General features: G+C 72.7%; 54 protein-coding genes and 3 pseudogenes (2 of these 57 cut by a window edge). 12 read left to right on the top strand and 45 right to left on the bottom strand.

Features of this window, described 5'->3' with window-relative positions; translation table 11 throughout:
• Both AB0K35_RS20570 and gltB read right to left on the bottom strand, forming a co-directional pair.
• Positions 1-420 carry the 5' end (the start) of a glutamate synthase subunit beta gene (locus AB0K35_RS20570; protein ID WP_357362828.1) on the bottom strand. 1,116 nt of this gene lie to the left of the window's left edge, so the window shows 420 of its 1,536 coding nt (coding positions 1-420); it begins with the start codon at positions 418-420; the stop codon falls past the left edge of the window.
• Complete coding sequence (gltB, locus tag AB0K35_RS20565; RefSeq protein ID WP_363886856.1) at positions 413-5,125, bottom strand: glutamate synthase large subunit; 4,713 nt, start codon at positions 5,123-5,125, stop codon at positions 413-415. The genes AB0K35_RS20570 and gltB overlap by 8 nt, the downstream gene beginning before the upstream one ends.
• Before the next feature lie 144 nt (positions 5,126-5,269).
• Here gltB and AB0K35_RS20560 point away from each other — a divergent pair, with 144 nt between their 5' ends.
• Positions 5,270-6,115 (top strand): GNAT family N-acetyltransferase, encoded by an 846-nt coding sequence (locus AB0K35_RS20560; RefSeq protein WP_363886853.1) that lies wholly within the window; start codon positions 5,270-5,272, stop codon positions 6,113-6,115.
• A gap of 36 nt (positions 6,116-6,151) precedes the next feature.
• Here the strand turns inward: AB0K35_RS20560 and AB0K35_RS20555 are convergent, their stop codons facing one another.
• Positions 6,152-7,339 carry an NAD(P)/FAD-dependent oxidoreductase gene (locus AB0K35_RS20555; RefSeq protein ID WP_238667344.1) on the bottom strand — a complete coding sequence of 396 codons (1,188 nt, stop codon included), beginning with the start codon at positions 7,337-7,339 and terminating at the stop codon, positions 6,152-6,154.
• A gap of 9 nt (positions 7,340-7,348) precedes the next feature.
• Entirely contained in the window at positions 7,349-8,530 is a 1,182-nt protein-coding gene (gene lgt / locus AB0K35_RS20550; RefSeq protein ID WP_363886850.1) for a prolipoprotein diacylglyceryl transferase, read from the bottom strand.
• 102 nt (positions 8,531-8,632) lie between these two features.
• On the opposite strand from lgt, the gene AB0K35_RS20545 reads away from it, so the two are divergent.
• Complete coding sequence (locus AB0K35_RS20545; RefSeq protein WP_238667346.1) at positions 8,633-9,325, top strand: NUDIX hydrolase; 693 nt, start codon at positions 8,633-8,635, stop codon at positions 9,323-9,325.
• A 45-nt stretch (positions 9,326-9,370) separates the two neighbouring features.
• On the opposite strand, the gene trpA is transcribed toward AB0K35_RS20545, so the two are convergent.
• The 3 genes from trpA to trpC are packed head-to-tail and all read right to left on the bottom strand — an operon-like array spanning position 9,371 to position 12,257.
• The gene (gene trpA, locus AB0K35_RS20540; protein WP_238667347.1) at positions 9,371-10,174 is read right to left on the bottom strand and encodes a tryptophan synthase subunit alpha; all 804 of its coding nucleotides are present in this window, start codon (positions 10,172-10,174) and stop codon (positions 9,371-9,373) included.
• Between the two features lies 1 nt (position 10,175).
• Positions 10,176-11,414, bottom strand: coding sequence for a tryptophan synthase subunit beta (gene trpB / locus AB0K35_RS20535; protein ID WP_363886847.1), 1,239 nt, complete (start codon positions 11,412-11,414; stop codon positions 10,176-10,178).
• Positions 11,415-11,453: 39 nt separating this feature from the next.
• A complete protein-coding gene (trpC, locus tag AB0K35_RS20530) occupies positions 11,454-12,257 on the bottom strand; it encodes an indole-3-glycerol phosphate synthase TrpC (RefSeq protein ID WP_030334428.1) in 804 nt (267 codons plus the stop codon).
• A 487-nt stretch (positions 12,258-12,744) separates the two neighbouring features.
• On the opposite strand from trpC, the gene AB0K35_RS20525 reads away from it, so the two are divergent.
• Complete coding sequence (locus AB0K35_RS20525) at positions 12,745-13,014, top strand: hypothetical protein (RefSeq protein ID WP_238667484.1); 270 nt, start codon at positions 12,745-12,747, stop codon at positions 13,012-13,014.
• 103 nt (positions 13,015-13,117) lie between these two features.
• Here AB0K35_RS20525 and AB0K35_RS20520 read toward each other — a convergent pair whose 3' ends face one another.
• The 4 genes and pseudogenes from AB0K35_RS20520 to AB0K35_RS20505 form a co-directional block, all read right to left on the bottom strand.
• The gene (locus tag AB0K35_RS20520) at positions 13,118-13,708 is read right to left on the bottom strand and encodes a Trp biosynthesis-associated membrane protein (RefSeq protein WP_363886844.1); all 591 of its coding nucleotides are present in this window, start codon (positions 13,706-13,708) and stop codon (positions 13,118-13,120) included.
• 111 nt (positions 13,709-13,819) lie between these two features.
• A complete protein-coding gene (locus AB0K35_RS20515; RefSeq protein ID WP_238667350.1) occupies positions 13,820-15,373 on the bottom strand; it encodes an anthranilate synthase component I in 1,554 nt (517 codons plus the stop codon).
• A 58-nt stretch (positions 15,374-15,431) separates the two neighbouring features.
• A pseudogene (hisI, locus tag AB0K35_RS20510) lies at positions 15,432-15,794 on the bottom strand (phosphoribosyl-AMP cyclohydrolase); the annotation flags it as partial.
• A gap of 306 nt (positions 15,795-16,100) precedes the next feature.
• Positions 16,101-16,385, bottom strand: a pseudogene (locus tag AB0K35_RS20505) (phosphoribosyl-AMP cyclohydrolase); the annotation flags it as partial.
• A 596-nt stretch (positions 16,386-16,981) separates the two neighbouring features.
• On the opposite strand from AB0K35_RS20505, the gene AB0K35_RS20500 reads away from it, so the two are divergent.
• The 3 genes from AB0K35_RS20500 to AB0K35_RS20490 all read left to right on the top strand — a co-directional run bounded on the left by AB0K35_RS20500 (position 16,982) and on the right by AB0K35_RS20490 (position 19,182).
• Positions 16,982-17,737: an ABC transporter ATP-binding protein gene (locus tag AB0K35_RS20500; protein WP_363886841.1), complete on the top strand. Its 756-nt coding sequence runs from the start codon at positions 16,982-16,984 to the stop codon at positions 17,735-17,737.
• Positions 17,734-18,489 carry an ABC transporter permease gene (locus AB0K35_RS20495; protein ID WP_238667352.1) on the top strand — a complete coding sequence of 252 codons (756 nt, stop codon included), beginning with the start codon at positions 17,734-17,736 and terminating at the stop codon, positions 18,487-18,489. Before AB0K35_RS20500 ends, AB0K35_RS20495 begins: the two co-directional genes overlap by 4 nt.
• 96 nt (positions 18,490-18,585) lie before the next feature.
• Complete coding sequence (locus AB0K35_RS20490; protein WP_238667353.1) at positions 18,586-19,182, top strand: TetR family transcriptional regulator; 597 nt, start codon at positions 18,586-18,588, stop codon at positions 19,180-19,182.
• 163 nt (positions 19,183-19,345) lie between these two features.
• Here the strand turns inward: AB0K35_RS20490 and AB0K35_RS20485 are convergent, their stop codons facing one another.
• The 3 genes and pseudogenes from AB0K35_RS20485 to AB0K35_RS20475 form a co-directional block, all read right to left on the bottom strand.
• On the bottom strand, positions 19,346-20,095 hold the full coding sequence (locus AB0K35_RS20485) for a DUF2470 domain-containing protein (RefSeq protein WP_238667354.1): 750 nt from the start codon (positions 20,093-20,095) through the stop codon (positions 19,346-19,348).
• 84 nt (positions 20,096-20,179) lie between these two features.
• Positions 20,180-21,970, bottom strand: coding sequence for an ABC transporter ATP-binding protein (locus tag AB0K35_RS20480; RefSeq protein WP_238667355.1), 1,791 nt, complete (start codon positions 21,968-21,970; stop codon positions 20,180-20,182).
• 68 nt (positions 21,971-22,038) lie between these two features.
• Positions 22,039-23,910 (bottom strand): annotated as a pseudogene (locus AB0K35_RS20475) (ABC transporter ATP-binding protein); the annotation flags it as partial.
• A gap of 228 nt (positions 23,911-24,138) precedes the next feature.
• Between AB0K35_RS20475 and AB0K35_RS20470 the strand changes: the two are divergent.
• From AB0K35_RS20470 to AB0K35_RS20460, 3 genes are all read left to right on the top strand, one after another.
• Positions 24,139-24,768: a TIGR03085 family metal-binding protein gene (locus tag AB0K35_RS20470; RefSeq protein WP_363886837.1), complete on the top strand. Its 630-nt coding sequence runs from the start codon at positions 24,139-24,141 to the stop codon at positions 24,766-24,768.
• Between the two features lie 214 nt (positions 24,769-24,982).
• Positions 24,983-25,843, top strand: a complete 861-nt coding sequence (locus AB0K35_RS20465) for a terpene synthase (RefSeq protein ID WP_238667358.1) — start codon at positions 24,983-24,985, stop codon at positions 25,841-25,843.
• A 137-nt stretch (positions 25,844-25,980) separates the two neighbouring features.
• Positions 25,981-27,807, top strand: coding sequence for a long-chain fatty acid--CoA ligase (locus AB0K35_RS20460; RefSeq protein WP_238667359.1), 1,827 nt, complete (start codon positions 25,981-25,983; stop codon positions 27,805-27,807).
• Between the two features lie 45 nt (positions 27,808-27,852).
• Here the strand turns inward: AB0K35_RS20460 and AB0K35_RS20455 are convergent, their stop codons facing one another.
• Both AB0K35_RS20455 and AB0K35_RS20450 read right to left on the bottom strand, forming a co-directional pair.
• Entirely contained in the window at positions 27,853-29,196 is a 1,344-nt protein-coding gene (locus AB0K35_RS20455; protein WP_363886834.1) for a low temperature requirement protein A, read from the bottom strand.
• 48 nt (positions 29,197-29,244) lie between these two features.
• Positions 29,245-30,699: a PLP-dependent aminotransferase family protein gene (locus AB0K35_RS20450; protein WP_238667361.1), complete on the bottom strand. Its 1,455-nt coding sequence runs from the start codon at positions 30,697-30,699 to the stop codon at positions 29,245-29,247.
• 59 nt (positions 30,700-30,758) lie between these two features.
• Here AB0K35_RS20450 and AB0K35_RS20445 point away from each other — a divergent pair, with 59 nt between their 5' ends.
• Positions 30,759-31,430 (top strand): hypothetical protein, encoded by a 672-nt coding sequence (locus tag AB0K35_RS20445; protein ID WP_363886832.1) that lies wholly within the window; start codon positions 30,759-30,761, stop codon positions 31,428-31,430.
• A gap of 101 nt (positions 31,431-31,531) precedes the next feature.
• Complete coding sequence (locus AB0K35_RS20440; protein ID WP_091407765.1) at positions 31,532-31,993, top strand: hypothetical protein; 462 nt, start codon at positions 31,532-31,534, stop codon at positions 31,991-31,993.
• 5 nt (positions 31,994-31,998) lie between these two features.
• On the opposite strand, the gene hisF is transcribed toward AB0K35_RS20440, so the two are convergent.
• The 12 genes from hisF to hisD all read right to left on the bottom strand — a co-directional run bounded on the left by hisF (position 31,999) and on the right by hisD (position 40,278).
• The gene (gene hisF, locus AB0K35_RS20435; RefSeq protein ID WP_238667363.1) at positions 31,999-32,766 is read right to left on the bottom strand and encodes an imidazole glycerol phosphate synthase subunit HisF; all 768 of its coding nucleotides are present in this window, start codon (positions 32,764-32,766) and stop codon (positions 31,999-32,001) included.
• 73 nt (positions 32,767-32,839) lie between these two features.
• The gene (locus tag AB0K35_RS20430; RefSeq protein ID WP_238667364.1) at positions 32,840-33,835 is read right to left on the bottom strand and encodes an NADP-dependent oxidoreductase; all 996 of its coding nucleotides are present in this window, start codon (positions 33,833-33,835) and stop codon (positions 32,840-32,842) included.
• A gap of 46 nt (positions 33,836-33,881) precedes the next feature.
• Positions 33,882-34,313, bottom strand: a complete 432-nt coding sequence (locus AB0K35_RS20425) for an organic hydroperoxide resistance protein (protein WP_112668570.1) — start codon at positions 34,311-34,313, stop codon at positions 33,882-33,884.
• A 5-nt stretch (positions 34,314-34,318) separates the two neighbouring features.
• On the bottom strand, positions 34,319-34,765 hold the full coding sequence (locus tag AB0K35_RS20420) for a MarR family winged helix-turn-helix transcriptional regulator (protein ID WP_238667365.1): 447 nt from the start codon (positions 34,763-34,765) through the stop codon (positions 34,319-34,321).
• Between the two features lie 80 nt (positions 34,766-34,845).
• On the bottom strand, positions 34,846-35,235 hold the full coding sequence (locus AB0K35_RS20415; protein ID WP_124776183.1) for a RidA family protein: 390 nt from the start codon (positions 35,233-35,235) through the stop codon (positions 34,846-34,848).
• A complete protein-coding gene (gene priA, locus AB0K35_RS20410; RefSeq protein WP_091407754.1) occupies positions 35,232-35,957 on the bottom strand; it encodes a bifunctional 1-(5-phosphoribosyl)-5-((5-phosphoribosylamino)methylideneamino)imidazole-4-carboxamide isomerase/phosphoribosylanthranilate isomerase PriA in 726 nt (241 codons plus the stop codon). The genes AB0K35_RS20415 and priA overlap by 4 nt, the downstream gene beginning before the upstream one ends.
• Positions 35,958-35,971: 14 nt before the next feature.
• Positions 35,972-36,295, bottom strand: coding sequence for a hypothetical protein (locus tag AB0K35_RS20405; protein WP_238667366.1), 324 nt, complete (start codon positions 36,293-36,295; stop codon positions 35,972-35,974).
• 36 nt (positions 36,296-36,331) lie between these two features.
• Complete coding sequence (gene hisH / locus AB0K35_RS20400; RefSeq protein WP_238667367.1) at positions 36,332-36,964, bottom strand: imidazole glycerol phosphate synthase subunit HisH; 633 nt, start codon at positions 36,962-36,964, stop codon at positions 36,332-36,334.
• Between the two features lie 13 nt (positions 36,965-36,977).
• A complete protein-coding gene (locus tag AB0K35_RS20395; RefSeq protein WP_167362522.1) occupies positions 36,978-37,148 on the bottom strand; it encodes a hypothetical protein in 171 nt (56 codons plus the stop codon).
• Positions 37,149-37,206: 58 nt separating this feature from the next.
• A complete protein-coding gene (gene hisB, locus AB0K35_RS20390) occupies positions 37,207-37,818 on the bottom strand; it encodes an imidazoleglycerol-phosphate dehydratase HisB (RefSeq protein WP_030334475.1) in 612 nt (203 codons plus the stop codon).
• Positions 37,815-38,888, bottom strand: a complete 1,074-nt coding sequence (locus tag AB0K35_RS20385) for a histidinol-phosphate transaminase (protein WP_238667368.1) — start codon at positions 38,886-38,888, stop codon at positions 37,815-37,817. The genes hisB and AB0K35_RS20385 overlap by 4 nt, the downstream gene beginning before the upstream one ends.
• Before the next feature lie 67 nt (positions 38,889-38,955).
• The gene (hisD, locus tag AB0K35_RS20380; RefSeq protein WP_238667369.1) at positions 38,956-40,278 is read right to left on the bottom strand and encodes a histidinol dehydrogenase; all 1,323 of its coding nucleotides are present in this window, start codon (positions 40,276-40,278) and stop codon (positions 38,956-38,958) included.
• A gap of 106 nt (positions 40,279-40,384) precedes the next feature.
• On the opposite strand from hisD, the gene AB0K35_RS20375 reads away from it, so the two are divergent.
• Entirely contained in the window at positions 40,385-41,092 is a 708-nt protein-coding gene (locus tag AB0K35_RS20375; protein ID WP_238667370.1) for an LON peptidase substrate-binding domain-containing protein, read from the top strand.
• On the opposite strand, the gene AB0K35_RS20370 is transcribed toward AB0K35_RS20375, so the two are convergent.
• The 17 genes from AB0K35_RS20370 to murG all read right to left on the bottom strand — a co-directional run.
• Complete coding sequence (locus AB0K35_RS20370; protein ID WP_238667371.1) at positions 41,007-41,837, bottom strand: DUF2567 domain-containing protein; 831 nt, start codon at positions 41,835-41,837, stop codon at positions 41,007-41,009. The two genes, AB0K35_RS20375 and AB0K35_RS20370, sit on opposite strands and share 86 nt — an antisense overlap.
• 56 nt (positions 41,838-41,893) lie before the next feature.
• Positions 41,894-43,582 (bottom strand): AAA family ATPase, encoded by a 1,689-nt coding sequence (locus tag AB0K35_RS20365; protein ID WP_238667372.1) that lies wholly within the window; start codon positions 43,580-43,582, stop codon positions 41,894-41,896.
• A gap of 74 nt (positions 43,583-43,656) precedes the next feature.
• Positions 43,657-44,688 carry a hypothetical protein gene (locus AB0K35_RS20360; RefSeq protein ID WP_363886827.1) on the bottom strand — a complete coding sequence of 344 codons (1,032 nt, stop codon included), beginning with the start codon at positions 44,686-44,688 and terminating at the stop codon, positions 43,657-43,659.
• A gap of 42 nt (positions 44,689-44,730) precedes the next feature.
• The gene (locus AB0K35_RS20355) at positions 44,731-45,675 is read right to left on the bottom strand and encodes an RluA family pseudouridine synthase (protein WP_091407730.1); all 945 of its coding nucleotides are present in this window, start codon (positions 45,673-45,675) and stop codon (positions 44,731-44,733) included.
• Entirely contained in the window at positions 45,672-46,286 is a 615-nt protein-coding gene (gene lspA, locus AB0K35_RS20350) for a signal peptidase II (protein ID WP_363886824.1), read from the bottom strand. Before lspA ends, AB0K35_RS20355 begins: the two co-directional genes overlap by 4 nt.
• Positions 46,287-46,350: 64 nt before the next feature.
• Positions 46,351-46,770 (bottom strand): TraR/DksA C4-type zinc finger protein, encoded by a 420-nt coding sequence (locus AB0K35_RS20345; RefSeq protein WP_091407724.1) that lies wholly within the window; start codon positions 46,768-46,770, stop codon positions 46,351-46,353.
• 225 nt (positions 46,771-46,995) lie between these two features.
• On the bottom strand, positions 46,996-48,495 hold the full coding sequence (locus AB0K35_RS20340) for a potassium/proton antiporter (RefSeq protein WP_238667375.1): 1,500 nt from the start codon (positions 48,493-48,495) through the stop codon (positions 46,996-46,998).
• A 22-nt stretch (positions 48,496-48,517) separates the two neighbouring features.
• Positions 48,518-48,823 (bottom strand): DUF167 domain-containing protein, encoded by a 306-nt coding sequence (locus AB0K35_RS20335; protein ID WP_238667376.1) that lies wholly within the window; start codon positions 48,821-48,823, stop codon positions 48,518-48,520.
• 10 nt (positions 48,824-48,833) lie between these two features.
• Entirely contained in the window at positions 48,834-49,571 is a 738-nt protein-coding gene (locus tag AB0K35_RS20330) for a hypothetical protein (protein WP_363886821.1), read from the bottom strand.
• An 80-nt stretch (positions 49,572-49,651) separates the two neighbouring features.
• Positions 49,652-50,461, bottom strand: coding sequence for a DivIVA domain-containing protein (locus AB0K35_RS20325; RefSeq protein ID WP_036411965.1), 810 nt, complete (start codon positions 50,459-50,461; stop codon positions 49,652-49,654).
• A gap of 44 nt (positions 50,462-50,505) precedes the next feature.
• The gene (locus AB0K35_RS20320; RefSeq protein ID WP_238667379.1) at positions 50,506-50,811 is read right to left on the bottom strand and encodes a YggT family protein; all 306 of its coding nucleotides are present in this window, start codon (positions 50,809-50,811) and stop codon (positions 50,506-50,508) included.
• 30 nt (positions 50,812-50,841) lie between these two features.
• Positions 50,842-51,534, bottom strand: a complete 693-nt coding sequence (gene sepF / locus AB0K35_RS20315) for a cell division protein SepF (RefSeq protein WP_238667380.1) — start codon at positions 51,532-51,534, stop codon at positions 50,842-50,844.
• Between the two features lie 193 nt (positions 51,535-51,727).
• Positions 51,728-52,471 carry a YggS family pyridoxal phosphate-dependent enzyme gene (locus AB0K35_RS20310; RefSeq protein ID WP_238667381.1) on the bottom strand — a complete coding sequence of 248 codons (744 nt, stop codon included), beginning with the start codon at positions 52,469-52,471 and terminating at the stop codon, positions 51,728-51,730.
• A 9-nt stretch (positions 52,472-52,480) separates the two neighbouring features.
• Complete coding sequence (gene ftsZ, locus AB0K35_RS20305) at positions 52,481-53,596, bottom strand: cell division protein FtsZ (protein WP_091407710.1); 1,116 nt, start codon at positions 53,594-53,596, stop codon at positions 52,481-52,483.
• A 245-nt stretch (positions 53,597-53,841) separates the two neighbouring features.
• Positions 53,842-54,660, bottom strand: coding sequence for an FtsQ-type POTRA domain-containing protein (locus AB0K35_RS20300; protein WP_238667382.1), 819 nt, complete (start codon positions 54,658-54,660; stop codon positions 53,842-53,844).
• On the bottom strand, positions 54,657-56,222 hold the full coding sequence (murC, locus tag AB0K35_RS20295; protein WP_238667383.1) for a UDP-N-acetylmuramate--L-alanine ligase: 1,566 nt from the start codon (positions 56,220-56,222) through the stop codon (positions 54,657-54,659). The genes AB0K35_RS20300 and murC overlap by 4 nt, the downstream gene beginning before the upstream one ends.
• Positions 56,219-56,753: the end of an undecaprenyldiphospho-muramoylpentapeptide beta-N-acetylglucosaminyltransferase gene (gene murG / locus AB0K35_RS20290; RefSeq protein ID WP_238667384.1), read on the bottom strand. 572 nt of this gene lie beyond the right edge of the window; 535 of the gene's 1,107 nt are visible here — the last part of the coding sequence; its start codon lies off the right edge, out of view; its stop codon occupies positions 56,219-56,221. The genes murC and murG overlap by 4 nt, the downstream gene beginning before the upstream one ends.

Genomic DNA, 56,753 nt, shown 5'->3' with positions numbered 1-56,753 from the left:
CGCCGGCACCGGGTGGGGGGTGAACCCGCGCGCCGCGGCGGCGTCGGCGATCTCCACCTCCACCTGCTTGATGGTCACCGGTTGACCGCCGGAGATGCCGAGCACGCAGGCCGCCTCGCAGGGCGCGGGGCAGAGCCGGCCGGTGAACTCCGGGAAGTTGTTGGTGGCGTGCAGCGACTCCACAGCGGCGTCCCAGTTGCCGGTACGCACCAGGTCGTTCCAGTCCGGGATGCGATTGCCCAGGGGGCAGCCGTCGTGGCAGAACGGGATGCCGCAGTCCATGCATCGGGTGGCCTGCTCACGGACCAACTCCTCGCCGGCCGGCGGGTACACCTCCCGCCAGTCGCTGATCCGCACCGGCACCGGCCGGCGGGCCGGCAGCCGCCGGTCGTAGCGCAGGAAACCGTTCGGGTCAGGCACGTGCCACCTCCTGGGCAGCCACCCGCGGGGCGGGCGGCACCGGCATCGCCGGCACAGCGGGCGCGGTCAGTTCCGTCATGACCGCGTCGTCGACGTCGCGGCCGGCTGCTTCGGCAGCCCGCATGATCTCCAGCACCCGGCGGTAGTCGCGGGGTACCACAGCGGTGAACTCGGCCACCGCCTCCGGCCACCGCTTGAGCAGCTCCTCGGCGACAGCCGACCCGGTCTCGGCCACGTGCCGTTGGACCAGTTCGTGCAGGAGCGACTGCTCCTGCTCGCCCAGCGGCAGCAGGTCGACCAGCTCCGCGTTGACCCGGGCCCGGTCCAGGTGGTGCACGAACGCCGTGCCGCCGGACATGCCCGCGGCGAAGTTCCGGCCGGTCGCGCCCAGCACCACCACAGTGCCGCCGGTCATGTACTCGCAACCATGGTCACCGACGCCCTCGACAACGGCGACCGCGCCGGAGTTGCGCACCGCGAACCGCTCCCCCACCCGGCCGCGCAGGAAGACCTCGCCCGCAGTGGCCCCGTACAGGATGGTGTTGCCGGCGATGATCTGGTCCTCGGCCCGCTGCCCCGGCTCGGCGTCCGGGTCGAGGAACGGCGCGGCGGCGTCCGGACGGACGATGAGCCGACCCCCGGAGAGGCCCTTGCCCACGTAGTCGTTGGCGTCGCCGTGCAGGCGCAGTGTCACCCCGCGCGGCAGGAACGCGCCGAACGACTGCCCAGCCGTGCCGTGCAGCACGAACTCGATGGTGTCCTCGGGAAGACCGGCGCCACCGAAGCGACGGGTCACCTCACCGCCGAGCATCGCGCCGACGCTGCGGTGCTCGTTGCGCACCGCCACCTCGACCCGCACCGGCGCTCCGTCCGCCAGAGCCGGACGGGCCAACGCGATCAGCTCGTTGTCGAGCGCCTGCTCCAGGCCGTGATCCTGGGCGCGGACCCCGCGTCGGGCCGCGCCGGCGGGCAGCTCCGGCAGGTGCAGGACGGGCGTCAGGTCCAACCCGTGCGCCTTCCAGTGCGTCACCGCGGGGGCCACGTCGAGCAGCTCCGACTGCCCGATCGCCTCCTCGATCGACCGGAAACCCAGCTCGGCCAGGTACCCCCGGACCTCCTCGGCGAGGAAGAGGAAGAAGTTCTCCACGAACTCCGGCTTGCCGGTGAAGCGCTCCCGCAGCACGGGATTCTGGGTGGCGATGCCGACCGGGCAGGTGTCCAGGTGGCAGACCCGCATCATCACGCAACCCTCGACGATCAGCGGCGCTGTCGCGAAGCCGAACTCCTCCGCGCCGAGCAGCGCCGCGACCAGCACGTCCCGGCCGGTCTTGAGCTGGCCGTCGACCTGCACAGTGACCCGGTCGCGCAGCTTGTTGAGCAACAGCGTCTGCTGCGCCTCGGCCAACCCCAGCTCCCACGGGGTGCCGGCGTGCTTGAGCGAGTTCATCGGGGAGGCGCCCGTGCCGCCGTCGTGGCCGGAGATCAGGATGACGTCCGCCTTGAGCTTCGCCACCCCGGCGGCGACGGTGCCGACGCCGACCTCGCTGACCAGCTTGACGTGCACCCGGGCCGCCGGGTTGACGCACTTCAGGTCGTGCACCAACTGGGCGAGGTCCTCGATGGAGTAGATGTCGTGGTGCGGCGGCGGGGAGATCAGACCCACGCCGGGGGTGGCGTGCCGGGTCCGGGCGATCCACGGCCAGACCTTGTTACCGGGCAGCTGACCGCCCTCGCCCGGCTTGGCGCCCTGGGCCATCTTGATCTGAAGGTCGTCGGCGTTGACCAGGTATTCGCTTGTCACACCGAAGCGGCCACTGGCGATCTGCTTGACCGCCGACCGGCGGGCCGGGTCGTGCAGCCGCTCGACGTCCTCGCCGCCCTCACCGGTGTTGGACTTGCCGCCGAGGCGGTTCATGGCGATGGCGAGCGTCTCGTGCGCCTCCGCCGAGATGGACCCGTACGACATGGCGCCGGTGGCGAAGCGCTTGACGATCTCGGTGGCCGGCTCGACCTCCTCGATCGGCACCGCCGGACGGACCCCGGTACGCAGTGTGAACAGCCCGCGCAGCGAGCCGGCCTGCGCGGCGAGCGCGTCGACCTTGGCGGTGTACTGCCGGAAGACGTCGTACTGCCGGCTGCGGGTGGCGTGCTGGAGCAGGAAGACCGTCTCCGGGTTGAACAGGTGCAGCTCACCCTCGCGACGCCACTGGTACTCGCCACCGACCTCCAACCGGTCGGAGGTGGCGGTGCCGGCCGGCGGCCAGGCCAGCGCGTGCCGGGCGGCCACCTCGGTGTGCACGCCGGCGAGACCCACCCCGCCGATGCGGCTGGGGGTGCCCCGGAAGTAGCGCTCGACCAGCCGGCTGTCCAGGCCGACCGCCTCGAAGACCTGCGCACCGCAGTACGAGGAAACCGTCGAGATGCCCATCTTGGACATGATCTTCAGGACGCCCTTGCCGAGCGCCTTCGCGTAGTTGCGCACCGCCGCGGCGGGCTCCACCCCGGCCAACGTGCCAGTGGCGATCATGTCCTCGACCGACTCGAACGCCAGGTACGGGTTGACCGCCGCCGCGCCGTAGCCGATCAGCACCGCCGCGTGGTGCACCTCCCGGCAGTCCCCGGACTCGACGATCAGCGCCGCCCGCGTACGGGTCTGCTCGCGGACCAGGTGCTGGTGCACGGCCGCGGTGAGCAGCAGCGACGGGATCGGGGCCAGGTCGGCGTTGGAGTCCCGGTCGGAGAGCACCAGGATGCGCACGCCGTCCTCGATCGCCTCGGAGACGTGCCGGCAGATCTCGGTCAGCCGCGCCTTGATCCCGGCGGCGCCCTCCCGGATCCGGTACAGCCCGGAGACCCGGACCGCCTTGAAGCCGGGCAGGTCGCCGTCCTCGTCGATGGAGAGGATCTTCGCCAGCTCGTCGTTGTCGATGATCGGGTGCGGGAGCACGATCTGCCGGCAGCTCGCGGCACCCGGGTCGAGCAGGTTGCCCTCCGGCCCGATCGTCGACGCCAGGCTGGTCACCAACTCTTCGCGGATGGCGTCCAGCGGCGGGTTGGTGACCTGGGCGAAGAGCTGGTGGAAGTAGTCGTAGAGCAGCCGCGGCCGTGTGGACAGCGGCGCGATCGGGGTGTCCGTACCCATCGAACCGAGCGGCTCGGCGCCGGTGCGGGCCATCGGACCGAGCAGGATCTTCAGCTCTTCCACCGTGTAGCCGAAGGTCTGCTGCCGACGGCGCACCGAGTCGTGCGTGTAGACGGTGTGCTCGCGGGCCGGCAGGTCGTTCAGCTCGATCAGCCCGGCGTGCAGCCACTCGCCGTACGGCTGGGCCGCGGCCAACTCGGACTTGATCTCCTCGTCGTGCACGATCCGCCCGGCCACTGTGTCGACCAGGAACATCCGGCCCGGCTGGAGCCGCCCCTTGGCGACCACGTGCGCCGGGTCGAGGTCGAGGACGCCCGCCTCGGAGCCGAGCACCACAAGCCCGTCGTCGGTCTGCCACCAGCGCCCCGGGCGCAGCCCGTTGCGGTCCAGCACCGCCCCGACGATCTCGCCGTCGGTGAAGGCCACCGACGCCGGGCCGTCCCACGGCTCCATCAGGCTGGCGTGGAAGCGGTAGAAGGCGCGCTTGGCCGGGTCCATCCCCGGGTCGTTCTCCCAGGCCTCGGGGATCATCATCAGCACCGCGTGCGGCAGGCTCCGCCCGGCCAGGTGCAGCAGCTCCAGCACCTCGTCGAAGTTCGCCGAGTCGGAGGCTGCGGGGGTGCAGACCGGGAAGACCCGCCGGATGTTCCCCGGCACGTTCGGCGAGCGCAGAAGCGCCTCGCGCGCCTGCATCCAGTTGCGGTTGCCCCGGATCGTGTTGATCTCGCCGTTGTGGGCGATGAACCGGTACGGGTGCGCCAGCGGCCAGGACGGGAAGGTGTTCGTGGAGAAGCGGGAGTGCACCAGCGCGATCGCGCTGTCCACCCGCTCGTCGCGCAGGTCCGGGTAGAACGCCGGCAACTGGTCGGGCGTGAGCATGCCCTTGTAGACCATGGTGCGGCTGGACAGCGACGGGAAGTACGCCGGAACACCACGCTCGGCGGTCTCCCGTTCGGCCTGCTTGCGCAGGCAGAACGCCACCCGGTCCAGGTCGAGGCCGCGCAGCGGGGAGCCGGCCGGTCCGTCGGGCGCGTCGGTGAGGCGGTGCGCGGCCAGGAAGAGCTGCCGGACCCGGGGCATCGCCGCCAGGGCGGTCTCGCCCAGGTCACTCGGGTCGGTCGGCACGTCCCGCCAGCCGAGCACGTCGGCGCCCTCGACCAGTGCGTACTTCTCGACCACCCGGCGGGCTCGCGCCTCGGCGGCATCGTCGTCGGGAAGGAAGACCAGCCCCGTGGCGTACTCGCCGGCCGGAGGAAGCGCGACGTCGGCCACCGCGCGCAGGAACGCGTCGGGCACCTGGATCATGATGCCGGCGCCGTCGCCGGTGTTCGGCTCCGCGCCACGGGCGCCCCGGTGGTCCAGCCGACAGAGCGCGCCGAGCCCATTGGCGACGACCGAGTGTGAACGCCGGCCGTGCAGGTCCGCCACGAAGGCCACGCCGCAGGCATCGTGCTCCTGCGCTGGGTCGTAGAGGCCCTGGGCGGACGGATGGGGGTGGGGCGTCGGGGACGCCTGTGGGCTGTGCGGGTGCGGCTGTTCTGTGTCCGCGTACGGCTGAGCCACCGGGCCTCCTGTCGTCACTCAGGTTGGATCATGGTGGGGACGACGTCGGCCCGTGGGTCTATTGAGTCTACGTTAGGGCCGGGGTCGCACGGCCACCCGAGATTGATCACACCGTCCACTGGCTGGGACGTGTAGTCTCGCGCGGTGGATCCGCTACACAAGCACGTCTTCGACCGGTTGGAACGCTTCTACGACGCGGTGCCCCGCGACGTCGCCGGTGCGGAGGAGCATGGCGCGCTGGTGTTGTTCGTCCGCGAAGGCGCCGGGTGGCCGTTCTACGCCCGTCCCCGGATCGACGCCACTGAGCCGCCGTCGCTGGCCGACGTGGTCTCGGTTCGCGAACGCCAGCGGAAGCTGGGCCTGCCAGAAGCATTCGAGTGGGTGCACGAGACGACCCCGGAGTTGCTGGCGGTGGCCCGCTCGGCGGGGCTCAGCGTGCTGGAGGCGCCGCTGATGGTGCTCGACCCGAGCGCGCTGCCCGACCCGGCGACGCTCTCCGACGCGGCGGTGCGGGTGCTGGCAGCTGACTCCCCCGGCTTCGCCGCCGATGTCGCCGCACGACGTGCGGTGGCAGCGGTGGCATTCGCCGCCGCCGGCACCGCGCCCGGCGAGGCGGGCCCGGCCGAACGCGACGCCGCCGTCACCGAACTCGAACTGGCCGCGCTCGACGAGGAGCGTGCCCGGATCGCCGACGGGCGACGGATCTCCGCGCTGGCCGGCACGCCGACCGAGGGCGCGCTGGCCAGCGGCATGGCGATGCGGGTGGACGACGTCGCGGAGATCGCCGGGGTGGCCACCCTGCCGTCCGCCCGGCGACGCGGGCTGGGCGCCGCGCTCACCGCCACCCTGGCCCGGGAACTGCTGGCCGCCGGCACCGAGTTGGTCTTCCTCTCCGCGGGCAGCGAGGAGATCGCGCGGGTCTACCTGCGGGTCGGCTTCCGCCGAATCGGCACCGCCTGCATCGCCGAACCCGCCGCCCTCATCCCCTGACCTGCCCCACTGCGCTGACCTGCCTAGCGGCCGAGGTCAGGTCGGTGGGCGCCACTGGGCGGCGGAGGCGGCGGCGCTGGAGAGCAGCCGGGAGTTGATCGTGCCCAGCGCGGCGTCCCGGGCGCGCAGCGCCAACCGGCCCCGGGTCTGGAGCACCGCCGACATCCGCCGGGTCTGGCGGACCACCGTCGCGGCCCGGGGGCGGCGCACCCGGTCGTACGTCTGCACGGCGTCGGGCAGCCGGGCCTCCCGCAGCAGCGACGCGAGCGTCGCGGCGTCCTCGAACGCGAGGCAGGCGCCCTGCCCGAGGTGCGGCGGCATGGCGTGCGCCGCGTCGCCGAGCAGCACCACCCCACCGGGCCCGACCGGAAAGCCGTACGCCCGGGGCAGCGGGCGCAGCTCACGAACCTCCTGTTGGACCAGGTCGGCCGGGTCGGTGGCGTCGAGCAGCGCGCCGACCGGCGCGGGCCAGCCCGCGTACCAGCGGCGCAGCAGGGCGAGTTGGGTCTCCGGTGGTTCCGGGCGGGGCGCGCCGGCGGCGGTGGCCACCCAGTAGATGCCGCCCCTGGTGGACCCGCCCGAGGAGCCGCGCTCACCCAGCGACGCGGCCACGAACCGGTAACCCGCGCCGAGAATCTCACCGGCCAGCGGCTGATCGTCGGGGAGCCGAGGTGCCTGGTACCACGGGATGACAGCCCGCCAGGCGGCGCATCCGGAGCTGACCACCCGGGACTCGGGCGCGAGTTGGCGGCGGATGCCGCTGTCAGTGCCGTCGGCGGCCACCACCAGATCGGCCTCGATGGTGTGCCGCCCGTCGCTGACTCCCGGCCGCTCGCCCGGCTCGACGCGGACGTGGCGCACTGTCACCCCGGTCCGCAACTCGACCCGTTCGCCGAGGCCGGCGATCAGCGCGTCGTGCAGATCCTCCCGGTGCACCACCACCGGCATCCGGTCGGCCGGGATGGGTCGGGGCTGCACGAGCCAGTGCCCGTCCGGGCGACGGACCCCGCCGTCGGGCAACGGGGTGGCGATGGCGGCCAGGCCGGCGCCGAGGCCGAGGGCCTGGAGCGCGCGGACGCCGTTGGGCCAGAGCACCACCGCGGTCGGCTCGGGGCGGATCCGTTCGGCGCGTTCCAACACTGTGACCTGCCAGCCGGAACGGGCCAGCGCGCCGGCCACCGCGAGGCCACCCACCCCTGCGCCGACCACCACCGCGCTTCGCATCGGTGCCGCTCAGCTGTCCCGGTCGGCGGGACGCGCGCCGGTAGCGTCAGCCCGGTCGGTGCGGGCGGCGGACGGATCGTCCACCGGCTCGTCATCGCTCGACGTGAGGTCGGCGGATGCCGTGTCGTCGGACGGCTGGTCATCCTCGGGCCGGGAGTCGTCGTCGGTCGCCGGCGGTACGACGCCGGTGTCCTGCCAGACCGCGTACTGCTCCTCGCTCACCACCCGGTAGCCCTCCGGCGCGGCAGCCCGCGTGGGGGTCTCCCGCTCGGACAGGTCGACCTGGGACAGGTCGGACGTGGGGGGCGGGGTCGTCGTCGCTGCCGGGCCGAGCGGGATCAGGTAGTCCCGAGGGCCACGCACCCGTACGAAGTAGATCAGGGCGCCGAGGAAGACCACTGCGGCCGTCCAGACGTTGAGCCGGACGCCGAGGATCTGGTTGGCCTCGTCGGTGCGCATCAGCTCGATCCAGAACCGGCCGACCGTGTAACCCATCACGTAGAGCGCGAACGCGCGGCCCCGGCCAAGCTTCAGCCGGCGGTCGAGGATCAGGACCAGAGCTACGACGCCGAGGTTCCACAGCGCCTCGTAGAGGAAGGTCGGCTGGTAGAGACCCGGTTCGAGGATCGGCTGCCCGGCGTCGTCGCGGAGGGCGTGCCCCGGGTTGTCCGGGTCCATCCGGTGGATCTCCAGACCCCACGGCACTGTCGTCCGGCCACCGAAGAGCTCGTTGTTGAACCAGTTGCCGATCCGGCCGACGGCCTGGGCCAGCGGCAGCCCGGGGGCCAGCGCGTCGGCCAGCACACCGAACGGAATGCCGAGCTGTCGGGCCGCGATCCAGGCACCGACCGCGCCACCGGCGACCGCGCCCCAGATGCCGAGACCGCCCTCCCAGATGGCGAACGCCTTCATCGGGTCCCCACCGGCGCCGAAGTACTTCTCCGGTGAGGTGATCACGTGGTAGATCCGGGCGCCGATGATGCCTGCGGGAACCGCCCAGACGGCGATGTCGAGCACCGCGCCGGGCGCGACGCCGCGCTGCCGCAGCCGGCGTTCCGTCACCCAGCAGGCCAGCACGATGCCGGCGATGATGCAGAGCGCGTAGGCCCGGATCGGCACCGGCCCGAGCTGCCAGACCGCGGTGCTGGGGCTGGGCAGGGCCGCCTGGGGAGAGAGCGAGGCGAGGGTCACGGGTGCACACGCTACCGCTGCACACCCCCACAGCGGCACCCCGGGCCGCTGGAGGGCGCATCCCGGTGACTTCTGGTTTGCACCGCCGTAGGCTCTTTGTCCATGAGCGCGCTCACCTGGGCGGTCGCCGCGGTCGTCACCGACGACACCGGTCGGGTGCTGCTCTGCCAGCAAGGTCGGGGTGCCCGCCGCTACGCGTTGCCCGGCGGACGACTGCGCCCGGCCGAGGGCCCGGTGCGGGCGGCGTTACGGGACATTCGCGCGGAGACCGGCTGGGAGATCGAACTGACCGACCTCGTCGGCATCTACCAGGTGAGCGGCCCCCCAGGAGAGGCCGCCGCCGGACGCGCCGGCCCGCTGCCGGACGTCCTCGTGCACGTGTTCCGGGCCCGCGCTGCCGGTGTCCGACCCGCCACCGACCCACCGCCGGGCTGCCGATTGTCCTGGCACTCCCCCGACGCGCTGCCCGAGGTGGTCACACCGCTCACCCGGGCCGCCGTCACCGACGCGACAGCCGGCCGCTCCGGCGTGCTCCGCGACGTCGCCTGCGTGTCCGACACCAGCGCCTCCGCGCCGCTGCCGGCGGCTCGCCCAGCCGAGCACGGCCGGCCGACAACCGACAAGGACACGCAGCGCCCGGGGACCGGCCAGGACACACAGCGGCCCGCGACCAGCCACGAGCAGCCCGCCGGGCACAACGGGCGGCAGCCCGGAACCGGCCAGGTATGCCAACCGGGAGCGGGGCAGCCACCGGAGCAACGCGGTGAGGCCGTGGACCCGTCGCTGCACCCCTGACGAACGCCGAGGGCTCGGCGCGGCAAGGCCCAGCAAGCGCCGGGCTCAGCGGGTGGGGTTACGGACGCCCTCGGCGAGTTCGGCGCTGAGCGTGCGCAGGGCGGCCAGCCCGTCGGCCTCGTTGGGCGCGTCGAGCACACACCGGACCAGCGCGCTGCCGACGATCACCCCATCGGCGTAACCGGCGACGGTGCCGGCCTGCGCGCCGGTACCCACACCCAGGCCGACGCCGATCGGCAGGTCGGTGACCGCGCGGGCCCGGGAGACCAGCGTCGGGGCGGCGTCGGAGGTACGCGCCCGGGCGCCGGTCACCCCCATCACCGCTGTCGCGTAGACGAAACCGCGGCAGTGCTGGACCGTCATCGCCAGCCGGGCGTCGGTGGACGACGGCGAGACCAGGAACGTGCGGTCCAGCCCGTGCGCCTCCGAGGCGGCCAGCCACTCGTCGGCCTCGTCAGGGATCAGGTCCGGGGTGATCAGACCGGTGCCGCCGGCGGAGGCCAGGTCACGGGCGAAGACGTCCACGCCGTACCGCTCGACCGGGTTCCAGTAGGTCATGGTGACCACCGGAGCGCCGGTGGCCGCCACCGCCTCGATGATGCGCATCGTGTCCGCGGTGCGTACGCCCCCAGCCAGCGCGATGTCGCTGGCCCGCTGGATAACCGGCCCGTCCATCACCGGGTCGGAGTAGGGGATCTCCACCTCGATCACGTCGACGCCGGCCTCGACCATGGCGGTCATCGCGGCGATGCTGCCCTCGACGGTGGGGAAACCGGCCGGCATGCAGCCGACCAGCAGTGCCCGTCCGTCGGCGCGGGCCTTGTCGAAGGCCACCCCGATCCGGCTCATCTCACCGCTCCTTGTCGAGGATGCCGAAGTAGTCACCGGCGGTGTGCACGTCCTTGTCGCCCCGCCCGGAGAGGTTGACCACGATCGTGGGGTCCCGGCCCAGTTCCGCGGCGAGCTTGGGAGCCAGCGCGACGGTGCCGGCGAGCGCGTGTGCGCTCTCGATCGCCGGGATGATGCCCTCGGTACGGCAGAGCAGCTCGAACGCGGCCATCGCCTCGTCGTCGGTGACCGGCAGGTAGTTCGCCCGGCCGGTGTCGTGCAGCCACGCGTGCTCGGGCCCGACGCCCGGGTAGTCCAGGCCGGCGGAGATCGAGTGTGACTCCAGGGTCTGCCCGTCAGCGTCCTGGAGGACGAAGGTGCGGGTGCCGTGCAGCACGCCGGCCGACCCGCCGGTGATGCTCGCCGCATGCCGGCCGGTGGCCACCCCGTCGCCACCGGCTTCGAAGCCGTACAGCCGCACGGCCTCGTCGCCCACGAACGCGTGGAAGATTCCCAGCGCGTTGGAGCCGCCGCCGACGCACGCGGTGACGGCGTCCGGCAACCCACCGGTGAGGTCCAGGCACTGCTGACGTGCCTCGTCACCAATGCCCCGGACGAAGTCGCGCACCATCGCCGGGAACGGGTGCGGGCCCGCGGCGGTGCCGATCAGGTAGTGCGTCTCGTCGACGTTCGCCACCCAGTCGCGCATCGCCTCGTTCATCGCGTCCTTCAGGGTGCGCGAGCCGTTGGTGACGGGGACGACGGTAGCGCCGAGCATCCGCATCCGGGCCACGTTGAGCGCCTGCCGCTCGGTGTCGACCTGGCCCATGTAGACCACACACTCCAGGTCGAACAGGGCGGCGGCGGTCGCGGTGGCGACACCGTGCTGGCCGGCGCCGGTCTCCGCGATCACGCGGGTCTTGCCCATCCGCTTGGTGAGCAGCGCCTGGCCGAGCACGTTGCGCACCTTGTGCGCACCCGTGTGGTTGAGGTCCTCGCGCTTGAGCAGCACCCGCGCGCCGACCTTCGCGGAGAACCGCCGGGCCTCGTAGAGCAGCGACGGCGTGCCGGCGTAGTCGCGCAACAGCGCGCCGAACTCCGCCCGGAAGGACTCGTCAGCCATCGCCGTACGCCACGCCCCGTCGAGCTCGTCCAGCGCGGCCACCAGGGCCTCGGGAACGAACCGACCGCCGAAGCGGCCGAAGTGGCCGGCGGAGTCGGGCTGCGGGCCGGCCACCGGGGCCAGCGCGTCGGCGCTCATCGGGAATCCTCTCGGTGGGACGTCAGACCGGGGGCGGGGTCAGCGCACCGGCCGGGGCGTTGCCGGGTGGTTGCCGGCGTTGACCAACTCGGCTACCGCCTCGCGGGGGCTCTTCTGGGTGACCAGGCCCTCACCCACGAGGACCGCGTCGGCGCCCGCGGAGGCGTACCGGATCAGGTCGTGCGGGCCACGAACGCCAGATTCGGCGATCTTGACGACGCTGCTGGGCAGGCCGGGCGCGATCCGCTCGAACACCGACCGGTCGACCTCCAGGGTACGCAGGTCACGGGCGTTGACCCCGATCACCTGCGCGCCGGCCTCCAACGCGCGGTCGGCCTCTTCCTCGTCGTGCACCTCGACCAGAGCTGTCATGCCCAGCGACTCGATCCGCTCCAGCAGCCCCATCAGGACGTTCTGCTCAAGTGCGGCGACGATCAGCAGCACCAGGTCGGCGCCGTGCGCGCGGGCCTCGTGGATCTGATAGCTAGAGACCACGAAGTCCTTGCGCAGCACCGGCACGGTGACCGCCGCACGGACGGCCGCCAGGTCGTCCAGCGAACCGCCGAACCAGCGCCCCTCGGTCAGCACGCTGATCGCCCGCGCCCCACCGGCCGCGTAGTCGACAGCGAGGTCAGCCGGATCGGCGATCTCGGCCAGCCGGCCCTTGGACGGCGACGAACGCTTCACCTCGGCGATCACGGCCACGCCGGGCTTGCGCAGCGCGGCGTACGCGTCCATGGGTGGCGGCGCCGCCGCTGCCAGTTCACGGATCCGCTCCAGCGGAACCTGCTCCTGGCGTCGGGCGACGTCTTCACGCACGCCGGCCAGAATCTCGTCGAGCACGCTTACGGACGCTGCCTGGCCGGCCTCGTCCCCCTCCGCGTGCGCATGCTCAGCAGTCACGAACGGACTCCCCTCTCCGGGCGTCATGGGCCGATGCTAGGGGCAGCCGACCGACGCCGAATGCCGGGGGTATGGCGCTGCTCACGAAAAGGGCTGCGGCATAATGGCCGACTTGCCGTGAAGGGGTTGTCACGCAGCGCCACCTCCGGTATCGACCACCGTCACGCGGTATGGAGCCTGGCGGCCACAGTCAGACCGGGCCGATCCATCGATCATGCCACCAGTTTCCGCTCGCCGCCCGGTGGCAGCGATGCCAGTCGATGCTGTGAGCAAGCTCAAGGCCGAACGGACGGTGCCTGGTCACGGCCGAGGCGAGACAGTTGACCGGGCGGTCACCGCGACGAAACGTCGACGGGCGAGCATCGTCCTCGGGCAGACTCGATGGCGCGCCTGCCCCGACCGCAGCAACTCCTCGTGCGAGGTGACCATGAGCATTTCCGAGCCGAACCCGACCATCGGACTGACCACCATCTCGCGGACCGTGGCATCGCTCGCCGTCGGAGTGGTGCACACAGTTGAACGGGCAGTGGTGGGCGAGGGACGGATGCGGACGGCACGGGGCAACGCCTGGGAGGCGGTCTGCGCTGACCGGGCCCGCGCCGACCAACGGGCCGAGCTGAACCGCCTGGTCGCCGAGCTGACCGCCGCCCGCGCCGCCAGTAGCCGCGCCCAGTGGGAGCGCCAGCCGGTCGGCTGACCGCCCGTCGCGGCCACCGCGTCAGCCGGCCGTCGCGGCCACCGCGTTCGCCGGCCACCGCGGCAGCCGGCAGTCGCGGCCGTCGCATTGGCCGGCCACCGCGTCAGTCGTCCGTCGGGTCCTCGCCCCGGTCCAGCGCGTCCCACGCCTCGGTGGTCCGCCGCCCCGCCAACGGTGTCGGCGGCACAACCGGTTCGCCCTGCGCCGGCGCGGCCTGCGGCGCGGTCCGCGCCGGACGTTCGTACCGGGCGCCCATCGCCGGCCAGTCACCGCCGCGCACCGCCGTCCACCAGCCACCGCCGGCGGCCAGCAGGCCGCCCAGCAGGCAGAGCGCCGGCCACTGCCGGCTCGCGACGCCGCCCACATCGGCTACCAGCCCGTACCCGCCGCCGGCCGCCACGGCCAGGCCGAGCACGCCGAGCAGCGCCCCGAGCACCCGACGCAGGCGACCCCGGGTGGCAAGCACCGCGCCACCCCCGGCCAGTGTCACAAGGGCCAACGCCGGCAGCCACGGCAGCAGGCTCGCACCGCTGCGGGTGTCCCGGACCGGCGGCAGCGGCGCCGGACGTACGGTCAGCTCGACCGACCAGCTGCGCGTCGCGGCCCAGAGAGCCAGGCCCGCGCCGGCCAGACAGAGCAGCACGGCGTACGTCAACGAGCGCCGGCCCACGACGGACCGGTCCCCGCCGCTCACGACCTCATCCCATCGTTCACCGCGAGGCTCCGCTTCGCTGCACTCCTCGCGCTCACCGCGCCGGCCCTCCGTTCGCGACTGCGGGGCTCCGCTTCGCTGCACTCCTCGCGCTCACCGCGCCGGCCGGAGGGTTTCGGCGGCCGCGATCGCGGCCAGCACTGCCGCTGCCTTGTTCCGCGTCTCCTGGTCCTCGGCGGCCGGGTCCGAGTCGGCGACCACCCCCGCCCCGGCCTGGACGTAGGCGCGGCCGTCCCGCATGAGCGCGGTCCGGATGGCGATCGCCATGTCCAGGTCGCCGCCGAAGCCGAAGTAGCCGACGGTGCCGCCGTAGAGGCCACGACGGACCGGTTCCAACTCCTCGATGATCTCCATGGCGCGCACCTTGGGCGCCCCGGAGAGCGTGCCGGCCGGGAAGGTCGCGGCCAGGGCATCAAAGGCGCTCTGGTCGTCACGCAGCGTGCCGGTGACAGTGGAGACGATGTGCATGACGTGGCTGTACCGCTCGATGGTGGCGAACTCGGGCACCTCCACGGTGCCGGGCTGACAGACCCGACCCAGGTCGTTGCGGCCGAGGTCGACCAGCATCACGTGCTCCGCGCGTTCCTTCGGGTCGGCGAGCAGCTCGGCGGCGAGCGCGGCGTCGGCGGCGGGGGTGCCGCCCCGCGGCCTGGTGCCGGCGATCGGGTGCAACAACGCCCGGCGTCGCCCGTCCGCAGCCCCGGTGACCTTCAGGTGCGCCTCGGGGGACGAGCCGACGATGTCGAACCCGTCGAAGCGCAGCAGGTACATGTACGGGCTGGGGTTGCTGGTACGCAGCACCCGGTAGACGTCCAGCGGGTCGGCGTGGGTCGTCCGCTCGAAGCGCTGGGAGAGCACGATCTGGAAGCACTCACCGGCCCTGATCGCCTCCTTGGCCGCCTCCACCGCCTTCGGGTAGCCGCCGTCGGGCGTACGGCAGAGCACCTCGCCGGCCGGCGGACGCTCGACCGTGGAGATCATCGGCGGGATGGGCCGGGACAGGGCTGTGGTCATCGCGTCCAACCGGCCCACCGCGTGGTGGTAGGCGGCGGCGACCTGCGGGGCGCGGTCCGGGGCGTCCAACGGCGGTAGCACCGCGTTGGCGACCAGGATCGCGGAGCCGTCGTAGTGGTCGAGGACCACCAGGTCGGTGGCGAGCATCATGCCCAGCTCCGGGACGCCCAGGTCGTCCTCGGTCAGCTCGGGCAACCGCTCGAAACGCCGGATCAGGTCGTAGCCGAGGTAGCCGACCATGCCCCCGGTCAGCGGCGGCAGACCGTCGGACGGGTCCCCGACCGGGCCGGCCAGCGCCGCCACCGTTTCCCGCAGCATCCGCACCGGGTCACCCTCGGTGCTCAGCCCTGCCGGCGGCTGGCCGAGCCAGGTCGCCACGCCGTCGCGCTCGATCAGGGTCGCGCTGCTGCGGACGCCGATGAACGAGTACCGCGACCAGGCCATGCCGGCCGAGCCGACGCCCTGCTCGGCCGATTCCAACAGGAACGTGCCCGGCCCACCGGCCAGCTTCCGGTAGACCCCGACCGGGGTCTCCGCGTCGGCCAGCAGCCGCCGGGTGACCGGCACCACCCGCCAGTCGGCGGCCAGCGCGGTGAAGGTGTCCAGGTCGGGGCTGAGGGTGCCGTCGGTCATCGGCCGACCCGCCTTTCGGTAGCGACTGCCGTGTGTCGCCGCGCCGCGCTCCGCGTGCTCACAGTGCCTCCGTCCCGGTGACGGGCAGCTCGGTGAAGAAGCAGGTCCGGTGCCCGGTGTGGCAGGCCGCGCCGACCTGGTCCACGCTCACCAGCAGCGCGTCCCCGTCGCAGTCCAGGGCGACCGACCGCACGTACTGGTGGTGCCCGGAGGTGGCGCCCTTGACCCAGTATTCGCGGCGGCTGCGCGACCAGTAGGTGGCCCGGCCGGTGGTGAGAGTGCGGTGCAACGCCTCGTCGTCCATCCAGGCCACCATCAGCACCTCACCGGAGTCGTACGCGCGCACCACGGCGGCGACCAGACCGTCGGCGGTGCGGCGCAACTGGGCCGCGATGGCCGGGTCGAGCCGGGACTGGCGCGCCGACGCGGCCAACTCGTTCGGATCGCTGGGGACGCCGGTCACCGGCGGGTCAGGTACGGGCACAGTCACCAATTCTCCCGCACGCGGTGCGGGCGCCGCCGACCGCTCCCGCCAGGGCTGCGGCGGAGGCCCCGAGAGCCAGCGCTGGGACGAGAGCAACGGCTGCGACGAGGGCCGGGGCTGCGACGAGGGCCGGGCCGGTCGGGCCAGCTGGGCGACGTAGCGGTCCAGCCGGCCGTCGACCAGGGCGGCGGCCAGGTCCGCGCCGGCCGTGTCGGCGATCTCCTCGGCGTACGGCCGGATCAACGGCAGCGTGCCGGCGACCAGCCGAACGGCGGCGGCCCAGAGCTGCCCGGTGGCCCCCGGGCGGAGTCCGAGGCAGAGCAGCATGTCCGTCCGGTAGCCGGGTGGCGCCACCGGCAGTTCCAGGGCCGCCGCGAAGGCCGCCCGGCGGGAGTGGACCCGCACGGACGGGTTGGCCGGTCGCAGCACCGAGGGGCAGAGCCGCGCCAGGTCGGCGACGGCGAGCCGGACCCCGAGACGATCGCTGGCCGCGCGGGCGGCGGCGGCCTTACCCAGCGTGGCGATCATCTCTTCCAGTCGGGGTGGCTCGGCGGGCTGGCAGAGCACCGGCAGGTCGATCCGGGGCCGCCAGTGCGGGTCGGCCCAGAGCAGCCGCGCCGGCGCGGTGACAGGCAGCCCGAACGCCCAGTCGGCCGGTTCGCCCAGCCGGTGCACCCAGGACCGGATGTCCCGGGCGGCCACCGAAACGTGAGTGACCTGGCCTGCGGACTCGTCCAGGTAGGCCCGGCGGGCCGCGTACGGGGCGCCGCCGACCAACACGTCGAGGTCGACGTCGCTGTGCGCGGTGGCGGCGCGGCGAGCGTGGCTGCCGCGCAACACGATGCCGACCACCGGCCGCTCGGCGGCCTGCCGCAACCGCGCGGCCCAATCCTCAAGAAAACCGCTATCCGGTAACGGAGCGTGACCCACCGCGCCATCGTGCCGTACGTCCGATCGGCGCGCAATGCCCGTTGGCGGACTTCGTGTCCGGTCCGGAGCCTACTGCCCGTTCTCGCGCTCCGCGCGACGGTTGGCCAGCCGGACACCGGCGCGGCGTTGCGCCCGGCGCGGTATTTCATCTAGCGTTGAGTTCAACAGGTGATGACTTTCTGTGGAGGTGCGTGATGGACGATGCGATAGCCGTCCGAGACCTGGTCGTGGACCGGGGTGGGCGGCGGGTGCTGGACGGCATCAGCTGCCGGGTCCCGCGCGGCGCGGTCACCGGGCTGCTCGGCCCCAGCGGCAGTGGCAAGACCACGTTCATGCGCGCGGTGGTCGGGGTGCAGCTGGTCAGCGGCGGGACGGTCACCGTGCTCGGTCAACCGGCGGGCACCCCCGCGCTGCGGCACCGGGTGGGCTACCTGACCCAGGCCCCGAGCGTCTACGCCGACCTCACCGTCCGGGAGAACGCCCGCTACTTCGCGGCCCTGTACGGACGTGGGCGGGCCGAGGCCGACCGGGCGATCAGCGACGTCGGGCTGGCCGAGGCCGCCGGTCAACTGGTCGGCACCCTCTCCGGCGGTCAACGCAGCCGGGCCTCGCTGGCATGTGCCCTGGTCGGGGAGCCGGAGCTGGTCATCCTCGACGAGCCGACAGTCGGCCAGGACCCGGTGCTGCGCGCCGACCTGTGGGCCCGGTTCCACGCGATGGCCGCCGCCGGCACCACCCTGCTGGTGTCCAGCCACGTAATGGACGAGGCAGCACGCTGCGACCAGCTGCTGCTGATCCGGCAGGGGCGGTTGATCGCCGACGACAGCCCCGCCGCGGTCCGCGCCGCCGCCGGTGTGGACGACCTCGACGAGGCGTTCCTGCGGCTCATCCGGGCCGGCGAGGCCGCCTCCACCAGCACCGACGCGACAGCCGCACGGGAGACAGCATGAACGCGCGAATTCTCGCCGCCACCACCGGGCGCATCCTGCGTCAGCTCCGGCACGACCGGCGGACCATCGCGCTGCTCGTGGTGGTGCCGGCCGTCCTGCTCACCCTTGTCTACTTCATGTACGCCGACCAACCGACCCCGCCCGGCCAGCCGACGACCTTCGACCGGATCGCGCTGGTGATGCTCGGCATCTTCCCCTTCGTGATCATGTTTCTGGTGACCAGCATCGCCATGCTGCGGGAACGCACCTCGGGCACGCTGGAGCGGCTGCTCACCACGCCACTGGGCAAGCTCGATCTGCTCTTCGGGTACGGCATCGCGTTCGGGCTGGCCGCCGCCGTGCAGGCAGCCGTCGCCGCCGCGGTGGCGTACTGGATCTTCGATCTGGACACCGCCGGCAGCATCGGGCTGGTGCTCGGGATCGCCGTGCTCGACGCCGTGCTCGGCGTCGCCCTCGGGCTGCTGTGCAGTGCCTTCGCGCGCACCGAGTTCCAGGCAGTACAGTTCCTGCCAGTCGTGGTGATCCCCCAACTGCTGCTCTGCGGGCTGTTCGTGGCTCGCGACCAGATGGCCGGCTGGCTCCAGGCGCTCAGTGACGCCTTCCCCCTGTCGTACGCCATCGAGGCGTTGCAGGAGGTCGGTGCCCACGCCGAACCGACCGGCCGGATGTGGCGCGACGTCGGTGTGGTGTTCGGCGCGGTGGTGCTGGCGCTGGTGCTCGCGGCGGCCACCCTGCGCCGACGCAGCGGCTGACCGCCAGCGCCGGGGGCGGCGGCCAGCGCGGCAGCCGACCCCGGCGCGGGCCGGGCCGGCCCACGACGGGCCGAGGCGAACGAACGAAGGGCGGCGATGACGCGGCGGACCGGCCGGCGACCCGGCAACCCGGGCACCCGGGAGGCGATTCTCGACGCGGCGCGGACGGCGTTCGCCGAACGTGGCTACGACGCCGCCTCGATCCGGGGAATCGCCGGTACGGCGCAGGTCGACCCGGCCCTCGTGCACCACTACTTCGGCAGCAAGGACCAGCTCTTCCTTGCCGCGATGAACTTTCCGGTCGACCCCGGTCAGCTGGTGCCGAGGGTCCTCGCCGGCGACCGGGACGGCGTCGGTGAGCGGATGGTGCGCATCTTCCTCGGCGTCTGGGACTCCCCGACCGGCAGCGCCGCACAGGCACTGCTGCGCTCCGCGGTGAGCAACGAGTGGACCGCTCGACTACTGCGTGAGTTCGTCACCACACAGGTGCTGCGCCGGGTGCTGGAAAACCTCGACGTCGACCCGGTCGAGCTACCGCTGCGGGGCTCGCTGGTGGCCACCCAGATGATCGGCCTGGCCATGATGCGGCACGTGGTGCGCCTTGAGCCGGTCGCCTCGGCGGACCCGGAAACCCTGGTGGCCGCGATCGGTCCCACGATCCAGCGGTACCTCACCGGCCCGCTCCCAACCTGACCCCACGGTGCCGCTCCCCGGGCCCCTCGCGATCTTGCACTTTCTGCCCCGACCAAAGGGACATACCACGCAACCCGACGACCGAAAGTGCAAGATCGGCGGGGCGGGGCGGGGGGCGGGACGGGGCGCGGGAGCGGGGCCAGGGCGGGGCGGGGCGGGGCGGTTAGCGCGGCGGGTGGGCGTGGGCCGTTAGGGGCAGTGGCGGCAGCAGCCGCAGGAGCTCGGCCGGGTCGGCCACCGGGCCCGGGAAGGCCAGCCGGACCCGACGCCGGGCGCCGGGTTGGCCGAGGGCCACCACCAGCCCGTAGCGGTCGATGCGCACCACCCGGGGCGGCCCGTCCGGGGTCTGCCCGGCCAACCCGAGCTGCCGGCGCAGATACTCCGTCACCTGCGCGCCGTCGCACTCGGCGAGGTCGGCGAGCAGGCGGGCCTCGACCGGGTGCACCGGGTCCGGCTCGGCCTCGGCGTACTCCACCGGGTCGATCCGGTGCACGACGCCGGCCCGCTCCCAGCGGACCTCGACCACCTCGAAGCGGAACAGCCGGAACCGGATGCCCAGGTCGAGCAGGTCGCCGGTCGGCTCCACCGCGGCGAACTCGACGGCCGCGTCGCGGGCCTCGTCGCCGCGCAGCTCGGCCGCCCAACCGGACACCCAGGCGCGACCCAGGCCGGGCGCGCCGGCGGCGGGCGGCAGGTCGAGCACGTCGAGCACCACAGCGACGTCGCTGCCTCCGGCTGCCGGTTGCAGGGCGGCGGCCAGGTGGCTGGCCACCGGCACCAGCAACAGCACCCGCCCGTCCGAGTCGGTGACGTGCCGGGCGTGGTGCGGACCCGGCCGGTGGGCCAGGTGCACGAGGCCGGGCAGGCGGCCGGCGACGAGGGTACGGACGGTCTCGGCGGAGTTGGGCCGCATGGGCGCGACCTCCTTCTGAGGTTAGGCTTACCTAACCCGGAGCCTAGAGCACCCGCCCGTCGGCGTCCACCACACCGCCGCACCTCACCGGGTCTGCTCCAGCCAGGAGGCGTAGAGCAGGCCGTACACCGAGTCGGCGTCGCGAACCAGCTCGTCGTGCGGGCCGCGCTGCACCACCCGACCCCGGTCCACCACTATCACCTCGTCGGCGGCCTGCGCCGTGGAGAGCCGGTGCGCGATGGCGAGGGTGGTCCGCCCCCGGGTGACAGCGTCCAGCGTGCGTTGCAACCGCACCTCCGTCGCCGGGTCCACAGCGCTGGTCGCCTCGTCGAGCACCAGCAGGTCCGGGTCGGCCACGTACGCGCGGGCCAACGCGACAAGTTGCCGCTCCCCGACACTGAGCGCCTCGCCGCGCTCCCCGACCGGAGTGTCCAGGCCCGCAGGCAGACCCTCCAGCCAGTCCGACAGGCCCAGCTCGGTGAAGGCTGCGCTCAACTGCTCGTCGGTCAACTCCGGCCGAGCGAACCGGACGTTGTCCCCCACCGTCGCGTCGAAGAGGAACCCGTCCTGCGGCACCATCACCACGCGGGAGCGCAGCGAGTCGAACCGGACGTCGGTCAACTGGACCCCGGACAGCAGCACCGCCCCGGCCGACGGGTCCATCAGCCGGGTCAGCAACTTGGCGAACGTGGTCTTGCCGCTGCCGGTCTCACCGACCACCGCCACCCGGCTCTTCGCCGGGATCTCCAGGTCGATGTCGTGCAGCACAGGCGGGCCACCCGGATAGGCGAACCGCACTCCGGCGAACCGGATGTCCAGCGGCCCGCCCGGCAGCTCCCGCCCCTGCTCCCCCGGGTCGGCCACGTCCGGGGCGACGTCCAGCACGTCCAGCACCCGACGCCAGCCGGCGATCGCGTTCTGCGCCTCGTTGAGCACCTCGGTGGCGATCTGCACCGGCTGGATGAAGAGCGTCACCAGGAAGAGGAAGGCGGTCAGCTGGCCGATCGACAGCGTGCCGTCCACCCCCAGCAGCACGCCGAGCACCACCACGCCGGCCAGCGCCAGCCCCGCCGCCAACTCGCCGACCGAGCTGCCCACGATGCTGATCCGGATCGCCCGCTGCTGCGCCAGCCGCTGCCTGTCGATCGCCTCGTCCAGCCGCCGCTCGGTGCGCCCGGCGATCCCGTACGCCCGGATCACCGGCGCGCCCACCACGCTCTCGCCGATCGCGCCGAGCAACGTACCGGTGCGTTGGCGCACCGTCGCGTACGCGCTGCCGAGGCGACGTTGCAACTGCCGGATGACGAACACCGCCGGCAGGAACGCGGCCAGCACCACCACTGTCAACTGCCAGGAGTACGCCAGCATGACGGCGGTGGTGACCACCAGCTGACCGAGGTTGACCAGCAGGATCACCCCGCCCCACTGGAGGAACTGGGTGATCTGGTCCACGTCGCTGGTGACCCGCGAGACCAGCGAACCGCGCCGCTCCGACTGCTGGTGCAACATCGACAGGTCGTGCACGTGGCGGAACGCGCGCGTCCGGACATTGGCCAACGCCGTCTCGCTGACCGTGAACAGCCGGCGCATCATCAGGTAGCCGCAGATCGTGGTGATGGTCAGGATCGCCGCGGTGACCGCCACCACCGTCCAGACCACGTTCAGATTCAGACCACCGACGAGACCCCGGTCGATGCCCTGCTGCACGGCGACCGGCACGGCAACCCGACCGACCATGTAGACCAACGCCAGTGCCAACGTGCCGGCCAGACCGATCCGTAGCTCCGGCGAGAGCGCCAGGCCCCGACGCAGGGTCTGCCAGGTCGTCTCCTGCCGGGCCTCCTGCTCGTCGGTTCCCGTAGTCGTCGTACTCACCGGTCCCGCCTTTCGTTCGCGACTGCGGAGCTCCGCTGCGCTGCACTCCTCGCGCTCACCGGTCCCGCCTCGATCTCCAGGCCCGACGGCAGCGGCGCCACGTCGTCGCCGTAGGAACTTTCCTGTGCCCGCTCCACCTCGGCCTGCTCGTAGGCGGTGACCAGGTCGACGTAGCCGGGCACGGTGGCCAACAACTCGCTGTGGGTGCCGCGGGCGACCACCCGTCCCTGCTCCACGTAGATGACCTCGTCGGCGAGCGCGATGGTGGCCCGGCGGTACGCCACCACCAGGATCGACGCGGCCGGAACTCCCGCCTGGGTGGTTGACGACCGCAGCCCCGCCAGGATGGCCGCCTCCACTCGAGGATCGACAGCGCTCGTCGCGTCGTCGAGCACCAGCAGGCGCGGTCGACCGGCCAGCGCGCGGGCCAGTGTGAGCCGCTGCCGCTGACCGCCGGAGAGCGACGTGCCCCGCTCGCCGACCATGGTGTCCAGACCATCGGGCAGCGCGGCGACGAACCCGTCCGCCTCGGCCAGCCGCAGCGCGGCCCAGACCACCTCGTCGTCGACACCGGGCCGGTCGAGGGCGATGTTGGCGCGGACCGTGTCGTCGAAGATGAAGGGCACCTGGGCGACCAGGGCCACAGTGCCGGCCAACGACGCGGAGGTCAGCTCGCGCACGTCCACGCCGTCCAGGCACACAGTGCCGGAGTCCGGGTCGACGAGGCGCACCGCCAGCGAGGCGATTGTGGACTTGCCGGCGCCGGTCGGCCCCACCAGGGCCACCGTCCGACCGGACGGCACCGTGAAGCCGACCTCGCCGAGGACCTGCGCGCCGGGCGGGTGCGCTTCGGCCGGCGGGTAGGAGTAGTGCACGTCGGTGAAGGTGAGGGTGGCCGGGCCGGCACCGGCCGGGTCGAGCACCCGCTGCCCGTACGGCATCTCGCCGGTGGCGTCGAGCACCCGGCGCACCCGGTCCCAGCCGGCGACGCTGCGCGGCAGCTCGGCCAGCACCCAACCGATGGCCCGCACCGGGAAGGCCAGCACTGTGAAGAGGAAGGCCACGCTGACCAGCTCGGTCACGCTGATCGCTCCCTGGCGCAGCCGGAACGCCCCGACCACCAGTACGGCGAGGGTGCCGAGGCTGGGCAGCGTCTCCAGCAGCGGGTCGAAGATGCCGCGCAGCCGGCCGACAGCGATCAGCGAGTCGCGCAGCTCACCGGCGCGGCCCGCGAACCGGGCGGTTTCCTGGGCCTCGCGGCCCATCGTCTTGACCACCAGGGCGCCGTCGAAGCTCTCGTGGGCGATGCCGCTGACCTCGGCGCGCAGTCGCTGCGCCCGCGCCTGCCGGGGGGCCATCCGGCGGGAGTAGACGACGTTGAGCGCGAAGAGCGCGGGGAAGACCGCGAGCCCGACCAGGGCGAGCGCCCAGTCGGTGGCGAAGAGCGACACTATCGCGCCGACCAGCATCACCAACGTGCCGACGGCGAACGGCAGCGGCGCGATCGGGTACCAGGCCGCCTCCACGTCGGAGTTGGCGTTCGACAGCAGGGTGCCGGTGGAGTTGCGGTGGTGCCAGGACAGCGGCAGCTCCAGGTACCGACGGGTCACCCTGCGTCGGTAGGAGGCCTGGAGGCGGTACTGCATGTAGCCGGCGCCGAGCCGGCGGCCGAAGATGCCCGCCACCCGCAGCACGCTGATCCCGAACAACGCGGCCGCGGCCAGCGCCAGGGTGCCGGCGCCCACCTCGCCGCGTTCGATGGCCGGAAGCGCCACCTCACCGATGACCGACCCGACCACCCGGGCGCTGACAATGATCATCCCGCCGAAGAGCACGCTGCCGACGACCGCCACGGAGAAGATCCGCGGTTGCTCACGGATCGCCTGCCGCAGGACCCCCAGCCCTCGACTGAGAACGTCCCGACTTGTCTTGCTCGCCACGCTCTCCCCCGCCGTAAGCCGCAATTATCTCCCTCATCCTTACCGGTCGGGGCCAGTGCCGCCGACCCTGACTGGATATGTCGACCATCACGTACCGGACGGCGGCGTGCCGCAGGCGCCGACCGGCGTCGTGTGTCACGCGCCGGCCGACCGACGTCCGCTGTCCCGCGCCGGCCGATCGGCCTCCGCTGTCGCGCGCCTGCGGGCCGCCGGGCCTACGATCGGGCCATGCCGCGGTACGCCCGAGCCGAGCGCGAGGCGCTCGCCGATCTTCTCCTGGCCCTCGGGCCGGACGCCCCGACCATCAACGAGGGCTGGGCGACCCGTGACCTCGCCGCGCATCTGGTGTTGCGGGAGCGCCGTCCGGACGCGGCGGGTGGGATCTTGCTGCCGCCGCTGCGCGGCTACGCCGAACGGGTCCGTCGGCGACTCGCCGCACGGCCCTACCCCGAGCTGGTGGCCCAGGTGCGCCGACCGCCGCTGTGGAGCCCGGTCAGCAACCCGCTGACCGACGAGTTGGCAAACACGATGGAGTTCTTCATCCATCACGAGGACGTCCGGCGGGCCGGCTCCGGGTGGCAGCCGCGCGATCTGCCCACCGGCCTGCAGAGCGCGCTCTGGAAACGCGCGGCCCCGATGGTCCGGCTGGCACTGCGCCGCTTTCCGGCGGACCTCTACGTGCAGGCGCCCGGCCACGGTGAGATCTCCCTCGGACGCGGTGGTGAGCCACTGCGCCTGGTCGGCGCTCCGGCCGAGCTGGTGCTGTTCGTCTCCGGCCGGCAACGGGTGGCCCGGGTCCAACTGAACGGCTCGACCGAGGCGGCTCGGCGGCTACGCACCGCCAACCTGGGCATGTGACTGTTTGTACGTAAACGGTCACCGAACAACTGTGGAGTTGCCCACACCCAGCGAAGGACGCTGATACCTCCTCCCGTACGCTTCACCGCGCCGCTCCGCGCCGAGCGGCACGAAGTGGGGGCGCATTGTGCGGGACTTCGCGATTTCGGCGCTGAGGGAACCCCCGTTTCCCACCGGACGCCACGGGGCCACCGACCAGGTGGCGGGTGAGAGCGTGGAGTGGGCGCGCACGTTCGGGCTGGTCGATTCCAGCCAACGCGTGCGACGCCTGGAACGGGCCGACGCCGCCGGACTGGCCGGCCGTGCCTGCCCGGACGGCTCCGTCGACGGCCTGCGGCTGCTCACCGACCTGATCAGCTGGCTCTTCGTGATGGACGACGCCTGCGACGAGGACGGCCTCGGCGCCGACCCGGTCCGACTGGGTCCGGCGATCAGCACCCTGCTCGACGTGCTGGACCGCTGCGGTGACCCGTACGTCGTACCGCCCGCCGTCGGGCCACTGGGTGACGCGTTGCACGACCTCTGCCGCCGGACCCGACTGCACGATCACGCAGGGCTGCTGCTGCGGTTCGTCAGCCAGATGCGCGAGTACCTGTTGGCGCTGCTCTGGGAGGCGGGCAACCGGGAACGTCGGCGCGTGCCCGAGGTGGCGGAGTACGTGCAGCTACGCCGGCACATCGGCGGCGTGCACCCCTGCCTCACCCTGACCGACCTGGCGTCGACGCGGCCCTCCGGGCCAGCTCAGCGGGCCAACCCGGGGCTGGTCGCCCTGGACCTGCTGGCGGTGGACCTGGTCTGCTGGTGCAACGACCTCTTCTCCTACGGCAAGGAGAGCCAGGCCGACCCGGACGCGCACAACCTCGTCACGGTGATCGCCCAGGGCAGCGACGCGGACGAGGTGACAGCGCTGCGGAGTGCGGCACACCGGTTCAACCAGGGGTTGGCGGCGTACCTGGACGCTGAGGAGGCACTGCGCGCCGCCGGCGACGACGGGATCCGCGACGCCCTGGCCGCCCGGCGCAACTGGGTCCGGGCCACCTACGACTGGTCGGTGGTGGCTGCCCGGTACGCCTGATCGGCCGTACCGGTTGGCGGGATGGGCCGGCCGGACGATCACCAGGGCTAGCCGATGCACGGCAACAGGCAATACTCTTCGGTAACCATCATGACGTGACGACCGTCACGCCACCACCCCCGAAGGCGGCTACAGCGATGGCTCTCGATGTACCGTACCGTTCCATCCCGGACATGTTCCTCAAGCGCGTGGCGGCCACCCCCGACCGGAACGCGTTCGCGTCCCCGAACCCCGACGACTCGGGGCCCGTCTGGCTGACCTGGGCGCAGGTCGGCCAGCGCGCCAAGGCGGTCGCCGCCGGCCTGCACGGCCTCGGCGTCGGCCAGGAGGACCCGGTCGCGATCCTCGCCAACACCCGGCTGGAATGGGTGATCGCCGACCTCGGCATCATGTGCGCCGGCGGCGCGACCACCACCGTCTACCCCACCACCGAGCCGGCCGACGCGACGTACATCATCGCCGACTCCGGGTCGAAGGTGCTGTTCGCGGAGAACCCGGCCCAGGCGGCGAAGATCGCTGGGGCGTCCCTGCCCGCGCTCACCCACGTGGTGCTCCTCGACGGCGCCGTCGACCCGAACGCCGCCATCGCGCAGTTGACGCTGGCCGACCTGGAGGAGCGCGGCACCCAGGCGCTGGCCGCCGAGCCGGAGCTGATCGACATGCTGGTGGCCGGCATCGGCCCGGACCACCTGGCCACCCTGATCTACACCTCCGGCACCACCGGCCAACCCAAGGGCGTCGAGCTGCTGCACGGCGGCTGGTGCTGGGAGGCCGTGGCGCAGGCGGAGGTCGGGCTGCTGCGCGACGACGACCTGCAGTACCTGTGGCTGCCGCTGGCCCACTCGTTCGGCAAGACCCTGCTCTGCGGCGCCATCCACGTCGGCCTGCCCACCTACGTCGACGGGCGGGTGGACAAGCTGGTCGACCTTCTCTCGGTCATCCGCCCGACACTGATGTGCGGTGCTCCCCGGGTGTTCGAGAAGGTCTACAACAAGGCAGTGACCACCGCGCAGGGCGCCGGCGGCGCGAAGGCGAAGATCTTCGGCTGGGCCGTCGGCGTCGGCAAGGAGAAGGTCACCCTGGAGCAGGCGGGCAAGCCGGTGCCGGCCGGGCTGAAGCTGCGCTACGGGCTTGCCGAGAAGCTGGTGTTCAGCAAGCTCCAGGCCCGCCTGGGCGGCCGGATGCGGGTGCTGGTGTCCGGCGCCGCGCCGCTCAGCCCCGAGATCGCCACCTTCTTCGCCGCCGCGAACCTGCCGATCTCCGAGGGCTACGGCCTGACCGAGACCAGCGCCGGCAACTTCGTCAACCCCCCGGCCGGGCTGCGGATCGGCACCGTGGGCCGGGCGATGGGCGACCTCGAATGCAAGATCGACACCGACGGGGAGATCCTGGTGCGGGGTCGGCCGGTGATGCGCGGCTACCACAACCTGCCGGAGGAGACCGCCGCCTCGTTCACCGAGGACGGCTTCTTCCGTACCGGTGACATCGGCAGCCTCGACGAGCAGGGCTACCTGCGCATCACCGACCGCAAGAAGGACCTGGTCAAGACGTCGGGCGGCAAGTACATCGCGCCGTCGCACATCGAGGGCATGTTCAAGGCCATCTGCCCGTACACCTCGCAGGCGGTCGTCGTCGGTCAGGCCCGCAACTTCTGCACGATGCTGGTCACCCTGGACCCGGACGCGATCCGGGGCTGGGTCGCCGGCGGCCCCCTCGAAGGGCGCAGCTACACCGAGATCGTCGCGTCGGCTGAGGCCCAGACGATGGTCGAGGAGTACGTCGCCCAGCTCAACGCCAAGCTCAACCGCTGGGAGACCATCAAGAAGGTGGCCATCCTCCCGCGCGACCTGACGATCGAGGACGGCGAGATCACCCCGTCCTTGAAGATCAAGCGGCGTGGGGTGGAGAGCAACTTCGCCACCGAGATCGACAAGATGTACGCCGGCACCCTCGCCGAGCTCTGAGCCGACCGAGGGTCCCGTGCCGGCGAGGAAGTCGGCATGGGACCCTCACAGGTGGTGACCCCGCCACCTCGTGTGCTCCTCCTCCGCGGCGAGCTGCTCCTCGAACGCCATCTGCCGGACCCCGGCCCGGCGCCGGGAGTCGACAACCGTCTGCAGCGCCACCGCCACCGCCGTGGCGAGGGCCACCATGGCCAAGGCGATCAGCTCGGGTAGCGACCCGGCAGCCGGCACCAGCGCAATCAGCAGCAGGATCCCGCCGATCGTGGGCCAGCGGGGGGCGCCGAGCATCCGCCGGCCGAGCACGATGAGCGCGAGCAGGTAGAGCGCGACCCCACCGTTGAGCGCCAGCAGCTCGAAGCTCGGCAGCGGAACGCCCCAGCTCGGTGTGGTGGGATCGGCGCCTTCGTGGATCAGCCCCTTGAGCCCGAGCGCGAACAGGATGACGCCGGCGATGACCGGCAGGTGCAGGTAGCTGTAGGCGTTCCGGGCCAGGATGGCGCGCGCGTACGGGTCGCGGGTGCGGTGCAGGGTCTGTTCCATGCCGAGCGCCAGGGTGTCGAAGTACGCCCACCACATCGCGGCGGCCACCGCGATGCCGAGCACCGCGGCGATCAGCACCGGCCAGGTCAGCGGTAGACCAGCGGTTTCGCTGGGACTGAACCCGAGTGCGATGATGGCCTCGCCGAGGGCGATCAGGACGATCTGACCGTGCCGCTCCGCCCAGTGCCCGGCGGAGAGCACTGTCCACCCGGTGCCCCGCAGCGCGAGGCCGGCCCCGTACTCCACGCCGAGGGCCGCGAGCCAGCACAGCAGGCGGGCCACCGACTCGGCTGTTCCGTCGAAGAGCCGCTGCGGCAGCAGCCCGGCGACCACGATGAGGGCCGTGGCCACGACCGCCGGCAGGGCGAGCAGCTGCCAGCGTCGACGCACGTCGCGGTTCCGGCGGCCGATCCACAGGAAGATCACACTCTCGCTCACCCTGACGAGGAAGTAGCAGGTCGCGAAGACCAGCGGACCGAACAGCCCACCGGGACGGTCGACGAACGCCTTCGGCAGACTCAGCGCCAGCACGAAGGCGGCGGCGATGGTGACGAAGCCGACCGCCGGGACGATCCCCTGGTCGGTACGGATCAGGTTGCCCAGCAGGGCGAACGCCGACCAGCACCACCAGAGCAGGGCCAGCAGCACCAGGCACTGGACCAGGCCCCGGGCGGTCGGATTGCCGGCGGTGGCCGTGGTGACGTGCAGGAACGCGAAGACGAAGACCAGGTCGTAGAAGAGTTCCAGCGGGGTCGCCCGCGAGCCCGGCGCACTGCGGCGGACCCCGCGTGTCCCGCTGTCCTGGCCCACCAGGGGAGTCTGGCAGCCGAGCTGGGGCGGATGACGCATTCCCGGCATAATGGTGCCGGCGGATGCCGCTGGTGGTTGGGCGCTGGCTCAGGCGATGACGGCGGGCTCCCGCCACCGCTGACGGCCGGCCCGGTCCAGGTCGTAGCGGATCGCCGCGATCCGCCCGACGGCCTCCACGAGGTCCGCCGCTGGCAGGGTGAAGGGCAGCCGCAGGAAGCGCTCCAGGGTGCCGTCCAGGCCGAACCGGGGGCCCGGGGCCAGCCGTACGCCGACCTCCTCCGCGGCCCGGGCCAGCGCGCTCGAGACCGGGCCGTCCAACTCGGCCCAGAGCGTCACGCCACCCCGTGGCACTGTGACCCGCCACTCCGGCAGTTGGTGCGCCAGCGCGCCGAGCAGGGCGTCGCGCTGGACGGCCAACTGGACGCGGCGGTCGGCGACGATGGCCTCGGCGTCGGCGAGCAGGTGCACCGCTACCAGTTGGTCCAGCACCGGGCTGGCCATGTCGACCCCGACCCGCACGGCGGCCAGCCGCTGCACCTGCGGCGCGGACGCGCGGACCCAGCCGATCCGCAGGCCACCCCAGTAGGGCTTGCTCATCCCGCCGATGCTGACCACCCGGCTGTGCCGGTCGTAGGTGGCGACCGGGGGTGGCACCTCGGTGCCGTCCATGGACAGGTCCACGAAGGACTCGTCGATGATCAGATCGGTGCCGACCGCGTGCGCCACGGCCACCACGTGTTCGCGCAGGGAGGCGGGCATCAGATGCCCTGTCGGGTTCTGGAACTCGGGAATCAGGTAGGCCAGCTTGGGCCGGGTCTGCCGGAGAGTGCCCAGCAGCAGGTCGGGCTCCCAACCGGCGTCGGCGGCCAGCCCGTGGGTGCTGATCCGGGCCCGCCGGCCAGCCAGCGCGGCGAGGGCGTTGGGGTAGGTCGGGGACTCGACCAGCACGGTGCCGCCCGGGGCCAGGGCGAGCCGCAGCACCAGATCCAGTGCGTGCTGGGTGCCGCTGGTGACCATGATCTGGTCGGCCGAGGTGGGCAGACCCCGGGCGGAGTACGCGTCGGCCACCGCCTCGCGCAGCTCGATGATGCCGGTCGGGTGGTAACCGGCCCCGCCGAGGTAGCGGGGCAGGTCCTCGGTGGCGGCCCGCGCGGCTGACAACAGCTGCGGCGGGGCGGCCAGCGCCGCGACGCCGAGGTCGAGCATCTCCCTGTCGTCCAGCGGGGTCCACAGGCCGGTGCTGGCCACCCGGTGGTTGCCGGGCAGCATCGTCCAGCTACCGGCGCCACGACGGCTGGCCAGGTGTCCGGTCTCGCGGAGCTGCCGGTAGGCGGCGGTGACGGTGGTCCGGCTGATCCGCAGCGCCTCGGCCAGCTCCCGTTCGGCCGGGAGGCGGACGCCCAGCGGCAGCCGGCCGTCGGCGAGCAGCCCGCGCACCGAGCCGGCCAGCGCGGCGTAGTCGGGGCTGCGGCGGCGGCCCGGCAGGGCATGCCACTGCCCGAGCAGACGGGCCAATTGGACGCCGCGCACCTGCCCTGTCATAGCCACTCCTCGGATATTGGCTTCTTCCTCGACGCGGATTGGCACCTAGGGTGGCATGCATGGCACTGCTTGGCAATCTGCGGCACCGACCGGTTCGACGGTTGGTCCAGCTCTACCTCGGGCTCACGCTCTACGGCGTCAGCATGGCCCTGATGATCCGCTCCGACCTGGGCCTCGACCCGTGGGACGTGTTCCACCAGGGGCTCTCCGAGCTGACCGGGCTCTCCTTCGGCACTGTCACCATCGGCGTCGGCGCGCTGGTCCTGCTGCTCTGGATCCCGCTACGGCAGCGGCCTGGCCTCGGCACTGTCAGCAACGTCGTGGTGATCGGCCTGGTGGTGGACGCCACACTGGCCCTGGTGCCCACCGGTGGTCCGCTCAGCGTCCAGATCGCGCTGCTGACAAGCGGGATCGTCGCCAACGGCGCGGCCACCGCCCTCTACCTCGGTGCCAATCTGGGCCCCGGCCCCCGCGACGGCTTGATGACCGGGTACGTGGCCCGCCGGCCCGGCCGGTCGATCCGCCTGGTGCGCACCGTCATCGAGGTCACAGTGCTGGCGCTGGGCTGGCTGCTCGGCGGCAAGGTCGGCCTGGGAACCGTCGCGTACGCCCTGGCCATCGGCCCGTTGGCCCAGTTCTTCATCCCGCTGTTCGCCGTGCCGGAGGGCACCGAGCCGGACAGCGCCGCGCCCCCACCGGGCAACCCCGCGCCGGCCACCCCGGCCGGCTGAACCCTCACCGACCGTCCGCGAACCGGTACGTGGTGGTGGTGCCGCGCACCGGTTCGCGGGTGGGTGTTCCCTTCCGCGACGCGCGCCGTCATCATCTCTGCATGGGGGAGAACGGTTGGCGCTGGAACGACGCCTGGATCTTCGTGTCGCTCGTCATCGCGAGCGGGGCCGGACGGCACCGCCGGTCCGCGACAAGCCGACGACCGGAGGGCGTCCGCCTGACCGACGTGCTCTCCACCGCCGACCACCTCAACCACGCGATTCCGCAGCGACACGAGGTGGAGGCAGCGGTCCAGCGGTTGGTCGGCGCCGGGCTGGTCAGCGTCGCCGACGGCTGGTTCCGCATCACCGCCGAGGGTGAGCAGCTGTGGCGCACCCGGCCGCGCGCGGGTGTGGCGACAATGGTGGACACCGTGCAGGGTGTGTTGACCCGCCGGCACGCGCCGGGCAGCGCCGACTGGATCCTGGACGAGGCCGACCACGCGGCTGCCGTCCAGGAGTACGCGGTCCGTTCGATCCCCACCCCGCGCCGGTCACCGGAGGGCCACTCCGGCGAGCGCTGAGCTGCTCAGCGCACCGGATGGCCGCCGAGGCGCAGCGCGTCCTTGACCTCGGCGACGGTCAGCTCGCCGAAGTGGAAGACGCTGGCGGCGAGCACGGCGTCCGCGCCGGCGCCGACAGCGGGCGGAAAGTGGGCCACCTCGCCGGCGCCCCCACTGGCCACCACCGGCACGTCCACCACCGCGCGCACCGCGGCGATCAGCTCCAGGTCGAAGCCCGCCTTGGTGCCGTCGGCGTCCATCGAGTTGAGCAGGATCTCCCCCGCGCCCAACTCGGCGCCCCGGTGCGCCCACCACACGGCGTCGATGCCGGTGCCGCGCCGACCCCCGTGGGTGGTGACCTCGAAGCCGCTGGGCGTGCCGCCGTTCGGCGACCGCCGCACGTCGAGGGAGAGCACGAGCACCTGCCTGCCGAACCGGTCGGCGATCTCGGCGATCAGCTCCGGACGGGCGATGGCTGCGGTGTTCACGCCGACCTTGTCCGCGCCGGCGCGCAGCAGTGTGTCCACGTCGGCGACCTGCCGGACGCCACCGCCGACGGTCAGCGGGATGAACACCGACTCGGCGGTGCGGCGCACCACGTCGAGCATTGTGCCCCGGTCGCTGGAGGACGCCGTGACGTCGAGGAAGGTCAACTCGTCAGCGCCGGCCCGGTCGTACGCGGCAGCCAGTTCCACCGGGTCGCCGGCGTCACGCAGGTCGAGGAAGTTGACCCCCTTGACCACCCGCCCGGCGTCCACGTCCAGACAGGGGATCACCCGTACCGCCACCGTCATGCCGCGAGCCTATCCTCCGCACGCGGCACGGCGGTCGACCCGATCGGGTCGACCGCCGTGAGAGAGGTCTGCGTCACACGCGGACGAGCATCTTGCCGAGGTTGTCGCCGCGCAACAGGCCGAGGAACGCGGCCGGGGCGTTCTCGATGCCGTCCACGATCGTCTCGTCGTAGGACAGCGTGCCGTCGCGCAGCCAGCCCGCGACGTCGCGCACGAACGCCGCCCGCATGTCGTTGTGGTCGTTGACCAGGAAGCCGCGCAGTGTGAGCCGCTTGCCGATGACCAGCGCCAGGTTGCGCGGGGCGGCCGGCGGCTCGGTGGCGTTGTACTGCGAGATCATGCCGCAGATGGCGGCCCGGCCGTGCAGGTTCATGGCCGAGATCGCGGCCTCCAGGTGGTCGCCGCCGACGTTGTCGAAGTAGACGTCGATGCCGTCCGGGGCGGCCGCCCGCAGCGACTCGCGGATGCCGTCGTGGTAGTCGAAGGCGGCGTCGAAGCCCAGCGCCCGCAGCCGCTCGACCTTGGCCGGCGAGCCGGCGCTGCCGATCACCCGGCCGGCGCCCTTGAGCTTGGCGATCTGGCCGACCAGGCTGCCCACCGCGCCGGCCGCGGCGGAGACGAAGACCGTCTCGCCGGGCTTCATCGCGGCCACCTCCAGCAGCCCGGCGTACGCCGTCAGCCCGGTCATGCCGAGCACGCTCAGGTAAGCGCTGACCGGGGCGATGTTCGGGTCGACGGGTCGGGCCGCGGTGGCGTCGAGCAGCGTGTACTCCCGCCAGCCCAGCCCGTGCAGGACTGTGGTCCCGACGGCGATGTCCGCCGCCTCGCTGGCCACCACCGCACCGATCGCGGCACCGTCGAGCGGCGCGTCGAGCGCGAACGGCGGCACGTACGACTTGACGTCGTTCATCCGTCCGCGCATGTACGGGTCGACGGACATGTACTGGTTGCGGACCACGATCTGGCCCGGTCCGGGCGTCGGAACCTCGGTCTCGACGAGCCGGAAGGTGTCTTCGGTGGGCCAGCCCTGGGGGCGGCTGGCCAGGTGGATCTCGCGGTTACTGGTCACGGGGTGGTCGTCCTCTCGTCCGCGGATGGGGCCTGGGGCCGCGAGGTCACGCGGACAGGGTCTCGCGGACGGTCAGTGTGACGTCGACGTTGCCACGGGTGGCGTTGGAGTACGGGCAGACCTGGTGGGCCTGCTCGACGATCTGCTCGGCGACCTCGCGGGGCGCGGCGGGCAGGTCGACGACGAGCTGCACGGTGAGCCCGAAGCCGCCGCTGCCGTTCGGGCCGATGCCCACCTCGGCGCCGACCACGGAACCGGTCACGTCGGCCTTGGCCCGGCGGGCCACCAGCCGCAGGGCGCTGTGGAAGCAGGCCGCGTAACCGGCGGCGAAGAGCTGCTCGGGGTTGGCCGCGCCACCGGCGCCGCCCATCTCCTTCGGCACGGCCAGGTCGAGTGCGAACGTGCCGTCGGAGGTCTCGACGTGGCCGTCCCGGCCGTCGCCGGTGGCGGTCGCGGACGCGGTGTAGACAACCTGCATGGTGGTCACTGCTCCTTCTGTCGGTGGATGGTGTCGGTGACCCGGGTGAGGGTGTCGCGCAGCGCGACGAGCTCGCCGAAGCCCAGCCCGGTGGCCTGCGCGATCCGCAGCGGGACGTCGCAGACGCGCTCGCGCAGCGCCCGGCCCTGCTCGGTGAGGCCCACCTCGACCCGCCGCTCGTCGCGGGCCGACCGCCGCCGCACCACCAGGCCCGCCCCCTCCAGCCGCTTGAGCAGCGGGGAGAGCGTGCCGGAGTCCAGCCGCAGCTCGGCGCCCAGCTCGGACACCGTGGGGGCGTCGTCGGGACGCTCCCAGAGCACCAGCAGCACCAGGTACTGCGGGTAGGTCAACCCGACCTCGTCGAGGATCGGCCGGTAGACGTCGGTCAGTGCGCGCGACGCGGCGTAGAGCGCGAAGCACACCTGCCGGCGCAGCTCCAGGTCATCGGTCACCGCTGAACCGTAGCCCACAATTAAGTTGTGCACAACTTATCGGGGCGCAGGACGGCCCGGCAGGACGCCCGGGCGGTACCTCAGCGATCGCCGAGGTACGCCTCCAACTCCACCTCCACCAGGTGCTCCGGGTCCAGCAGACCGGCCACCACCACCAGGGTGGCGGCCGGCCGGACCGCACCGAAGACCGCGTTGTGCGCCCGGCCCACCTCGTCGGCGTGCAACCGGTCCGTCACGTACATCCTGGTCCGGACCACATCGCCCGGCTCCGCACCCACCTCGGCGAGCGCGGCCAGCCCGATCCGCAGCGCCTGCGCGGTCTGCGCGGCCGGATCACCGACGTGCACCACCCGGCCGTCCACTGTCGCCGTGCAACCCGCCGTCCAGGCCCGCTCACCGGCCCGGACCACCCGGGAGTACCCGTAGCGCTGCTCCCACGGGCCGCCCGACCCCAGTCGGGTCGTCGTCACGCCTCGGCCAGCGTCCGCAGCGCCTCGGCCACAGTGAAGGCACCCGCGTAGAGCGCCTTGCCGGCGATCACGCCCTCCACCCCGGCCGACTCCAGGGTCGCCAACGCCCGCAGGTCGTCCAGGGTGGACACCCCACCCGAGGCGATCACCGGCCGGTCCGTACGGGCACACACCTCGCGCAGCAGATCCAGGTTCGGCCCACGCATCGTGCCGTCCTTGGTGATGTCGGTGACCACGTACCGACTCGCGCCCGCCTTGTCCAGCCGCTCCAGCACCTCGTACAGGTCACCACCGTCGCGGGTCCAACCCCGCGCCGACAGGGTGTGACCCCGCACGTCCAGCCCGATGGCCACCCGGTCGCCGTACTCCGCCACCACCCGGTCACACCAGACCGGATCCTCCAGAGCGGCGGTCCCGATGTTCACCCGGGCCGCACCGGTGCCCAGCGCCGCACGCAGCGACTCGTCATCACGGATGCCCCCGGAGAGCTCCACCTTCACATCCAACTGGCGCACCACCTCCGCGAGCAGGTGCGCGTTCGTGCCCCGACCGAACGCCGCGTCCAGGTCGACCAGGTGGATCCACTCCGCGCCGTCCTGCTGCCAGGCCAGCGCCGCGTCCAACGGGTCGCCGTAGATGCTCTCGCTTCCGACGGCGCCCTGCACGAGCCGGACGGCCCGGCCGTCAGCGACATCCACGGCGGGTAACAGGGTGAGGCTCAAGGTCTTCTCCTCGATCAGGTACGACGGTCCAGGGCGATCACCACGATCGCCGGCAGTACGAGCAGCAAGAGCACGATCAGCGCGATACGCAACGCCAGGTTGTCGACAAACGTCCAGATCAGGAGCAACGCCGCGCCGGTGAGCAGCACGATCGCGGCCCGCTCCCCCCGAGTGTGCCGGGCCAGCCGCCCGGAGCGACCCCGCCGCAGCCGCGGCGTCAAACTGCGCACCACCGCGCGACGGCGTTGCCGCCGGGCCACCTGGCGCTGCCGGACCGCCCGCTCCCGGGCCTGCTCCGCCTCCCGCTCCGCCCGTCGGCGGGCGCGCTCCCGGCTCACCGCGACGCCCGCCGCTCGGGCACCGCGCGACGGCGCTCAGTCACCGCTGGGCAGCGTGGCGAGCCAGTTGCGCAACAGCGCGGCACCGGTGTCGGCGGACTTCTCCGGGTGGAACTGGGCCGCCGACAACGAGCCCCGCTCCACCGCCGCGACGAAATCCGTGTCGTGGTGGGCGGTGGTCACAGTGGCACCGGCAGCGACCAGCGCCGCCGGGTCGCCCATCGCGTACGAGTGGACGAAGTAGAACCGGCTCTGCTCGGTCAACCCGGCGAACAGCACCGACTCCCGCGGAGCCCGGACCGTGTTCCAGCCCATGTGCGGCAACCGGGTGGCGGCCAGCCGGGTCACCCCGCCGGGAAGCAGCCCCAGCCCCTTGGTCACCACGCCGTGCTCGTCGCCGTGCTCGAAGAGAACCTGCATGCCCACGCAGATGCCGAGCACCGGCCGGCCGGCAGCCACCCGTTCGGCGATCACCGGGCCGGCGCCCAGCGCCTCGATCCCCGCCATGCACGCCGCGTACGCGCCCACACCCGGCACCACCAGACCATCGGCGGCGGCCGCCGCGGCCAGGTCGTCGGTCACCCGGACGTCCGCTCCGGCGGCGGCCAGCGCCCGCTCCGCCGAGCGCAGGTTGCCCGAGCCGTAGTCGAGCACCACCACGTCACTCATGTCGTCACCCCGATCACCCGTTCTCCGGCAGCAGCCGCAGCACCCCGGCGACGGTGGCGAGCACCGCGAGCGCCGCGGTGATCAGCACGGCGGCCTTCGGCGCGCCCTGCCGGTAGAGCGACCAGGTGCCGCCCACCAGCACCCCGGCCAGAATCAGCAGCAACGTCGGCAACGCGGCGCCCATCAGAGCCACCTTCCAGTCGCGACTGCGGGGCTCCGCCGCGCTGCACTCCTCGCGCGCATCAGAGCGCGCCCTTCGTGCTCGGGATCGCCCCGGCGGAACGCGGATCGATCGAGGTGGCTTCGCGCAACGCGCGGGAGACCGCCTTGAACTGCGCCTCCACCACGTGGTGCGCGTCCGGGTGACCACCGGGCCGGGCCGCCCGCAGCACGTCGACGTGCAGCGTGACCCGGGCCGCCTGACCGAAGGACTCCCAGATGTGCCGGGTCATGCTGGTCGCGTACACCGGCCCGATGTACGGGGCGAGCACCGGCTCGTCGTGCACCACGTACGGCCGACCGGACAGGTCCACCGCCGCCCGGACCAGCACCTCGTCCATCGGAACGGTCGCCGAACCGTACCGCCGGATGCCGGCCTTGTCGCCCAGTGCCTGGTCGAACGCCGCACCCAGGGCCAGCGCGGTGTCCTCGATCGTGTGGTGCGCGTCGATCTCCAGGTCACCCACTGTGCGCACGGTCAGGTCGAAGCCGCCGTGCCGGGCGATCTGGTGCAGCATGTGGTCGTAGAAGCCGACGCCGGTGCTGATCTCGGCGGCACCGGTGCCGTCGAGATCGATCTCGACGAGGACCTTGGTCTCCTTGGTGATCCGTTCCACCCGGGCGGTCCGACTCATTGCGAAGTCTCCATTGCAGAAAGGAAGGCGTCGGTCTCGGCGGCGGTGCCGGCGGTCACCCGCAGCCAGCCGGGCAGGCCGACGTCACGGACCAGCACCCCCTGCGCCAGCAGGGCGTTCCAGACGATGGTCTGGTCGCCGCCCACCTCGAAGAGCACGAAGTTGGCGTCGCTGTCAGCGACCCGCAACCCCCGCTCGCGCAGCGTCGCCACGATCCGGTCCCGCTGCGCCATGATCGCGCTCACCGTACCGAGAAGGGCGTCGCGGTGAGCCACCGCCGCGCGTGCGGCAGCCTGGGTGAGCGCGGAGAGATGGTACGGCAAACGGACGAGCTGCACCGCCCGCACCACCGCCGGGTCGGCGGCCAGGTAACCCAGCCGACCACCGGCGAAGCCGAAAGCCTTGCTCATCGTCCGGGTCACCACCAGCCGTGGGTGGCCGGGCAGCACCGCCAGGGCGCTGACCGTCCCGGGCCTGGCGAACTCGGCGTACGCCTCGTCGACGACCACCATGCCGGGAGCGACGTCGAGCACCGCGGCGATCACCGCCGGGTCCAGTGCCGTGCCGGTGGGGTTGTTCGGCGAGCAGAGGAAGACCACGTCCGGCTGGTGCTCGCGGACCTGGGCGACCGCCTCCTCGGCGGTCAACCCGAAGTCGACGCCGCGCGCGGCGGGCACCCACCGGGTGCCGGTGCCGAGGGCCAGCAGCGGGTGCATCGAGTACGCCGGAACGAAGCCGAGCGCCGTGCGCCCCGGCCCGCCGAACGCCTGGAGCAGCTGCTGCTGGATCTCGTTGGAGCCGTTGGCCGCCCACACCTGGTCGACAGTGAGCCCGTGCCCGAGATATTCGGCCAGGTCGGCGCGGAGCGCCACCGCGTCCCGGTCCGGGTAGCGGTTCAGCTCACGCAGCTCGGCCGCGAGCGCCTTGCCGATCGCCTCGACCACCGGCTCCGGCACCGGGTGGGAATTCTCGTTGGTGTTGAGCCGCACCGGCACGTCCAACTGCGGCGCCCCGTACGGCGACAGCCCCCGCAGGTCGGCCCGGATCGGCAGCTCTTCCAGGCTGGTCACGCCGCCTCCCCGTTTCGCGAGACAGCGGCCGGAGGCACCGGTCGCCCGAGCCGGCTGGTGCGCGCGCTCACGCCGACCCTCCCGGGAAACGGGCCTGGACCGCCTGGCCGTGCGCGGGCAGGTCCTCCACGTTGGCCAGGGTGACCACGTGCGGGGCCACGTCGCGTAGCGCGGCCTCGGTGTATTCGATCAGGTGCACGCCGCGCAGGAAGGACTGCACGGACAGGCCGGAGGAGTGCCGCGCGCAGCCACCGGTGGGCAGCACGTGGTTGGAGCCGGCGCAGTAGTCACCGAGCGACACCGGCGACCAGGCGCCCACGAAGATCGCCCCGGCGTTGCGGACCCGCAGCGCCCACTCCCGGGCGTCCACCGTCTGGATCTCCAGGTGCTCGGCCGCGTACGCGTCGACCACCCGCAGCCCCGCCTCAAGGTCGTCGACCAGGACCACGCCGCTCTGCTCACCGGTCAGCGCCGTGGTGACCCGTTCGGTGTGCTTGGTCGCCGGCACCTGCCGGGCCAACTCCGCCTCGACCGCCTCGACCAACGCCACCGACGGGGTGACCAGCACGCTCGCGGCGAGCGGGTCGTGCTCGGCCTGACTGATCAGGTCGGCGGCCACGTGCGCCGGGTCGGCGGTGTCGTCGGCCAGGATGGCGATCTCGGTCGGCCCGGCCTCGGCGTCGATGCCGACCACGCCGCGCAGCAGCCGCTTGGCGGCGGTCACCCAGATGTTGCCGGGGCCGGTGATCAGGTCGACGGGGTCGCACCGCAGCTCACCCGCCGGGTCCACCGCCGCGCCGTACGCCAGCATCGCCACCGCCTGGGCCCCGCCCACCGCGTACACCTCGTCGACGCCGAGCAGCGCGCACGCGGCGAGCACCCGGGGATCGGGCAGGCCGCCGTTGTCCTTCTGCGGCGGGCTGACCACCACCAGCGAGCGCACCCCGGCCGCCTGGGCGGGCACCACGTTCATCACCACAGTCGACGGGTACATCGCCAGGCCACCGGGCACGTAGAGGCCGACCCGGTCGACCGGCAGCCATCGCTCGGTGACAGTGCCGCCGGGCACCACAGTCGTGGTGTGGTCGGTGCGCCGCTGATCATCGTGCACCCGACGGGCCCGGGCGATGGACTCCAGCAGCGCGGCACGCACCGCCGGGTCGAGCACCCCCTCCGCCTCGGTGATCGCCTCGACCGGCACCCGCAGCACCTCCGGGGAGATGCTGTCGAACCGAACGCTGGCCTCCCGGATCGCTGGGTACCCATGCTCACGGACCGCCTCCACCAGGGGCCGGATGCGCTCGACGGCGACGGACACGTCGAGCTGGGCACGGGGCAGCAGGCGGCGCGGGTCACCGAGACCGTCGCGCAGGTCGATCCGATTCAGCACCCTTGCGAGTCTAGGCGGCCGGCCCGACGTCCACCCGAGCCGCCCGTCCGCCGGGACGGTGAGCCGGGCCACGCCCCCGGGGACGAGATTGGTTAGGCTCGACCATGTGACCGCACGGCTGCCGGTTTTCCCGCTCGCAACGGTGCTCTTTCCCGGGTTGGTGCTGCCGCTGCACATCTTCGAGGAGCGCTACCGGGCGCTGGTCCGGCACCTTGTCGGCCTGCCCGACGGTGCCCCGCGCGAGTTCGGCGTGGTGGCCATCCAGGCCGGCTGGGAAGTCGCGCCCGCCGGTCCCGCCGGCGCCCCGGCCCGATCGAGCGTCGGCGAGGTGACGCTGCACGAGGTGGGCTGCACCGCCGAGCTGCGCCAGGTGACCGAGTTGACCGACGGTGGTTTCGACATCGTCACTGTCGGTCGGCGTCGATTCCGGATCGCCGAAATCGACGACAGCGCCGAGCCCTACCTGACCGCCGACGTCGAGTGGCTGCCCGACCCGGGCGGCCCGGACGAGGTGGCCGATTTGCTGGCCGCCCGGGTGATCGCTGTGTTCCGGCAGTACCTCGGCCTGATCCGCTCCGACCCGGAGGAGATCTCCGAGCAGTTGCCGGAGGACCCGACCGTGCTCTCGCACCTGGTGGCGGCGACCGCGGCGCTCACCGTCGACGACCGGCAACGGCTGCTGGCGATCGACGACACCGCCTCCCGGCTCCGCGCCGAGCTGCGGTTGCTCAACCGCGAGGCGGCTCTGCTGCGTCAGGTGCGGGCGGTTCCGGTGCCGCTGTCGGAGCTGGCGTCCCCGCCGACACCCAACTAAAGTCCCCCGGCTCGGGCTCCGGGCGCAGCCCCGGCCACCGCGACCAACCGGCCAGCAGTGTGTACATGACAGCGGCCCCGAACGCCGGCAGCAGCAGGTTGCCGTGCGGCACCGGCAGCACGCCGAGCAGCCAGTCCACCCCACCAGCCCGCAGGTCGGCGGGTTTGCTGAAGGCCTGCCCGACCGGGGCCGTCGCCAGCAGCCGGTCGAAGGTGGCCAGGCCGATCCGCCGTCCCACCTGCCAGGCCACCGGCGCGGCGACCAGGGTGCCGAGCACCGCGGCGAGCAACCCGACCGGGCCGCGCCGTCGACGCAGCACGAACCACAGGGCGAACGCCACGAGCAGCCCGAAGGCGAGCCCGAGCAGGCTGAACCAGCCGTCGGCGGCGATCGGCTGCTCCGGTTGCGGCTCGGCGTAGATCGCCCCCTCGGCGGTCTTGAGCACCGGGGTGTCCGGCGCGAGCGCGGCCCAGAGCAGCCCGAGCGGAACACCCGACACGGCCAGCGCGAGCACGGTGCCCAGCACCGTCGCCAGGGCACGCAATGGACGACGCGGCTCGTCGAACCGAAGCTCCAACAAGCTCTGGTACGCCGCCGAGTCCGGCAGGTGGCCCGGACCGAACTCGCCGGGCGTCGTCGCGGCCGGCGGGTCGACCTCCGGCGGTCTCGCGTCCGGCGTACCGGGCGGCGCGGATTGGTCGGGCTCGTCGACGGGCCGCTCACGGTCGGGGTTGTCCGGGCTCACCCGATGATCCTCTCAGGCCCGGTGCGCGGCCGGGGCTCCGGTGGCGGCAGACCAGCTCACCGGGCGAACGGCTCCACCATCATCGCCGCGGCCCGCAGCCACGCCTGCCGGGTCTCCGGCTGGAGCTGGTGGTACTCGATGGACGACCCGGTCTCCAGAGCCGGGTCGTACGGCACGACGGCCACGCCCCGGGTACGCGTGGCGAAGTGCCGCTCCAGGTCGTCCTGGAGCGTCGAGCGACCGGGGGTCGGGCAGGAGATGAGGGTGATCGCGTTGTCCGCCAACTCGCCCATGCCCTCCTCGTGCAGCAGGTCGAGCATCCAGTCCGCGCTGAACGCCGCGTCCTCCCGGGGCACAGTGGTCACCACCAGCTGGTCGGCGGCCTGCATCACAGTGCGCCAGTTGGGGCTCTCCACGTTGTTGCCGGTGTCCACGCAGACCACGTCGTGGGTGCGCCGCAGCAGCTCCAGCACCCGTCGGACGGTGAACTGGTCCAGTCGCTGGGCGAAGCGTGGGCTCTCCTCGCCGGCCAGCACGTCGTACGAGCCGTCGGAGGCGTGCCGCAGGTAGTCGTCAAGCCGGTCCAGCAGGGTCGCGTCTTCCAGGATCTCGATCTGGGCCAGGTCGCTGATCAGGTGCCGGATCGTCCGGGCGTGCCGGGCGCTGCCGGCGCGCAGGCCGAGGGTGCCGCGCAGCTCGTTGTCGTCCCAGGCCAGCACGCCCTTGCCGCGGACGCTGCCGACCGTCGCCGCGGCGAGCACTGTGGCGGTCGTCTTGTGCACTCCGCCCTTGGGGTTGGCGAAGGCGAACACCCGGGGCGTGCCCAGGTCCCGTTGGAGCACCCCGTTGGCGCGCTCCTGCTCCTGGTCGACGGCCGGTGGGCGCCATTCGATCCGGGCCGGGTAGGCGCGTTCGGCGACCACCGAGCCGACCGCCGGGGCGGGTGGTGGCGGAACGGGCGGCGTGACCGGCACGGCGACCGGCGGCACGGGCGGCGGGGCGACCGGCGGGGGCGGTGGCGGGGCGGCCGGGTAGCCGGTCTCCGGCTGGTAGCCGGTCTCCAGCAGGGCGTACCGCGACTCCACCGGCGGGTCGCCCGGCCGGTAGCCGTTGTCCAGCAACGCGTAGCGCGACGGGACCGGGTCGGGGCCGCGTGCCGGCGGCTCGGGCTCGGCCCGGTAGGTCGGCTCAGCCCGGTAGTCGGGCTCGGCCCGATAGCCCGGCTCGGCCCGATAACCCGGGTCCGCCCGGTAGTCGGGCTCGGCCCGGTAGCCGGGCGTGGCGGGGTAGTCCGGTTCAGCGCGGTAGCCCGGCTCGGCCCGGTAGCCGGGTTCGGCGCGGTAGTCCGGCTGCCCGGTCCGGTACGCCGGCTCCGCTCGATAGTCCGGCTCGGCCCGATAACCCGGCTCGGTCCGGTACGCGGGCTCGGCCCGGTAGTCCGGCTCGGCCCGGTACGCGGGGTCGACCCGGTAGGTCGCCTCGGCCCGGTACGCAGGCTCCGCGCCGTACGACAGGTCGGCCGGATGCCCGATGGCGGGTGCCCGCCCGGCGTAGCCGTTGGGGGCCGCACGTCGTGGCAGCGGGTCCGGCGGCGGTTCCTCGCCGCGCCGCTCCGGCTCGGTCTGCTCCGCGCCGCGACCGCCCAGCCGGGCACGGTCCAACAGCGCGCGCCACCGCGGCGCTGGTTCGGCCGGCCGGCCCCAGCCGGTCTCACTGCCCTCCACGGCCCGCCCTCCCAGCGCCATCGACCTCTGTCTGACAGGCTACGAACCCAACCCTATTCGGACCACACCTCAGAGCGCACACCAGCCGGCGCAGATCACGACGACGGCGATGGCGGCAACGGCTCGGTGAGGGCGGCGTCCGGCGAGGTGGTGACGCTCGGCGGCGCCGACTCGGCGGGCTCCGGCGTCGACGGTTCGGGTGACGGAATGGTCACGACTGGTGCGGGTTCCGACGATTCGCCCACGGGGGCCGACGGCGCCGGTGCGCTGATCATCGGCGCTGGCGGCTCGGACCGGGTCGGTACGGGGCTCGGCCCGGTGTCGGCCGGCGGGCGCACCACGTCACGCTGCTCGGGCAGGGGCGGCGTGAAGACCGTCCGGTCCAGCCGGTACACCTCGGGGGCCGGGTCGACCGCCCGTACATCCGGCCGGGCCGCGACACCGCGCAGCGCCACCGGCGTCGCGCGAACCACCGCCGCGTAGACGCAGGCGCAGCCGGTGCGGTACGCGACCGCCTCGGCGGCGGCCACCTCGGCGCCACTGGCGTACTGCTCCCGCAACTCCCGCTCGCCCACCCCGTCGCCGTCCACAGCGGCGGCCCTGGCCCGGTAGTCGGCGGCCTCGGTCTCCTTGCGGGCCGCCACCTGGTCCATCCCGGCCACCACGTCGTCCGGCACCCGCAGCGCGGGGATCTTGACGATCTCGGTCTGCCGGCCGGGCAGCGGAACCCGCCCGAAGACCGTCGAGACCCCGACGTCGCCGAGCACCGTCGCCAGCCGCTGCGGAGGCAGGTACGTGTCGAGCGTGACCAGCGCGTACGTCCTGCCCTCCGCGGCCGGGGCGGACGCGGGCAGCGCGGCCAGGTCGGCCGCGGCGGACCGCAGGTAGCCGGGGACGGAGTCGCCGTCGGCAACACCGACCCGGGTCACCTCGCCGACCGTCCGGTCGCCGACCGGAGTGTCGTCGACGGCCCAGACGGCGGTGCCCAACACCGCCGCCGCGGAGAGCACCGCGGCCCAACTGAGCACGCCGGAGCGCGCCGACCGGTCGCCGAGGCGGGCCACGGTCCGGGTCAGCGGCGGCAGCAACCGCTGGTCCAGCTGCCGCAGCAGGTTGCCGGCGCGCACGGGCGGGATCCCCTCTGTGGAACGGTGTCGGGCGGTCGCCGCTCAGTCACGCAGGATCTGAAGCGCACGGTCCAGGTCGTCAGGGTAGTCGCTGACGAACCGGACCTCGTCCCCCGTTCGGGGGTGCAAAAAGCTCAGTTCGCGGGCGTGCAGCCACTGTCGGGCCAGGCCGAGACGGGCCGAGAGGGTGGGATCGGCGCCATAGGTGAGGTCACCCACACAGGGGTGCCGCAGGGTGGAGAAGTGCACCCGGATCTGGTGGGTCCGGCCGGTCTCCAGCCGGACGTCGACCAGGCTCGCCGCCGGGAACGCCTCAAGGGTGTCGTAGTGGGTGATGCTCGGCTTGCCGCCGGACACCACCGCCCAGCGGTAGTCGTGGGTCGGGTGCCTGTCGATCGGCGCGTCGACGGTGCCCCGCAGCGGGTCCAGGTGACCCTGCACCACCGCGTGGTAGCCCTTGTCGACCTCGCGGTACTTGAAGGCCCGCTTCAACGCCGTGTACGCCTGCTCGCTCTTGGCCACCACCATGATCCCGGTGGTGCCCACGTCGAGCCGGTGCACCACGCCCTGGCGTTCGGCGGCGCCGCTGGTGGAGATGCGGTGCCCGATCGCGGCGAGCGCGCCGATCACCGTCGGCCCGGTCCACCCGGGGCTCGGGTGCGCGGCCACCCCGACCGGCTTGTCGACCACGACGATGTCGTCGTCGGCGTAGACGACCCGCAGGCCGGGCACCGCCTGCGGGACCACTGTCGGCGGTGCGACAGGGGCGGGCAGCGTGACGTCCAGCCAGGAGCCGGCCTTGACCTTGTGCGAGTTGGGCCGGGCGGAGCCGTCGACCAGCGCGTCCCCGGCGTCGACCAGGGCCGCGGCGGCGGTGCGGGACAGCCCGAACAGGCGGGACACGGCCTGGTCCAGGCGCATGCCGTCGAGGCCGTCCGGAACCGGAAGGGAACGGTGGTCGCCGCCAGCGGCGAATGCCGAGGTCATGCCCGCTCCCGCTGCTCGGCGCCCGACGCGGCGTCCGTCGTGGCCGGGTCGCCGTCGCGACCCGCCCGCCGGCCGTCACGCTGGCGGCCGGTCAACTCCAACAGGACGGCCAGCAGCACGCCACAGACCAGCGAACTGTCGGCAAGGTTGAACACCGGCCAGACCTGACCGTACGGGTCGAAGAGGCTGATCATGTCGACGACGTGCCCGTGGAACGGGGACGGCGCCCGGAAGATCCGGTCGACGAGGTTGCCCAACGCGCCACCGAGAACCAGGCCGAGCGAGACCGCCCAGGGCAGCGAGCGCAGCCGCAGTGCCATCCAGACGATCCAGCCGACCACACCGATGGTGATCAGTGGGAAGACCCAGGTGTGGTCCGCGCCGATGCTCCAGGCCGCACCGCTGTTGCGGGTCAGGCTCAGGTAGACGAACCCACCGAGCAGCCGGACCGGCTCCCGGTCGGTCAGCGCGGCCAGCGCGAGGTGCTTGGTGACCAGGTCGGCCAGCAGGGCCACCAGGGCGACTCCGGCGAGAATCGCGACTGCCCGGGGCCGGCGGGTGCCGCCGCCCGGATCGGTGCGGCCGGGTTCGGCGGACGGTACTGCGGTCATGCGCTCCCCATCGACAGTCTTGGCGGTGATCGCTCACCGTCTCATCGCCGCCGGGGAACGGACCTCAGCGCCGCTCCTCCAGCTGCTTGCACGTCACACACAGGGTGGCCGACGGGAAGGCGGCGAGGCGCTCGACCGGGATCGGGTTGCCGCACCGCTCGCACCAGCCGTAACCACCCTCGTCGAGGCGCTCCAGAGCGCGCTCCACCTGCGTGATCCGTTCCAGAATGCTGTTGGCGAGAGAGATCTCCTGCTCCCGCTCGAGCGTCTTGGTGCCCGTATCGGCCTGGTCGTCCCCGGCCGAGTCGGTCAGCCGATCGCGCTGCAGCTCGGTGATCTCACTCAGCGTCTGATCGTACTCGGCACGAAGCTCGTCCCGCCGCGCCGCCAGCGCCGCCCGGATCTTCTCGGTCTCCGCCGTGCTACGGGTGGCCTTCGCCACCGGCTTGCGCCCGGCGGTCCTGGTGTCGGATGGCTTCGCCATGGGTCGCTCCCTCGGCCGGGGAACCGCGCGGTCCGCGGCGCCTGGACAGGGGGCGCCGACTAGGGCGTCCCCTATGTACGAAAAGGGGCGCACGGCGACGATGGCCGCGCACTCCGGAGGTTGGCAAGAATACGGAACGTACAGGCGTCCGACAACGTGCCGCACCGTCGCACCGTCTAACAGCCCCTAGCCCTGCCTAACTGGGGCAAAGGGAACGCTAGCAGATCAATTGGGCACCTCATCCCCGTACTCACCAAACCATCGGGCCAGACGACCCCGCCGACTGACCGCCCGCAACCGCCGTTCCGCCGCGTCCCGCACCCCTGCGGTCGCCACGATCAGCAGACTGTCGCCGGTCTTCAACCGGGTGTCCGGTGCGGGCACGAAGCCCACGCCGTCGCGCAGCACAAGGGTCACCGACGCGCCCAACGGAAGGCGCAGCTCGTCGACGTGCACGCCGGCCAGTCGTGAGCCCGGTGGCACCTCCACCTGGAGCAGGTCCGCCCGCATTCGCTCCAGCGGCGCGGTCTCCACGTGGATCTCGGCGGCCTCGGCCGGCGCGGTCACCCGCAACCGGCGGGCGAACGGCCCCAGCGTCCCGGTCTGCACCAGCGTGAAGATCACCACCAGCACGAAGACCACGTCGAAGAGCCGCTCCGCGCCGGGCACCCGCTCGGACAGCGGAATGGTGGCCAGCACGATCGGCACCGCACCGCGCAGCCCGGCCCAGGACAGGAACGCCTGTTCTCGAAGCCCGACCCGGAACGGCACCGCCGAGACAGCCACCGACAGCGGCCGGGCCAGGAGCACCAGAGCCAGCCCGGCGACCACCGCTGGCAGTACCGCCGCGTCCAGCCGGCCCGGCGAGACCAGCAACCCGAGCAGCACGAACAACCCGATCTGGGCGAGCCAGGCCAGCCCGTCCGCGAAACCGAGAATCGCCTGCCGGTGCGACAGGCGGGCATTGCCCAGCAACACCCCTGCCACATAGACGGCGAGGAAGCCCGAGGCGTGCAGAACAGCCCCCGCGGCGTACGCCAGAACTGTGATGCCCACCGCGGCGATCGGGTAGAGCCCGGCCGAGGGCAGCGCGGCCCGGCGCAGCGCCCAGGTGCCGGCGACGCCAGCGGCCACGCCCACCGCCGCACCGACGCCCAGCTCGTAACAGACCAGCGCGACCTCGTACCACCACGGGTGCGCGAAACCCCTGTGGGACAGCAGCACCACCAGCAGCACCACCGGGGCGTCGTTCATCCCCGACTCGGCCTCCAGGGTCGCCACCAGCCGGGGCGGCAACCGCAGCCGGCGCAGAGTGGCGAAGACGGCCGCCGCGTCGGTGGACGAGAGCACAGCGCCGTAGAGCAGCGCCAACCGCCAGTCCAGCCCCAGCAGCAGGTGCACTGCCACGCCGACCACCGCGATGCTGACGATCACGCCGACAGTGGAGAGCGCGGAGGCCAGCCCGAGCACCGGGCGCAGCGTGGTCCACCGGGCGGTGAGCCCGCCCTCCGCGATGATCACGATCAGCGCGCAGAAGCCGAGGGTCCGGGTCAGCTCGACGTCGTCGAAACGGATGCCCAACCCGTTCTCGCCGATAGCCACACCGAGAGCCAGGTAGACCAGGAGGCTGGGCACGCCGAGCCTCGTGGAGAGTCGCACCGCGCCGACAGCGACCAGCAGCACTGCCGCACCGAGCAGCAGCGCGATATCCAACCCGGGCGTCACGGCTGCCTTGCCTGGGCTGTCCTCACTCGACGGATCCGTCGCGCAGACGGCGCAGCACCTCGGGCAGCTCCGGGCCCGGCCGGTCGACGAGGAAGAGCTTGTCCCGACTGGCCGCGCCGGCACGCAGTGACACGACGGCAGGTCGGACGCCCAACGCGCCGGCCAACGCCCGGCGGGCGGCCTCGGTGGCCCGGCCGTCGACGGCCGGGTCGTGGACCGCGATCACGAGCGCGGGCCCGTGCGGGCCGTCGAAGCGGCCACCCACCCGGTCCCGCGAGGCGCCGGGCTTCACCCGTACCGCCACGGTGAGCGTGTCCTGTGCGGGCACCGGCGCCGCTTCAGATCGGCCGGGCGTCGGCGAGGAGAGCGGTCGCCGGCGCGCAGTGCGCGCACGGGGTGAAGCCGAGGTCCACGGCCTCGGCGACCGGCAACGTCTCGGGCTGCCAGCCGATCAGGTGGGGGCAGCCGTCCAGGTGGTAACGGGGGCGGCCGTCGACGACCTCGACGGCGTCGAGCAGTCGGGCCACCCGGGCCGCTTCGGCGGCCGTGATCTGCTGGGCGGCCGGCTCGTCGACCGCCGCGACCGCGGGGTCGAACACGTCGTCCATCGGCGACGCCGGGCTGACCGGCCGGGCCCGCGCGGGGGCCTCGTCCGCCGCACCCACCAACGGCGACGCGTCATCGACGTGCGACGCGTCGACCGGCGACACCTCATCGACCGGCGGCGCGTGGTCGACCGGCGGCTCGGGTGGTTGCCGCCACCCGGTGCCGCCGGTACCAAACGTCGTGGGCACGTGCTGGACCGGCACCTCCGGCTCGACCAGCGGCGGCCCGTACGCGACACCCGGTGTGGCCTGGCTGGCCGTGCGGGGCGCGTCGGGGTGCCGCCGGTCGGTCCGGCCGGGATCCGCCATGGCGCGGTTGGCGGCTGCCTGGCGGGCGCCCACCACCAACGCCACGGCGGCCAGCAGACTGGCCGCGATGGAGATGACCAACAAGAAGCTGGAGCCACCGGCCAGGCCGAGCACCAGTAGCGCCACTGCGACGAGGATGAGCAGAAGACTTGCGACTATCACGGCTCACCCCCGCCGCGTCGAACCGTCCAGGCCAGGCCGGCGACCGTCACCATTGGCGGACAGCGATCGCCGGCCGGTGCTCAGCGTCCGGCTTCGAGGGCGCCGGAGCGCCCGCCGCCGCCGTACGAACCAGCAAGACCGGCTGCCGCCAGCCCGTTGCCGCCAGCGACCCGGCCGGCTTCGGAGCGGGTCATCTCGGCTTCGAGGCCCTGGCCACGACCGTCGAGGTCACGCAGCTGGCTCTCCAGGTACGCCTTGAGCCGGGTGCGGTACTCGCGCTCGAACTGCTTGAGCTCCTCGATGTGCTTCTGCAGCGCCGTGCGCTTGGCGTCCAGGCCGCCCATGGCCTCCTGGTGCCGCTGGCGGGCGTCCCGCTCAAGGGCGTCAGCCTTGGCGCGCGCCTCCCGGGTCACCTCCTCGGCCTTGCTGCGAGCCTCGGACAGCAGCTGGTCGGCCTCGCGGCGAGCGTCGGACACGTGGTCGTCGGCGGTGCGCTGGGCCATCATCAGCACGCGCAGGGCCTGCTGCTCACCGTCACCGGTGACGCCGCCGGCCGGGCCGCCGGTCGCGCGGACCTGCTCCAGCTCGGCCTGCATCGCGCGGGCAGCCTGCTCGGCCGCCGACTTGTCGCGCTGCACCCGGTCCAGTTGGGCCTTGACATCGTTGAGCTCCGCCGCCAGTCGGGCGTCGCCGCCGGGGCCGGCGGGGGCACCGCCACGGCCGCCGCGCTCCACCTGGGCGCGCAGCTCGTTGTTCTCCTCGATGAGACGGGCGAGCTCGCGCTCGACCTCGTCAAGGAAGGCGTCGACCTCCTCCTCGTCATACCCCCGTTTGCCGATCGGCGGCTTTTTGAAGGCGACGTTGTGGACGTCGGCCGGGGTCAGCGGCATCGAAACTCCTCGGGTCAGTTGCGGCCGCGAAAGCGCGTCGGTCATCAGGCAGATGCCCTGATCGACGGCCCTAACACGAACTCCATCAGCACGAACAGGATAACCAGGAGCACAAGGGAGGCCAGGTCGATGCTCACGGTACCAATTCGCAGCGGAGGGATCACACGCCTCAACGTGTTGAGAGGGGGATCAGTGACGCTCCACACGGATTCCAATCCTGCCGATGCTCCACGCCCCGGTTGCCAGCGACGGCCGTACTGCAGGACGGCGCTCAACACGAACCGGGACAGAAGAAGGAGCAGGAAGACATAAAGGATCAGGTACAACACTTGCAGTAAGATCGACAACACGGTCAGCGACGTCCCTCGGGTCGGGCGGGATCAACTCAGACTGAAAAAGCCGCCCTCAGCGATCTTGGCTTTGTCCTCTGCGGTGACCTGGACGTTAGCCGGTGAGAGCAGGAACACCCGATTGGTCACGCGCTCGATCGTACCGCGCAGGCCGAACGCCAGTCCGGCGGCGAAGTCCACCAGACGGCGGGCATCGGCCTCATCCATCTCGGTGAGATTGATGATCACCGGGACGCCGTCGCGGAAGTGCTCACCGATGGTGCGCGCCTCCCGGTAGGTGGTGGGGTGCAGCGTGGTGATCTGGTAACGCTGCTCCTCCTCGGGCAGAGCCCGCTCGCGCGACGTGACCTGCGGCGCGAGGGCCAGGTTGTCCCGAGTGTGGTAGGTCAGCGCACCGGAGGTCTCGCCCGCCGACGACCGGGTGATCGACCGGACGCTGGACCGCTCGATCCGCTCCGGCCGCTCACCGTCGCCACGCTCGGACTCGCTCAACCGCCCGCTCGACCGCTCGGAGAGTCGACCCCGCCCGCTGTCGCGCGGCCGGGGAGCCGGCGGCTCCTCGGCGTCGTCCTCGTCGTCGTCGGCGAACTCCTCGGCGTACCGGCTCTGCCGGTAACGCGAGTCGCGGTAGCCACCCTTGTCGTAGCCACCGTCGTCGTAGGCCCGCTCGTCGTCTTCTTCGACCAGACCGAGCCAGACCCCCGCCTTGCGCAGTGCACCCATCCCGCGCCCTTCCGTCCGCCGTGCGGCACGCGCCCCCGTGCCATGTCGCCCGTCGCGAGTGGACAACCATGCCCACCGGACCGGAACGGCAATCCCCCCGGCGCGCGATTCGCGTCGCGCGCCACGACCCCCGACTAAGGAGACGCCCGCCCCTGAAACAACACTGATGTAATTTGCATGTCTCGCGGTCAGGCTACCGCAGCGTGGGACGCATTCCGAGCAACGCGCTACCGACGCGGACATGTGTCGCGCCGTAACGGATCGCGATTTCGAAATCTCCGCTCATACCGGCGGACAGCGCGGTGGCTCCCGGATGGACGGCCCGAAACGCGTCGGCGACCTCCGCGAGCCGGGCGAACGCCCGCTCCGGCTCCCACCCCAGCGGAGCGACCGCCATGAGACCGACCAGACGCAACCCCGGCGCGTCGGCCACCGCCTCGGCCACCGGCTCCAGACCGGCGGCCGGATCCGCCGAGCCGGGCAGGGCACCGCCCCGCGCGGCGTCGCCGTCGATGCTCACCTGGACCAAAGCGTCGAGCGGCTCCTGCCGGTCGGCAGTCGCGGTGGCCAACGCCCGGGCCAGCCGGACACTGTCGACGGAGTGCACCACGTCGGCGTAGCGGACCACCGAGCGGGCCTTGTTGCGCTGCAACTGGCCGATGAAGTGCCAGCGGGGACGCACCCCGGCGGCAGCCACCTCGGCGGCCTTGCCGGCCGCCTCCTGGTCGCGGTTCTCCCCCATGTCGGTCACCCCGAGCCCGGCCAGCGCCAACACGTCGCTGGCCGGGTAGGTCTTCGTCACCGCGATCATGGTTACCTCGGCACGATCCCGGCCGGCCTGCGCGCAGGCGTCATCGACCCGGGACCGAACCTGGGCCAGACCGGCCGCGAGTTCGGCGTGCCGATCTGGACGTACCGTGGCTGAGCTGTCGGTCATCGGCGGTGCTCAGGACCCGTTCTTGAGGAAGTCGGGAACGTCCACGTCGTCGAAGAGCACGCGACGCGGCGACTGGGCCGGAGCCGGGTTGGTGGCCGGCGCCGGCGCCGGGGTGCTCTGCGGTGCCGGCTGGTTGGTGTTGGTCTTACGGGTCGGCTCGGCCGCCTTGTACGCGGGCGTGCCACCGTCGAAGCCCGCCGCGATGACAGTCACCCGCACCTCGTCACCGAGAGCGTCGTCGATGACCGCGCCGAAGATGATGTTGGCGTCCGGGTGGGCCGCGTCGGTGACCAGCTGGGCGGCATCATTGATCTCGAACAGGCCCAGGTCGGAGCCGCCGGCGATGGAGAGCAGCACGCCCCGCGCGCCGTCCATGCTCTGCTCCAGCAGCGGGCTGGAGATGGCCGCCTCGGCCGCCTCGACCGCGCGGTTCTCGCCGCGGGCGCTGCCGATGCCCATCAACGCGCTGCCGGCGCCGCTCATCACGCTCTTGACGTCGGCGAAGTCCAGGTTGATCAGACCCGGGGTGGTGATCAGGTCGGTGATGCCCTGCACACCCGAGAGCAGCACCTGGTCGGCCGTGCGGAACGCGTCCATCATGCTGATGTTGCGGTCGCCCAGGGCCAGCAGCCTGTCGTTCGGGATGACGATCAGCGTGTCGCACTGGTTGCGGAGCTCGTCTATCCCCGTCTCGGCCTGCACCTGGCGGCGCTTGCCCTCGAAGGAGAACGGCCGGGTCACCACGCCGATGGTCAGCGCGCCGAGCTTGCGGGCGATGTTGGCCACCACCGGCGCGCCGCCGGTGCCGGTGCCGCCTCCCTCGCCGCAGGTCACGAAGACCATGTCGGCGCCCTTGAGCACCTCCTCGATCTCGTCGCGGTGGTCCTCGGCGGCGTTCTTCCCGACGTCCGGGTTGGCCCCGGCCCCCAGGCCACGGGTCAGCTCCCGACCGACGTCGAGCTTGACGTCGGCGTCGCTCATCAGCAGCGCCTGCGCATCGGTGTTGATCGCGATGAACTCGACGCCCTTGAGCCCAACCTCGATCATCCGGTTGACGGCGTTGACGCCGCCACCCCCGATGCCGACGACCTTGATGACCGCCAGGTAGTTGTGCGGAGGTGTCATCTCCGGTCCTTTCCTTCGAGATTGGCTTCGGCCGACCGGTTACGGCGTGGCCAGACCAGCGGCCGACGACAGCTGTCACCAACGAGGATCAGGGGTGAACCCTAACCCTCTACTAGAGGCTTACAGTTATGTCAACCACTGAAGCTCTTCGAGGCAACGTAAGCGCCACCGCGCTATGAGCCAAGGACCCGGGCGGCGTGTCGCCGCGCGGAGCGCCACGGGTCACGTCCGCGCACGCTCACCGGTCAACGAAAGGTCACCACATCCGGTGCGCTCACGTCGATCCGGTCGGTGTCCTCGTCGAGCAGCGCGGTGGCCACCCGAGCCTTGTCAGTACCCCGGGTCGCGTCGCCCCAGACCACCGTCCGCTCGCCGCGCAGCCGCAGGCTGATCCGGGCCAGCCCCGCCACGTTCACGTCCACAAGCTCGGCGCGCAGCTGGGGCGTCAGCGCGACGAGCACCTCCAGCCCGGCCCGGGTGCCCGGGTCGTCGGCGGCCGGCCGGGCCACCGTCACCTGTGGCAGGTCGGCGGGGCGTCGCTCCACAGTCCGAAACGCCACGCCGCTCCGGTCGATGAGGGCGAACGCCTCGCCCTGCGGCACCACAGCCACCGCGGTCCGCTCGGTCACCCGCACCACCAGCGCGCCGGGCCAGTCCCGGGAGACAGTGGCCCGCTCCACCGCCGGCAGCGCGCCGACCCGACGGGCGGCGGCGGTCAGGTCCACCCGGGCCAACGGCACGCCGTCCGGCACCCCGACCGCGTCGTGCACCTGCACCGGGGTGACCAGGTCGGCACCCTCCACGCGCACCTCCCGCACACCGAACAGCCCGGTACCGAGCACCGTCCAGGCGACCAGCCCGGCCAGAGCGAGCACCCCGGCGGTCACCGCCCACGGCAGCGCCGCACGCATGCGACGCTGCCGGGCACGGGCCATGAACCGGCGGGTCGAGGGCGGTACCGCGTCGCGGCCCGCCCGGACCAACTGCCACCGCCGGGCCGGACCGCGGCGCGGGGCGCCGCCGTCGGCGGCGCTGGTGCGCCCTCGGGCCGGGCCGGGACTCATCCGGCCGTGGGCGCCGAGCCGCCGGGCACGGCGGTGCCACCGAGAGCCGCGCCGTCGCCGCCGGCCGTCGCCCCACCCGGCACCGGATCACCGATCGCCGGGGTGGTGGCCACCGGGTCGACGGTCGCGGTCGGTGCCGAGCCGGCCGTACGCTCACCCAGGGCGGCCAGCAGCTCGTCGCCCATCAGCGAGATCGGTGGGGCGCCCATGGTGACCACCACGTCCCCGGAGCGGGCGCGGCGGGCCACCTCGATCGGGGCCTGCTCCCACGACTCCACGAAGACCTTGCGGTCGGCGGGCAGATCCACAGCCGCGATCAGCGCCGCCGAACCCTCGCCGGGCTGACGCAACTCACCGGGCCCGAAGACCTCCAGGAGCACCACCTCGTCGGCGATGGCCAGCGCCTCGGCGATCTCCGCCTGGTTGTCGCGGGTGCGGTACAGCCGGTACGGCTGGAAGACGACGATCAGCCGGCCGTCCCCGGCGACCTCGCGCAACGTCTGCATGGCCAGTTTCATCGAGGTCGGGTGGTAGGCGTACTCGTCGTAGATCAGCACACCGTCCGCGACACCCTTGCGCTCGAAGCGCCGCCGCACCCCGGGGAAGACCGCCAGCGCGGCCTCCGCCGCCTCCAGCGGCAGTTCCAGCAGGTACGCGGCCAGCACCGCGGCGGCGCTGTTCAGCCCCATGTGCCGCCCCGGCACCGGCAGCCGGAACTCGCCCAGTGACCGGCCGTCGATCGCGGCCAGGTAGCGCACCCCACGCGCGGAGGAGACCATCTCGGTCAACCGCAGGTCGGCGTCGACGGCCTCGCCGTAGGTGAAGACCCGTCGCCCCGCGGACCGCAGGCTCTCGGCCAACCGCCGGCCGCCCGGGTCGTCGGCGCAGGTGATGATGAACCCGTCCGGGTCGGTGAGGCGGGCGAACTCCACGAACGCCGCCTCCAGCGTCGCGTAGTCGCCGTAGGTGTTGAGGTGGTCCGCCTCGACGTTCGTGATGATCGAGACGTACGGGCGGTAGATGAGGAACGAGCGGTCGCTCTCGTCCGCCTCGACAACGAAGTGCTCGCCGGTGCCGTGGTGGGCGCCCGAACCGACCTCGGAGATCTCTCCACCGATCACGAAGGACGGGTCCACTCCGGCCTGCTGGAGCACCATCGTCACCATCGAGGTGGTGGTCGTCTTGCCGTGCGTGCCGGCGACTGCCACCGCCCGACGGCCGGTCATCGCCGCGGCGAGAGCCTCCGAGCGGTGCAGCACCCGCAGCCCGCGCCGACGCGCCTCGACCAACTCCAGGTGGTCCTGGGGAATTGCCGACGAGTAGACGACGGTGTCCACGCCGTCGAGGTTGCTCACCTCGTGGCTGAGGTGGATGGTGCCGCCGAGCGCCCGCAGGCCGGCCAGCGAGGGCCACTCCCGCAGGTCGCTGCCGGAGACCCGGATACCACGGGTGAGCAGCAGCCGGGCCACGCCGAGCATGCCCACCCCACCCACCCCGATCAGGTGGACGGCGCCCAGGTCCTCAGCGGTGAGCGTGCCGGCCGGGGTGAACTGCGCGGTCATCGGGCCACCGCCGCCAGCACGAAGGAACGCAGCGCCTCGTCGCCGTCGCGCCGGCCGTACGACCCGGCGGCGGCACCCATGTTGTAGAGCCGCTGCGGGTCACGGATGAGGGGGATGACAGTGCGCTCCAGCCAGTCCGGGGTGAGCTCCCCGTCGTCGACCAGCAGTCCACCGCCGGCCTCCACCACTGGCAGCGCGTTGCGCCGCTGCTCCTGGTTGCTGTGCGGGTACGGGACGTAGATCGTGGGCAACCCGATAGCGGCCACCTCGGCGACGGTCATCGCCCCGCCCCGGGCCAGCATCAGGTCGGCGGCGGCGTAGCCCAGCTCCATCTCGGACAGGTACGGCAGCGTCACGTACGGCACCGGCAGGTCGGTGGGGATCGGCACCGGCTCGTTGCGGGCGCCCATCACGTGCAGCACCTGCACGCCGTTGCGGGCCAGCTCCTTGGCCGCCCCGGAGACCGCCAGGTTGATCGAGCGGGCGCCGGACGAGCCGCCGGACACGAAGAGCACCGGCAGGTCCGGGCGG

Source organism: Micromonospora sp. NPDC053740 (genome assembly GCF_040677775.1).
GTDB classification, from domain to species: Bacteria; Actinomycetota; Actinomycetes; order Mycobacteriales; family Micromonosporaceae; genus Micromonospora; species Micromonospora alfalfae.
The sequence above is the reverse complement of the archived record's forward strand: the minus strand, read 5'-3'. Positions and strand labels throughout refer to the sequence as shown.

Bases quoted from the DNA above. Each gene is read 5' to 3' on its own strand.
- AB0K35_RS20325 (WP_036411965.1), bottom strand. From the start codon at position 50,461: ATGCCGCTGACCCCGGCCGACGTCCACAACGTCGCCTTCAAAAAGCCG.
- AB0K35_RS20445 (WP_363886832.1), top strand. From the start codon at position 30,759: ATGGCACTGCTTGGCAATCTGCGGCACCGACCGGTTCGACGGTTGGTC.
- AB0K35_RS20345 (WP_091407724.1), bottom strand. From the start codon at position 46,770: ATGGCGAAGCCATCCGACACCAGGACCGCCGGGCGCAAGCCGGTGGCG.
- AB0K35_RS20545 (WP_238667346.1), top strand. From the start codon at position 8,633: ATGAGCGCGCTCACCTGGGCGGTCGCCGCGGTCGTCACCGACGACACC.
- ftsZ (WP_091407710.1), bottom strand. From the start codon at position 53,596: ATGACACCTCCGCACAACTACCTGGCGGTCATCAAGGTCGTCGGCATC.
- AB0K35_RS20455 (WP_363886834.1), bottom strand. From the start codon at position 29,196: ATGCGTCATCCGCCCCAGCTCGGCTGCCAGACTCCCCTGGTGGGCCAG.
- AB0K35_RS20470 (WP_363886837.1), top strand. From the start codon at position 24,139: ATGCCGCGGTACGCCCGAGCCGAGCGCGAGGCGCTCGCCGATCTTCTC.
- AB0K35_RS20525 (WP_238667484.1), top strand. From the start codon at position 12,745: ATGAGCATTTCCGAGCCGAACCCGACCATCGGACTGACCACCATCTCG.
- AB0K35_RS20515 (WP_238667350.1), bottom strand. From the start codon at position 15,373: ATGACCGACGGCACCCTCAGCCCCGACCTGGACACCTTCACCGCGCTG.
- trpB (WP_363886847.1), bottom strand. From the start codon at position 11,414: ATGAGCGCCGACGCGCTGGCCCCGGTGGCCGGCCCGCAGCCCGACTCC.
- sepF (WP_238667380.1), bottom strand. From the start codon at position 51,534: ATGGGTGCACTGCGCAAGGCGGGGGTCTGGCTCGGTCTGGTCGAAGAA.
- AB0K35_RS20495 (WP_238667352.1), top strand. From the start codon at position 17,734: ATGAACGCGCGAATTCTCGCCGCCACCACCGGGCGCATCCTGCGTCAG.
- AB0K35_RS20365 (WP_238667372.1), bottom strand. From the start codon at position 43,582: ATGGCGCTGGGAGGGCGGGCCGTGGAGGGCAGTGAGACCGGCTGGGGC.
- AB0K35_RS20485 (WP_238667354.1), bottom strand. From the start codon at position 20,095: ATGCGGCCCAACTCCGCCGAGACCGTCCGTACCCTCGTCGCCGGCCGC.
- AB0K35_RS20490 (WP_238667353.1), top strand. From the start codon at position 18,586: ATGACGCGGCGGACCGGCCGGCGACCCGGCAACCCGGGCACCCGGGAG.
- AB0K35_RS20500 (WP_363886841.1), top strand. From the start codon at position 16,982: ATGGACGATGCGATAGCCGTCCGAGACCTGGTCGTGGACCGGGGTGGG.
- AB0K35_RS20440 (WP_091407765.1), top strand. From the start codon at position 31,532: ATGGGGGAGAACGGTTGGCGCTGGAACGACGCCTGGATCTTCGTGTCG.
- hisB (WP_030334475.1), bottom strand. From the start codon at position 37,818: ATGAGTCGGACCGCCCGGGTGGAACGGATCACCAAGGAGACCAAGGTC.
- murC (WP_238667383.1), bottom strand. From the start codon at position 56,222: ATGACCGCGCAGTTCACCCCGGCCGGCACGCTCACCGCTGAGGACCTG.
- AB0K35_RS20310 (WP_238667381.1), bottom strand. From the start codon at position 52,471: ATGACCGACAGCTCAGCCACGGTACGTCCAGATCGGCACGCCGAACTC.
- hisF (WP_238667363.1), bottom strand. From the start codon at position 32,766: ATGACGGTGGCGGTACGGGTGATCCCCTGTCTGGACGTGGACGCCGGG.
- AB0K35_RS20300 (WP_238667382.1), bottom strand. From the start codon at position 54,660: ATGAGTCCCGGCCCGGCCCGAGGGCGCACCAGCGCCGCCGACGGCGGC.
- hisH (WP_238667367.1), bottom strand. From the start codon at position 36,964: ATGAGTGACGTGGTGGTGCTCGACTACGGCTCGGGCAACCTGCGCTCG.
- AB0K35_RS20450 (WP_238667361.1), bottom strand. From the start codon at position 30,699: ATGACAGGGCAGGTGCGCGGCGTCCAATTGGCCCGTCTGCTCGGGCAG.
- trpA (WP_238667347.1), bottom strand. From the start codon at position 10,174: ATGAGCCGGATCGGGGTGGCCTTCGACAAGGCCCGCGCCGACGGACGG.
- AB0K35_RS20460 (WP_238667359.1), top strand. From the start codon at position 25,981: ATGGCTCTCGATGTACCGTACCGTTCCATCCCGGACATGTTCCTCAAG.
- AB0K35_RS20425 (WP_112668570.1), bottom strand. From the start codon at position 34,313: ATGCAGGTTGTCTACACCGCGTCCGCGACCGCCACCGGCGACGGCCGG.
- AB0K35_RS20555 (WP_238667344.1), bottom strand. From the start codon at position 7,339: ATGCGAAGCGCGGTGGTGGTCGGCGCAGGGGTGGGTGGCCTCGCGGTG.
- AB0K35_RS20395 (WP_167362522.1), bottom strand. From the start codon at position 37,148: ATGGGCGCCGCGTTGCCGACGTTGCTGCTGATTCTGGCCGGGGTGCTG.
- lspA (WP_363886824.1), bottom strand. From the start codon at position 46,286: ATGACCGCAGTACCGTCCGCCGAACCCGGCCGCACCGATCCGGGCGGC.
- AB0K35_RS20355 (WP_091407730.1), bottom strand. From the start codon at position 45,675: ATGACCTCGGCATTCGCCGCTGGCGGCGACCACCGTTCCCTTCCGGTT.